Below are 57,671 nucleotides of genomic sequence, written 5' to 3'. Positions count from 1 at the left end.
GTATTTCAGCGAGTAGACGCCTTGCGGCGAAGCGATGGTATTGGCGACCTTCACGATCTTCCAGCCGGTCTTGGAGATCTGGTTCTTCAGATAAGGCTTGTGCTGAAATGAATTCGCTTCCAGATCCTTCAGTGCCAGCGCCTGATTGGGAATGACGTAATCGGTGAATTCCACGACCTTGATGTCGAGGCCGCGCTCGGCAGCCACTTTCTTCACCACCTCTAGGATCTCGGCGTGCGGCCCGGCGGTGACGCCGACGCGGATGGTTTCAGCCTTTGCGGCGCCGGCAAACAATGCCGCTGCCGCGACGATCGCGGTAAGGATTCTCATAAATCTCTCCAAAGATACGACAAAGGTCGGCACCACCGAGGTGCCGAAGGGTTCGTAGCCAAAGCCAGCGGCTTCAACGATGGCGCAGCCGGCGGTTGACCCGGCGCGCCAGATAGTCGCCGGCGGTCTGCACCGTCTGCACCAGCGCGATCAGGGCCACCACGACGGCCAGCATCATCTCCGGCATGAAGCGCTGATAGCCGTAGCGGATGCCGAGATCGCCCAGTCCGCCGCCGCCGACCGCGCCGACCATCGCCGAATAGCCGAGCAGGCTGACCACCGCGAGCGTGAGCGACAGCACGAGTCCCGGCAGCGCCTCGGGAATCAGGACCTTGAGCACGACCTGCAGCGGAGTGGCGCCAAACGATGACGCGGTTTCGATCAAGCCGGCATCGACCTCGCGGATCGCGCCCTCGACGAGGCGCGCGATGAAAGGCGTCGCGGCGATGGTGAGCGGAACGATCGCCGCTCCCGATCCGATCGAGGTACCCGCGACCAGGCGCGTGAACGGGATGATCGCAACCACAAGGATGATGAAGGGCGTGGAGCGCGTCGCATTGACGATCACGCCAAGGATTGCGTTCGCCGCCGGCGCGGCAAACAGCTCGCCCTTGCGGCTGGTAGCGAGGAAGACGCCGATCGGCAGGCCGAACAACGTGCCAAGCGAGGCTGACACTGCGACCATGAACAGGCTTTCGCCGGTCGCCTGGATGATGAGATTAATGAGTTCAGGCGACATAGCCAAGACGCTCCGCGGAAAACCGATGTTGGACGAGGAAGGACAGCACGCGCGCAACCACAGCTTCCTCGCCGGGCACGCCAAGCGTCAGTGACCCGACCTGCTGGCCGCCGATCTCGTCGATCCGGGCCGACAATAGCGCGGCGTCGATCGCGAGCTCGCGCGACAGGCGCGCCAGCAGCCGGTCGCCGCCATCACCGCGGACGACCACACGGATCACAGCCTGGCTGCCTGCCGTTGGCTGGTGCTGCAATCGGCTCGACAAGGAGACCGGAACGGCATCGCCGAGGATCTCGGAGAGGAAGCTCTGGGTAATCGCATGTTGCGGATGGGTGAAGATATCGGCCACATGACCGCGCTCGACGATGTGCCCGGCATCGAGCACGATCACCTCCTTGGCGAGCTGTCGTACGACCGACATCTCGTGGGTGATCAGGATGATGGTCACGCCAAGTTCGCGGTTGATATTGGCGAGCAGGTCGAGGATCGAACGCGTCGTCTGCGGATCGAGGGCCGAGGTCGCCTCGTCCGACAACAGCACGCTCGGCCGTGTCGCCAGCGCACGCGCAATTCCAATGCGCTGCTTCTGGCCGCCGGAGAGTTCGGACGGATAGCGGTTGCGTTTGTCGGCGATGTCGACAAGGTCAAGCAGCTCCGAGACGCGCGCGGCGATTTCAGCTTTCGGCCAGCCGGCAATCTCGAGCGGCAAGGCGATATTGTCCGCCGCCGTCCGCGACGACAGCTGGTTGAAGTGCTGGAAGATCATACCGATCGAGCGTTGCGCCAGCCGCAATTCGCGACCGGAAAGCGCCGAGATGTCGCTGACATCGACGATCACACGGCCAGTCGTTGGTTTCTCCAGCCCGTTGATCAGCCGAACCAGGCTTGATTTGCCTGCGCCGGAGCGACCGATCACGCCGGTGATCGCACCGCGGGGAATAGCGAAATCGATATCCTCGAGCGCCTTGACGCTCGGCTTGCCGCGATAGGCAGGATAGGCCTTCGAGACGGCCTCGAACCGCACCATCGCGTCCTCGGCGATGACATCGGGGGCGATGGGCGGAAATGGCTCCGGCGGTCGTGAGGCCGCGAGAGATTGATGCACATTCATTGCTGAATTCCGGTCTTTCGGCTGCGCGCTGCACTGCAAAATTGCGCAAGCGCATGCCGCTGGCAATTCCAGATATTGCCGGAGATGTGGGCCAGGCTTTCCCTGTCGGCGTCAGCGAGAGAAAATTCATGCAAGCCGAACGAACGCGCGGGCTTTTTGGCTTCGACTTTCGACCAAGAGGTGTGATCTCGATCACAACGAGATCGGGCCAGCCGCGCTAAGGTCTCCCGCGCTTGCTGAATGTCTGCGGGGACAAATCGATGGACGACGAGTTTTGCAGAGAAAGAGCGCGCGCGGTTCGGGCTATTGCGGAGCAAGCAGACCCCTTCATCAAGCGGCGCCTGCTGCAGTTGGCTCACCACTATGAGCGGCGCATCCACCTGTCCGAAGGCACCAAGGATGATGGAGACCCGGATCGGAAGCCGCCGACCGGATCCCGCATGAACTCCGGGCGCGAGGACCTAGCCTAGTACCGGCAGAGTGATGATCTCGTATCCGTGGCTGATGCTGCGCTTCAGGACGGGATCTTCGATCACGTAGTCGAAGCGGCTGGCGGGGCGGATGCCGCCCTTGGCGGCGAAGGTGCCGCAGAACATGGCGCAACCATCGGGCAGTCGGGCGCGGCCAAATCCGCGCTCGATCAGATCGGACACCGGCAGCATTCCACTCAGCGCGCCTTCCTGATAAAGCACGCGTTCGCCGCCGATCGTCGCCCAGGATCGCAGTATGATCTGGTCCCAGTGGCCCTCAACTTCAGCGCGATCCCACAGCATCGGCGCCACCGGCTTGTCGCACATCTGTTTGGACACCGTGATGTTGTACGTTTCGACCTTGCGGTCGGTATGATCAGAGCCGACGCCGACAAGCGTGCGCCCTTCGAAGCCAAACAGCACGAACTCGACCTCCCCGCTCGACTCGGTCCCGGTGCATTCGATGCTGCCGGCGGTCGTCAGCCTGCGCGCGGCACATCGATAATAGATCGGCGTCGAGGCCGGCGGCGCTATGCCGAGCGCCGCAAGCTCGGCGATGTGCTTGTCGCGCGCGACCGGATCGCGCCCGGTCCAGCCGGCGATCACCGCCTGCGTGATCGACAGTTTGAGTGGCGTCGTGCCGTTCTTGGCAACCAAAGTGAATTCGATATCGTTCTTCATGTCCGTTCCATGTGGGCACGTGCCCGATTTTCCAAGCCAAGCTTTACAAGCTGCGATCCGGGGTGAGCTGATTGCGATTGATGCGCAATTCGATGACGGTCAGCCGATCCGCTCTCGCCGCCCGGGCAAAGACATCGGAGAATTGATCGTGGTGATCGATGACCTCGCCATGTGCCCCGTACGACCTCGCCAAGGCCGCGAAATCCGGGTTCAACAGATCCGTGCCGCTTGGCCGATTGGGAAAATGGTTTTCCTGATGCATCCGGATCGAGCCGTACATGCCGTTATTGACGATGACGACAATGATCGGAAGCCTGTGCTGAACCGCGGTCGCGAACTCCTGCGAGGCCATCATGAAGCAGCCATCGCCGGCGAGACAGACCACTGTGCGGCTCGGGTGACGCAGCTTCGCTGCGATCGCGGCGGGCAACCCGTAGCCCATCGAGCCCGACTTCGGCGCAAGCTGGGTGCCGAGCTGCCGGTAGCAGTAATAGCGATGCAGCCAGATCGTGTAGTTCCCGGCGCCATTGGTGACAACTGCATCATCGGGCAGCACGTGATTGAGATGGGCGATCACTTTGGAGAGGTCAAAGCTCGCCGTATCGGGCCGCGGCGACTGATAATTGGCCAGAGCCTGGCGTGCCTCCTCGCGCCACGCAGCCCACGGCTTTGCATCCAGCGGCGGCAGCTTCGCGAGCGCGGCTGCGAAACTGGACGACTTCGACTGGATCGCGAGCGTCGGATTGTAGGTCCTGCCGAGCTCTTCGGCTCCCGGAAATACGTGGATCAGGACTTGCTTGGGCGTCGGCATGTCGAGCAGCGAGAAATGATTGGTTGTGACGTCACCAAGCCTGTCACCGATCACCAGGAGCAGGTCGGCCGCCTTGACGCGCTCCATCAAGGCCTTGCTGCAGCCGAGGCTGAGATCGCCGACATAGTGCGGGCTTCTGTTGTCCAGCACGTCCTGCGATCGGAAGCCTGCGACGACCGGCAGGTCGTTGCGCGCGACGAACGCCTTGAATTGCTCGGTCGCCTCAACCGTCCAGCCGAGATTGCCGGCGATAACGAGCGGCCTCTCGGCACGGCCGAGCAGTTCGCGGACCTCAGCCATTTGTTGATCCGACGGCGCGGTCTCGACAATCTGCGCAGGAAACGCATCGGCAACATCACTCATGGCACTGAGGACGTCTTCCGGAAGCGACAGCACCACCGGGCCAGGCCGCCCCTGCATCGCAATGTGGAACGCGCGATTGACGAACTCCGGAATCTGATCCGGCGACTGGACCTCGCCGACCCACTTCGTCATATCGGCGAATGTCCTGACGTAGTTGATCTCCTGGAACGCCTCGCGGCCACGGTGGCTGCGCGGCACCTGTCCGATGATCAGGATCATCGGCGTGGAATCCTGCCAGGCGGTATGCAACCCGATCGCGGCGTGCATCGCGCCGGGGCCGCGGCTGACGACGCAAACGCCGGGGCGCCCGGACATCTTGCCGTCTGCCTCAGCCATATGCGAGGCCGTGGCCTCGTGACGACACGTAACGAACTGGATGCCCGCGTCCAAGAGCGAATCAAAAATGGGCAGCGCGCTTTCGCCGGGCACGCCGAACATTCGGTCGATCCCATTGACGCGCAATGCGGAGACCAGTAGCTGGCCGCCGCTGCGCAGGACCGTTATCGGACCAGCCGGCTCCACGGGATCATGCTTGTTCACGGGCGCGTTCCTGATTGCGTTACGGCGTCCTGCCGGCCGCTCATTCCTGGAATACTTCGACGCGGCGCTGCCGGACCGCCGGCATCATGATCGAGATCAGCAACGCCGCCGAGACCAGGAGCAGCGCGAGACTGATCGGCCGCTGCAGGAAGATCATGGGATCGCCATGCGAGGTGATCAGGCTGCGCCGAAAATTCTCCTCGACCATGGGTCCGAGCACAAATCCCATCAACAGTGGCGCCGGCTCGGCGTCGAGCTTGCGCAGGACGTAGCCCAGCAGGGAGAAGCCGACCGTCATGTAGACGTCGAAGCTCGAATTGTTCACCGAGTAGACGCCGATCGCGCAGATCACGACGATCACCAGATAGAGCAGCCGATAGGGAACCGCGAGCAGACGAACCCAAATGCCGATCATCGGCAGATTGATGATCACCAGCATGGCATTGCCGAGGAACATGCTGGCAATCAGGCCCCAGAACAGGTCGGGCTGCCGGGAGATGATCATCGGTCCGGGCGCGATGCCATGCAGCGTCAACGCGCCGACCATCAGCGCCATGGTGGCGCTGGTCGGGATGCCCATTGTCAGGAGCGGCACGAACGAGGTCTGCGCCGCGGCATTGTTGGCGCTTTCGGGCCCCGCCACCCCTTCAATGGCGCCATTGCCGAAGCGTGACCGATCCCTGGCGACGCGCTTCTCGAGGGCGTAGGCCGAGAATGACGCGATAGTGGCGCCACCGCCCGGCAGGATGCCGAACAGCGTACCGAGCGCGGTGCCGCGCAGAACCGCGCCCCAGGCACCTCGCAACGCCTTGAATGACGGCCAGATGGTGCCGATCCGCATCTTGTTGACGATACGCACCGACGCGCCTTCGAGGTTGGAGATCACCTCGGCGACGCCGAACAGCCCCATGACGAGCGCGACGAAATTGATGCCATCGGACAATTCGACAAGGCCGAACGTCATGCGGGCTTCGCCGGTGTTGAGGTCCATGCCGACCATGCCGAGCAGCAGGCCGAGAAAGATCATCGCGATGGCGCGGAACGCGGAACCATTGGCGAGCACCACGGCCGACACGAGCCCGAGCACCATCAGCGAAAAATAGTCCGGCGAGGCAAACTGCTGCGTCATCAGGGCGAGCGGCGGTCCAAGAAGCGCGATGACGACCGTACCGATGCAGCCGGCGATGAACGACCCGATCGCAGCGATCGCGAGCGCCTCGCTCGCCCTGCCCTGCTGGGCCATCTTGTAGCCATCGATGGCGGTGACCACGGAGGTGGATTCGCCGGGAATGTTGACCAGGATCGCCGTCGTCGAGCCGCCATACTGGGCGCCGTAGTAGATGCCGGCCAGCATGATGATCGCGGAGACCGGACTGAGCGCATAGGTCGCAGGCAGCAATAGCGAGATCGTGGCGACCGGTCCAAGGCCAGGCAGCACGCCGATCAGCGTGCCGCAGATGGCCCCGGCCAGGCAGAAGAACAGGTTGATCGGCGTCGCGGCGACGGCAAAGCCGTGGCCAAGTGCGGCAAAGACATCGGTCATGGCAGCAGGTCCACCGGGATCTTGAGAAGCCAGACAAAGATCACGGCTGACGCCGCCGCCAGCAGCACGCCGCTCACAAGGCTTTGCCGCCAACGGGTCTCGACGGACGCGAAATGCGCGATCGCCACCTGCGCCAGGATCGCAATAATCAACCCGGCGCGCTCGACCAGCACGCCGAAGGCTGTGAAGGACAGCAGGATGCAGATCAACGGCCGCAGATGGAACGATCCAATCGGACTGCCTTCGGCGAGCAGCCCCTTGACGGCGAGGCAAAGTCCCATGCCCAACAAGACGAGCGCAAGCCCGAGCGGAAAGTAGCCAGGCCCCATCTCCAGAACGGTGCCGACTTCAAGCGTTCGGATATAAAGCAGCGCCACGGTCGCGACCGCTACCAGCAGCAAGCCGGAATAGAAGTCGGTGTTATGGCCGCGCCCGGCAGGTGACCTCATGCTGATATTGCCTCCCCGCTGACCTGTTCTGAGGCCAGTCAGTTCTTCTTCTCGGCGATTTCCTTGAGCAGCGCGCGCCACTGCTCGACTTCAGCCGCGATCTGCGCCTTATATTCCTCTGGTGTCGTGAACACCGTCGAGGCGCCGACTACCGCCATGCTCTTCTTCATCTCGGGGTCGGCCGCCATCTTCTTCAGCACATCGGACAGTTTGGCGATGATGGGATCCGGCGTGCTGGCTGGCGCCATCACGCCATTCCATGACTCGACGCTGTAGCCCGGTGTCACCGTTTCAGAGACGGTCGGCAATTGCGGCGCGAACTCGTTGCGCTTTGCAGACGTCACCGCCAGCGCACGCACCTTGTTGGCTTCCATCTGCGGCAATGCATCGGTCATGTTGGTGAAGGACAGATTGACTTCGCCCGAGACCACGGCGGCCGTGGCCGGCGAGCCGCCCTTGAAGGGAACGTGGGTCATCTTGGTCCCGTTCCGCGCATCGAAGAGCTGCACCGAGTAGTGCATCAGGCCGCCGGCACCGCTCGACCCATAGCTCAGCTTGCCCGGGTTCGCCTTGGCATACGTAACGAGATCCTGCATCGTATTGATCGGGAGCGACGGATTGACGATCACGGTCTGCGGAATCGTGCTGACGATGCTGACCGGCTTGAAGCTCTTCACCGGATCATACGACGTCGTTTGCGCGACCGGAGCGACCGAGATGGCGCCGACGCTGCAGATGCAGAGTGTGTAACCGTCGCCCGGCGACTTCGCCACGATGTCGGAGCCGACGATGCCGCCGCCGCCGGCGCGGTTGTCGACGATCACCGTCTGCCCCAATTCCTTCTCGAGATATCGCGCCGCGATGCGCGCGACTGAATCGGTGTAGCCACCCGGTGCATAGGGCACGACCAGCTTGATCGTCTTGCTCGGCCACTCCTGCGCCGATGCCGTCGTGGCGCCCAATGCCATGCCTGCCGACAGAATGGCCGCTGCAATTCGCATCATCTTTCGTTTCCCCGCGTGTGATCTATTTGTTGAAAAGGATTCAGGTGATGTTCGATCCGGCAAGACCGAGCGCGCTTCTGGCGACTGCCTCACCCGCCGTGAATTCGCTGAGCTCGACCGGCGTCGGCGCAAACTCGACGCGCCGGAACTTGACCTGATCCTCGAACGGCACCGTGGCGTCGATGCCGAGCTTGGTGCGCACGCCTTCCTTGCTGACGCGCACATATTCGTGCCCGCGCGCGCCCGGGATGAGAAACAGATCGGAAGATGCTTCCATGCGCGTCGCCACTGCATATTCCACGTCGATGGGATCGCGGATGTCGATGTCGTGGTCGACAACGGTGATGAGATCGAGATCCTTCAAAGCGCCGAACGCCGCCAAGATCGCATTGCGCTGAAGCCCATTGTGCTGCCGACTCTGCTTGTGGACCTGGATTACTGCATGGAAGCGATGCAGGCCACCTGACGTCATCTCGACGTCGGTCACGATCGGAATCGCCGACTGCAGCACTTTGAGGAGGCTGGCCTCCAGCACGTATTTCCGCAGGATGATGGTCTCCCGCCCGAAGCCATTGATGACGTGGTAGATCGGACGCAGCCGATGCGTGACCGCAGTGATCTTCAACACCGGCGCATCGGCCGCCGGCGCGGCGAAGCCGACGAATTCGCCGAATGGCCCCTCGGGAGCCAGCTCGTCGGCCAAGATCTCGCCTTCAAGAACAAACTCGCTCTCCGCCGGCACCAAGATGTCCTGCGATACCGCTCTACCAACCGTGAGCGGCCGACCCGCCAGCCCGCCGGCGACGGCAAGCTCGTCGGCGCTTTCCGGCATCTGCGAACCCATGGTCGCCGCCGTGAAGTGCAGCGCGAGGTCGGTGCCGATACAGACCGCGACCGGCAGCGACCTGCCCTGCTCCTTGGCGCGCTCGAACGCAAGCCGCAAATGACGGCCGAAGTCGAGCTTGATTGCGACCCGGTCCGGTCCCAACAGCTGCAGGCGATGGTAGGAGGCGTTGTAGACGCCGGTGACCGGATCCTTCACCACCACAATGCCGGCGGTGATGTAACGCCCAGCATCGCCCGGCGCATGAAACAACGCGGGAATGATCTTCGTGATGTCAAAGCCGGTGCGCAGCACCACTTCCTGAACAGGAACTTCGCTCACGAGCTCCGGCTTCAGCGGACCACCGAGCGCGCGCTGCACGAGACCGCGGATGCCTCTGAAATCCAGTCCGAAGCCGGCTTCGCAATTTTCCCTCGAACTCAGGAGGTTGCCGACGACCGGAGCGTCCGCGCCCTTGACCGACGGAAACAGCAACACCTGTTTGCCGTCGTGCTTCTTCAGTATCGCAGCGAGCTCGAGATGCGGATCGACTGGCTTTTCATAGCTGAGGATGCGGCCACGCTGTGCCAGACGGGCCAGCGCCGAACGGAAACGCGTATCGAGAACTTCAGGCTGCAAGATCGATCCTATTAGATCATGATCCGATTGGAACGGATCGGATCATGATCTCATCTCTTTGTTGGAGCATGATCTTTTCGGAAAACCGGTTTCCACTTTTCCGGATCATGCTCGAAAAATTGTTAAACAAGAATAGCTAAGCAATAAAGCTAGTCAAGCCTGCTTGCTAGGCACACAGTGGTGAAGATGTACGCGTGGGCTGACCGGCTTAGTTGGAAATCCCAACCGCTTTACCGACGATCACGTCGATCAGCGAGAGCTGCGCTGCGCTCGGCTGTCCGCGGCGCCCTTGCAACGCAAGATCGACCACGGCTCGCAATGCGCTGATGATGTCCTTACGCTGCAGTGCACGCGACTGCGATGGCAGCTTCGCAAGCCATTGCGCGAGCACGTCATTCTGCAGCCGTTCGGCGGACAGCTCGGCCGCCTTGATGCTCGACCGCAGTTTCTCGGTCTGCTCGTTCGGCGCCGGCGGCGGCCCCGATCTCAACGTCGTGCGGAGCGCGCGCAGGGGGAGCACGATCTGCTCACGCCAGCCGCGACATGCCGCATCCATCTCTGCAACATCTGTTGGCGTCAACATGATCCCGCGGCGGACCGCAGCGAACGTCGCCATCAACAACATCATGACGTCGACGCCGCATTCGTTCTGCAATTGAAGGCAGGCATCACTGACGCCGGGCTCCGCATAAAGCTCTAGCGCGAACGCCCAGCTTTCCGCATCGATCGCCTGGCTCGCGCCAGCCGTGGCGCCGCGCGCCGGCCGTGGCGCGTCGCCGCTCAACGCGATTCCTTGGTATCGGCAGGCGCGAGTCCCTGCCAGCGACTGACCACGTCGGTCGAGATATCAAAGAGGTCGAGGACGCGGCCGAGCGTATGGTCGACCATTTGCTCGAGGCTTTCCGGGCGGGCGTAGAACGCCGGCACGGGCGGGTAGATGATGGCGCCGATTTCGGTCGCGGCCGCCATCGACTTGAGATGCCCGAGATGCAGCGGCGCCTCGCGCACCATCAGCACGAGCCGGCGGCGCTCTTTCAAGACCACGTCGGCTGCGCGGGTCACCAGCGACGACGTCACACCGCTGGCGATCTCGGCAAGGCTTCGCATCGAACACGGCGCGATTACCATGCCGACCGTCTTGAACGAGCCGCTCGAGATCGGGGCGCCGATATTGTCGACCTGGTGGACGACATCAGCCAAGGCCGTCACGTCCGAGACCTTGACGTCGAGTTCCTGGGTCAGCGTGATTTTTGCCGAACGGCTCATCACCAGATGAGTCTCGATCGACGCCGATTTCAACAGCCGCAACAGCCGGACGCCATAGATGGCGCCGGACGCTCCAGTGATGCCGACGATCAGACGTCTCGGCTCGCCCTCAGGCCGGATCGAAATAGTGAATCTCCATCAGAAGGCAGCCGGTCACCGACTTGAACGGTCCATGATAGACACCCGGCGGGCGGCAGGCATAGGTATTCGGCTTGAACGACTCACCACCATTACCCTGCTCGTCATTGCCGACGATCAGGTCGCCCGAAAACAGGAAGACCTCTTCCCAATATTCGTGCACGAACGGCTTGGTCGTGTAAACGCCCGGCTCGAACCGAAGCAGCCGGGTGCGGCTGCCGCGCTTGTTCACCTCATCCAGGGCGCCCGAGAGGATCTTCTGCTGGATGCCGGCCGGATAGCCCGCCGGCGTCTCCCACCCGCTCGACATATCGATGGCGCGAAACTCGTCGTGAAGCTTGTTGATTGCCATTTTCGACTTTCCTGAAGTTTAGGCGACCGCCCGGGACGATGAAGCCGGTTTTTTCTCGTTGGTCAATTCGTCCGCCAGATCGTAGCTCGACAGCATCTTGTCCAGCAACACCGCCGATTTCTGCCAGTCATAGGTGCGGAAGGCATGCCCCTTGGTGACGAAGGTCGCGCCGGCATAGAACATTTCATATTGCGTGTGCCGGGAGGCAAATTCCGATCCGACCGCATCCCAGGCGAGCTTGTAGAACTTCACTTTGTCCACAGCGTTCGCCGCCGGCGACTGCTGGGTCTTGCCGATCAGCTTGGCCAGATCCGGATTGTCGAAATCCTTCACGGAGGACGGCAGCATGATCATGCCGCCGCCGGCAAGTTCGCGCAGCGCGTTGATGATCTTGGCATAGAGCTGCTGCGTCATGGTCTGCGCCCCGTAGAGCATCTGCCGATCCGGCACGAAATAGGCGCCGCGCTGCTGGCCCTTGGTCTCCATCGCGACCATGAACGCTTCCACCATGCTGACTTCGGCGGCGAGCTGGCCGAGCGTCTCCTTCACCTGCGGGAAGCCGATGATGCCATTGGTTTCCGCGATGCGATGCGCAATTCCCGCAAGGAAGCGCAACTTGATCGAGAGGCGGATCATGGCCTGGTAATTCTGATAGACGTGCGCCGGCGTGACATGGAATTGCTTCTGGCACATCGCGATGTCGTCGACGATGAACACCCTGTTCCAGGGCACCTTGACGTCGTCGAAATACAGAACAGCATCGTTCTCGTCGAAGCGGCTCGCCAGCGGGCTATCAAACACAGCCCCCGCCCCAGCCTCATAGGATTTGCGCGAGAGGATTTTCAGACCCTTGGTGTTCATCGGGATCGCAAACGAGATCGCGTATTTCTCGTCGCCGGGCTGCAGCGGCTGGATGCAGGTGACGAACACCTCATTGGCCATGATCCCGCCGGTCGCCAGCATCTTGGCGCCACGCACGGTGATGCCGTCGGCATCGCGCGACACGATGCCCGCGGACAAGTATGGATCGGCCTGCCCGGCAGCGCTCTTCGAGCGGTCCGCCTGCGGATTGATGATGACGTAAGTCAGGTAGAGATCGTTGTCGCGCGCGTAGCGATAATAGTCCGCAAGCGCCTTGGCGCGCTCCTTGTCATAGGCCTCGAAGACCTCGAGCCCCATATACATGCCCGCGATGCAGGAGGCGACATGGTCCGGCGCCCGGCCCATGAAGCCGGCATGCAGTTCGGTCCACGCTTCCAGCCCGCGCCGGCGCCTGACCAACGCCTCGTAGCTGCCAGGCAACTCCCAGATGCGATTGGCGCGCGTGCCGGTATCGGTCTCGAATGTCATCAGATCGCGATTTTCCGGCGCGCTCTGGAAATCGAACATCCGACCGACAGAGGCTACTGCGCCACGGAACGCCGGATGGGTGGTGACATCGGTTACCAGCTTGCCGTCGAGATAAACTTCGCGTCCATCGCGTAGGCTCGCAATGTGCTGTGCGCCAGTCTTGATCATGAAGGCCTCGAGATCCCTTGGATGGATTTAGTAGTGCATTGGAAGCGGCCATTCCGGGCTGCTTTCGGTTCCGGCAAGGCTGCGATAGGCCCCGCGAAAGAATATAAGCGGTTCTTTGGAAGGATGGGCGGAAAACTGCACAACCCTCCCGACGAAGATCAGATGATCACCGCCGTCATACTGTGCATAGGGCACGCATTCGAAATGCGCCAACGCGCCGGCAAGCAGCGGCGCCGACATATGGCCGATCGTGTGCTCCACGACGGCCCACTTGTCGCCGAGCGCCCGGGCGAACTGGTTCGACAGATGTTCCTGATCATGCCCCAGGATGTTCACCGCATAGCCCTTGGCCTCCGTCATCGCGGCCAGGCTGAACGCCTTGCGGTCGATCGAGAACAGGATCAGCGGTGGATCGACCGAGACGGAATTGAACGAGCTCATGGTCAGCCCGATCGCGCTTCCGTCCGCCGCCTGCGCGGTGATCACGGCAACCCCGGTGGCAAACTGCCCCAACGCCCGGCGGAAGGCACGTGCATCGGGATCTGAGGTTGCAGTCATCGAGAGTCACAAGCTCATAATTAGCTTTCTAACAAAGCTATATTATCGAGGCAAAAAGAGTGCTGTCAAGCAAACTGATGCCGAACTTTGCGGCAGCGCAACTCAAGCTGTCCGTGCTTGTGCCAGACGTCATATCGCGCCGCAACAGCGAGGAACTCATGCTGACGAAGACACGATCACGGACGGCCAAGACCAATCGGAAGGCACAAAAGCCTGGAATTGAGCCAACGGTCTCGATCCCGCATTTGATGGCGGATGGATCCGATCCAGCCTTCCGACATTTCATTCACGATACGCTCGCCTTTTCAGCAAGATTGCAGGCGGTACGGAGTCAACTCGGCACGGTGATCGGACTGTCCGGAACGCAGTATACGGTGCTGCTTGCGGTCGCACATCTGAGCGGCAAGGATAGGAAGATTGGAGTGAATCAGGTCGCCGAGCACCTGCACCTCAGCGGCGCCTTCGTTACAATGGAGATCAACAAGCTCGTCGCCAGAGGCCTTGTCCGGAAACACATCGATTCGGAGGATCGGCGGAGGGTCATCCTGGCGGTGAGCCCAAAGGGCCGAGCCTTGCTGAGCGAATTGGCGGCAGCGCAACGTCCGGTCAACGACATGCTGTTTCGCGGATTGTCGGCAAGCGATTTCAAGAAATTGCGCAAGCTGATGTCCGGCATGGTCGATGCCGCGGACGAGGCCGCACACCTGATCAAGAATACATTACGCAGCCGCCAGCGCGCGCTGTGGGATCGCTAGACTTCCCGATTGGCTACCCTCGCGCTTCACACGCCCGCCATGCTCTCGCTTTGCAACTAAGCTATTGCTCAAACATATTTGATGCGGCAGGATTTGCGGCGGCTATTTTGAGAGAGACGACTTAGAATGAAACTCGATGTCAGGCGCATGCTCTGTTTCACCGACCACAAGGAGGTCGAGGCCGGCCGACGGCACGCCAGGCCGCTGCGCCGCGTCGCTGCGGTCGCGATCATCCAGAACCCCTATGCCGGCCGCTACGTCGAGGACCTGTCCGAGGGGACGGCCGCCAGCGCGGAGATCGGAGCAATATTGGCCAAACTGGCAGTCGAGGCGCTCGGGCCGCACAAGGCTGAAAGCTACGGCAAGGGCGGCGTCGTCGGCCTCGGCGGTGAACTCGAGCATGCCAACGCCCTGCTGACCACGACCTTTGCGACGCCGCTCCGGGAGGCCGTGGGCGGTGGCAAGGCCTGGATCCCTTCCTTCACGAAACTCGCGGCGCCGGGATGCCTGATCGACGTTCCATTGGCCCATAAGGACGCCCTGTACGTCCGCTCACACTACGACGGCGTCTCGGTCACGCTGCCGCCGGATGCGCCGGCCGCCGATGAAATCGCGCTGATCGTCTGCCTTGCCAATCGCGGCCGCCTCAACGCGCGCGTTGGCGGCCTGTCCGCCGACGCCATCGTCGGCGAGGACGGGCTGCACTAACCTAGCGATACGGACCACACCATGCGCACCGCGATCGTCAACATCGGCACCATCGTGACGGGCGACCTTGCCATGCCCTTCGCCAAGGGTGACGGCATCCTCATCAACGACAGCATGATCGTCGAGGTCGGGACCCTTTCCGCTGACGCGGTCGCGGCTTGCGACGTGGTGATCGATGCCGCGGGAACGACGGCAGTGCCCGGACTGATCGACAGCCACGTGCACATCACGTTCGGCGACTACACCCCGCGCCAGCGCGTCGTCGGCTATCTCGAAAGCTATCTGCACGGCGGCACGACGACGGCGATCACCGCATCGGAAGTGCATGTGCCGGGCCGGCCGAAGGATGCGACCGGCGTTAAGGCGTTGGCGCTGGCGGCGCGGGCCTGCTTCCTGGACTACCGCCCCGGCGGCGTGCGGGTTCACGCCGGCTCGGTCATTCTCGAGCCCGGTCTCACAGAAGCTGACCTCGAAGAACTCGCAAATGCCGGAATCTGGCTCGCCAAGGCAGGATTCGGTGCCTTCGCCACGCCATTCGACTATGCACCATTGATGCTGGCGGCGCGGCGATTGGGCATGGTGACCACCATGCACACCGGCGGCTCATCGATCCCCGGCTCGTCAGGCATCTGGGCGGAGCACGTGCTGGCGTCCAATCCGACCGTATCGTTTCACGTCAATGGCGGTCCGGTGGCGATGCCGGAGGCAGGCTTTGCCCGGCTGGTCAATGAGAGCACCATCGCCTTGCAGCTTTGCACCGCGGGCAATCTGCGCACCGCGCTGCTCACGGCCAAACTGCTCGACCAAGCGGGACAGCCGGAGCGGCTGCTGATCGCCACGGATACGCCCACCGGAAGCGGCATCATGCCGCTCGGCATGTTCTACACGATCAGCCACCTCGCCAGCCTCGGTGGCATGCCGCCGGAACAGGCGATCGCAGCCGCCACTGGCAATAATGCGCGCGTCTATCGGCTCAACACCGGTCTGCTGCAGCCCGGCAAGGAAGCCGACGTGCTGCTCATCGATGCCTGCGCCGGCGGCTCGCAGGACGGCGCCTTGTCGGCATTGCGCAACGGAGACGTTCCCGCAGTATCCGCCGTGTTGACGGCAGGCGTTCCGCGCTTTGTGGGTCGCAGCCGCAACACACCGGCCGGCATCCGCAACATACGCGTCGCGGAAAACCGCCTGCCGCGCGACTTCTCAGGCGGCGCGCATTAGCTCTCGAAATCCGGCAATCGGTACTTGCTCGCCAATCGGTCGGCGAGGCTGGAGGCGCGATCCCAGTCGTAAGTGCGGTAGCTGTGGCCCCGGGTGACGAACTGCGCGCCGGCGTAGAACATCTCGTATTGCAGATGGCGCGAGGCGAATTCCGAGCCGACCGCGTCCCAGGTCATTTTCAGCATTTTGACCCGCTGCTCGCCGCTCATCGCCGGCGAGATCTGGGTGAGCGAGATGATGTCGGCCAATTCCGGATTGGCGAAATCCCGCACCGATGACGGCAGCATCAGCAGCGCCCCACCGGCCAATTCGCGGATGGTGCTGATGATCTGCGGGTACATTTCCTGCGACTGCACCTGCGCCGCATAAAGCAAATGCTTGTTGGGCAGGAAATATTCACCGCGCATGGCGCCGCCGGCTTCCATGCCGAACACCATGCCCTCGATCAGCGCTGCCTGCGACGCAAGCTTGCCGAGCGTCTCGACCACCGGCGGAAAATTGATGGTGCCGATGGTCTGCGCGATGCCGCGCGCCAGGCCGACCAGGAACCGCAACTTGACTGAAAGCCGGATCTGCGCCTGGTAGTTCTGATAGATGTGCGCCGGCGTATCATGCAGTTGCGCCCGGCACATATCGGTGTTGCGCAGCAGGAAAACCCGCTCCCACGGCACCTTGACGTCGTCGAAGAACACCAACGCGTCGTTCTCGTCGTAGCGATAGGCGAGAGGATTATCGTACTCGCTGACCGCGTGCGCCTCGAACGACTTCCGCGACAGCATCTTCAATCCCTTGGTGCCCATCGGCAGCGCACAGGAAAATGCCAGATGCTCTTCGCCCGGCCGGAGCGGCTGGCCGGAGCTCACAAACAGCTCATTGGCCATGATCGCGCTGGTGGCGAATAGCTTGGCGCCACGAATGGTGATGCCGGAGGCGTCCTCGTCGACGATGCGGGCCACCATGTCTTCGGCGCCCTTGCCCTGGCTGCCAAATGCCTTGGAGCGGTCGCCCTGCACGTTGTTGATGACGTAGGTCAGAAACAGGTCGTTCCTGCGGGCGTAGTCGAACCAGTCCCGAAACGCCTGGGCGCGCTTCACATCATAGTTCTCGAAAACCTCGATGCCCATCATCATGCCGGACATCGAAGAGGCGACGTGGTCGGGCGACCGGCCGAGATAGCCGCACGACAGTTCGGCCCACTCTACCAGCGCCTCTCGACGCTCGACCAGATCCTCGTAGCTCCTGGGGAGCTGCCAGGCGCGGTTGACGCGCCGGCCGCCGCCGACGTCAAAGGTCATCCGCTCCAGATTGTCGGAATGCGCCTGGTAGTCGTACAGCACTCCGGCCGATTCGACGGCGTGACGATACGCGGGATGCGTCGATACATCGGCGATGCGCTCGCCGTCGAGAAAGACCGCCCTGCCGTCACGCACGCTTGCGATGTGCTCGGCGCCGTTCTTGACCAAACCGCCCGCAGTCGCCCCGGATGATGCCTCGCCCATCGCGATCCCCAAAAAGAACACCGACCAATGGCATCTCCTGCCAGCCGGTTGTAGAATTAGATAGCTAATATCCGAAGCTATTATGGACTGAATGTCAAGGCGGCAATAAACGCTGTGCTCATCCGGGCGCAAGCATTGCAATTGCTGTTCGGAGCGTTCAATCTTCGGACGAACCCAATTCAATGAGATGAATCCCTTGCCTAAATCAGCAGCGCGCGCCATCACCACCAAGCCCGGCGCCGGACGCATCGCCCATCGCGCTGCGCTCACGACCTCCCGACCCGAACTGCTCGTAGACGGTTCCGACCAGCAGTTTCGCAAACTGGTGCACAGCCTGTTCGGATTCCTGGTCCGGCATCAAACCCTGCGCGACGGCCATGCCGCCGTCATCGGTCTTCCCGGAATCGAATACACCACGTTGATCGCGATCCGGCATCTGGCCTTGCAGGGTGATGTCCACGTCAAGACCGTCGCCGATCACCTCCATCTCAGCGGCGCCTTCGTCACCACCGTGACCAACAAGCTGGAAAGCAAGGGCTTGATCGAAAAGGCGGCCCATCAGGGCGACCGCAGACGGCTCTCGCTCAGCGTCACACGGCGGGGCGCCGAATTGCTCGAGCGGCTGGCGCCGACGCAAATGCAGATCAACGACGTAGAATTCGGCTGCCTGAGCGCACGGGAGTTCGAGCTGCTGCTCGACCTGGTGCAGCGCCTGGTCGAGTCGAGCGATCGCGCTATTGCGCTGCAGCGTTACCTGGCCGAAACCAACATCGAGCCCATCACCCCGCCGTCGCGCAAATCCTCATCGAAGCCGCGGAAGACCGGAAAGGCGCGACAGGTTGCCGCAAACTTCACCTCAATGCCGAAAAAAATAGCTTCCAAAGAGAACTAATCTGCAAAGCTCTCAAATTTTCGTTTGTCAAAAAGCCAGATCTATTGGAACATTGACGTCCCCGCGGGGCCGCTGGCACGCCGTGTGCATTGCATGCTTCCGAGATCGGCTGCGGTCAGGGCAGCCATGGTTAACAGCAACGGAACGAATTCGATGTTGAAGCTCAAACCGAAACCGTCGCGTCTGCTAGGCACCCTCGCCGCTCTCGCCGTCGCACTGGGCGCGGGCAGCGCGTCGGCGCAAGCTCAGGAGATCGCGCTCGGCGCGATCGTGCCGAGCAGCGGGCCCTTCGCCGAATGGGGCCGCAGTAACAGCGTGACATTGCGGATGCTGGAAAAGCAGACCAACGATGCAGGCGGCATCAACGGCGCAAAGCTGAAGATCACCATTCTCGACGACGGCGCCAAGCCGGCGCAGGCGGCGAGCTCGCTGCGCAAGCTGGCGGGCGACGAAAAGGTTCTCGCCATCGCAGGCCCGCTGACCAGCAGCGCCGCCGAAGTGACGTTTCCGGTCGCCAATGAAATGAAGCTGGTTGCGACCTCGCAAGCTTCCTCGAAACCTGGGGTGGCCAAGCTCAACCGCCCCTGGGCCTTCCGCAACACGATCGACGAAGGCGTGCTCGCCAAGACGACGGTGCCTTATTTCAAGAAGGCGTTCAACATCAAGACCGTCGGCATCATCTTCGATGCCAAGGACGCAACCGCAGCGACCGTCGGCAAGGCGATCATGCCCGCCGTGCTGAAGGCAAACGAGATCGCCATCGTCAACGAATCCGATCCGCTGTCGTTCAACACTGGCGATCTCGACGTCAGCGCCCAGGTCACCAAGCTGAAGTCGCTGAACCCGGACGGTGTGGTCGTCAGCGCGGACTACAGCCAGGCCATCACGGTGCTGCGCGAGATGAAGCGCCAGGGCTTGATCAAGCCGGTGGTCGGCGCCACCCAGCTGATCTCGTCGGCGATCCTCAAGGCCGCGCCCGAAATTCCGATCGTTGCGCCGGCGACCTTCTTCGCCACCATGAAAGGCGAAGCGGCCGAGAAGTTCGTCGCGAACCTGCAGCCGCTATTGCGCAAGGAGAGCGGTTTGCCGGCCGAGATCGAACCCAGCATGTATGACGCCAACATCTACGAGATCGTCAGCATGTATATCGATGCCATCAAGAAATCCGGCGTGACCGGCAAGCCCGCCGACGTCGAGGCCGACCGCGCCAAGATCCGCGACCATCTCGCCAAGCTGGAAGGCTTCCAGGGGCTCGGCGGGCCGATCGGCTTCAACGACGAGGGCGACGCGATCAAGGCGTTCTACGTGTTGCAGGGGCAGAACGGCACTTGGGACACCAAGGTGCGAGGATGCAGCTCCGCACCCAACCATGCCGGCTGCTGATCGACGCAGCAGCCATTCAGTGGCCGGGTCTGCCCGGCCGCTCTCTCCAACGCGCATCAAATCTACCGACTGAAAACTTCATGCTGTGGCAGCAACTCGTGAACGGTCTCACGCTAGGAGCGATCTACACGCTGCTGGCGCTGTCGTTCTCCATCGTGATGGGTATCCTCGGCATCCTCAACCTGGCGATCGCCGAACTCTTCATGATCGGCGGCTATTTCGGATTCACGCTGATCGCAGCGAACTTCCCCCTTCCCGTCGCTGTGCTCGGCGGCATGGCGGGCGCTGCCATCGCCGCCATGCTGATCGAGAGGATCGGCTATCAGCCGTTGCGTGGTGCCCCGGTCGTCACGCCGATGCTCAGCACGCTCGGCTTCTCGATCATCCTGCAGAACGTCGCGACCAACCTCTGGGGCTCCGACCCGTTGCAACTGCCTGACGAGTATCTGGGGCGGCAGTACACGCTCGGCCCGATCAACGTGGGGCAGATGCAGCTGATCGTGGTGGGCGCCACCATCGTGCTGGTGATGCTGGTCGCCTACACCGTACAGCGAACGACCATCGGCCGCGCGTTGCGCGCGGTCGCTGAGAATCGCGAAGTCTCGCGCCTGCTCGGCGTCTCGGCGGACCGGCTGACCTTGTTTGCCTTCGCGCTGTCAGGCGCGCTGGCCGGCGTTGCCGGCGTCCTGATCGCGCTGCATTACGGCGCCATCACGCCATATCTTGGCGTCGAGATCGGGCTGAAGGCGGTCGCCGTCATGGTGATCGGCGGCACCACCAACATCTGGGGCGCGCTGCTTGCAGGTCCCCTGATCGGCGTGGTCGAGGTGCTCACCGTGGCCTACGGCGGCTCGCAGGTCCGCGACTTCGTTGTGTACGGCTTCATGATTCTGATCCTCCTGCTGCGCCCACAAGGTTTGCTCGGCGGCGCGCGTTCCGACCAAGGCCAGCGCGTGTGATGTCGACCTATTACGCCAGCCTGTTCGCTGAAGCCGGCATCCTCTTGCTCGGCGCGCTCAGCGTTTACATCATCCTCGCGACCGGCCAATTGTCGCTCGGCAACGCGGCCTTCATGGCAATCGGCGCCTATCTGAGTTCCTACCTCACGGTCGCGATCGGCATGCCGGTCACGCCGGCGTTGATTGTCTCAGCGATCGCGGCCGGCATCATCGGCGTGATCGTGGGCTTCCCGGCGCTTCGGCTGAAGGGCATCTATCTTGCGATGGCCACGCTCGGCTTCGGCGAGATGATGCGCAGCTTCTTCATCAACTTCCCAGCGATGGGCGGGTCCGGCGGCTTTCACGGCATGGCGCACATTTCGGTCGGCTATATCTGGGCATGGGCCGGAGGCATCCTTGCCGTCCTGATCCTGGTCGAACGCTCGCGCGTCTGGCTCGAGATGCAGGCCGTACACGACGACGAGACCGCGGCAGGGCTGGTCGGACTGAACACCGTGGCGATCAAGGTGAGCGCATTCGGGATCGGCGCCGCTGTTGCTGCGATCTCCGGTGGGCTGTTTGCGCATCATCACGTCTATATCGAACCCGCCAATTTCGGCTTCGAGCGCTCGATCGACTTCGTGCTCGCGACCATCCTCGGCGGCTCCACGCTCGGGCTGGGCTCGCTGATCGGCGCGATACTGCTGGTCTTCCTGCCTGAGTTCCTCCGACCGATCGCCGACTGGCGCCTCGCCGCTTTCGGCACGCTGCTGATCCTGGTGCTCCTGCTGCGTCGCCAGGGCATCGTCGACCGCATGCTGCTGCGCGGGCTTACGTTCAGGAAGGCGGCATCATGAGCGCGCCGCTGCTTCAACTTACCGAGGTCACCAAGAGCTTCGGCGGCATTCATGCGCTTTCTGCCGTGACCAGCGGGGTGCCCGAGGGCAAGATCGTCGGCATCATCGGTCCCAACGGGGCCGGCAAGACGACGCTCTTCAACGTCATCACCGGTGCCTATCGCGCGGATTCCGGCGCCGTCCGCCTGAATGGCACGGCGCTGAACGGCCTGCCTCCCCACCGAATCGCGCGCGAAGGCATTGCGCGAACCTTCCAGAACATCCGTCTCTTCCCCAGCATGACGGTCTGGGAGCATCTGCTTGTGGCGCAGCCGCACGGCGAATCCTGGTGGCGCCGATTGCTACCGGTCGGCTGGGGCGACCCCGCTGCGCAGGTGCGCGCCGAGGAGGTGATGGAGTTCTTCGGCCTGACCGGCCTGCGTGACCGTCCCGCCAAATCGCTGCCTTACGGATTGCAGCGCCGGGTCGAGATGGCGCGTGCCCTCACCGCGCGGCCGAAACTATTGCTGCTCGACGAACCCGTGGCCGGCATGAACCATGACGAGGCGGAAGAAGTCCGGCAACTGATGCTTAAGCTTCGCGCCACCGGAGTGACGATCCTTCTCATCGAGCATGACATGAACTTCGTGATGCGGCTATGCGATTACCTCTATGTGCTGGATTTCGGCGTGCTGATCGCAGAAGGCACGCCAGGCGAAGTTCGAACGAACCCTCGTGTCCTCGACGCCTATCTCGGTAAGGACGAATGATACTCTCGGTGCGGGAGCTCAAGGTTCGCTATGGCGCCATCACCGCGGTGCGTGGCGTGGACATCGACGTCGCCGAAGGCGAGATCGTCGCGTTGCTTGGCGCGAATGGCGCAGGCAAGAGCACGATCGCCCGTGCGATCGCCGGCCTGTTACCTTTCCAGGGCCAGATCGTCTACAAAGGCCAGAAGCTCAGGCCGAACGACGCCGAACGCAACGTTCGCCGCGGCGTCGTGCTGGTGCCTGAAGGGCGCGGCATCCTCGGACGTATGACGGTCGAGGAAAACCTGGCGATGGGGATCTACACCCGCGCGGACAAAAGCCAGGCGATCGCAGACCTCAAGCGCATGCAGGAACGCTTTCCGATCCTGGGGCAGCGGCGTCACAACGCAGCGAGCCTGCTCAGCGGCGGCGAGCAGCAACTGCTGGCGACGGCGCGCGCACTGCTATCGAGACCGCAGCTCTTGCTCCTTGATGAACCATCGCTCGGCCTTGCTCCACAGGCCACGGCTTACCTCTTCGGCGTCATTGCCGAGACCCGCGCCGAAGGATTATCCGTGCTATTGGTCGAGCAAAAGGCGCGTCAAACGTTGAAAGTAGCGGATCGGGCATACGTGCTTGAGACCGGCCGCGTTGTGGCATCGGGCCCGGCGCAGAAGATGATCGAAGATCCCGCTGTCTCGGACGCCTTTCTGGGAGGACCGGGTTGACGAACGACTAGCCGCTACCGCGAGAGAAATTTCACAGGTATCGGCGGCTCGTATGCCCGGACGGCCGGAGCCGTTCCAACGAACTTCTCGCAATCGACGACAGTGATTTGCCCGCAGCAGCCCTGAGCCAGCCGTGACGTGCCGACGTCCCGCGTCAGCACATTGGGATTGCCGTGGAGGCAAAGGGGACTCTTGGCGTCACCCGGTGCAGGATCAGGATCGTACCAGGCGCCGGTCGGCAAATTAACGACGCCCCGCATCACGTCGTCGGTCAGCTGCACCGCCGCGAGGCAGGCGCCGCGCGCATTGAAAATCCTGATGACATCACCGTCAACGATCCCGCGCGGCGCGGCGTCATCCGGATGCATACGCGCGACTTCCCTGCCCTCGATCTTTTTGGACTGGCTGTACCCGCCGAAATCGAGCTGGCCATGAAGTCGCGTGGCCGGCTGATTGGCGACCAGCCACAATGGAGCGTCTGCGCTTGGTTGTTCGGTGGAACCAAGCCAAGTGGGATGACCCGGGCAATCGTCGTAGCCGTAGCCGGCAATCGTCTGCGAGAATATCTCGATCTTGCCGCTGGGCGTCGGCAGCGGATTTGCCTCTGGCGTCGTTCGAAAACGACGCAGGATGCCTCCGTCGTCCGGCTCCGATGGAAGCACCAGTTCGCCGCGATCCCAGAACTCCTCGAAATCAGGCGCCTCCCAGCCGCGCTCAGCCAAAGCGCGCCGCGTCGGCTCATACAGATGACGCATCCACTGCGCGGCATCGCGTCCTTCGGCAAAGACGTTTGCGGCGCCAAGCCGCTCCGAGAGATCGCAGAGAATTGCGAAGTCGTCACGCGCCTCACCGATCGGCGGAGCGACCTGGCGCATCGCAATCAATCGAGGATCGGTTGCCGCGGCGCCGATATCGTCGCGCTCCAGCGTCATCGTGGCAGGCAGCACAATGTCGGCGGACCGCGCCATCGCGGTCCAGGCGAGTTCATGGACCACGATCGTGTCAGGACGCGCAAATGCCTGACGCAGACGATGAATGTCCTGGTGGTGATGAAACGGATTGCCGCCAGCCCAATACACAAGCTTGATGTCGGGATAATGCAGCTCGCCGCCGTTGTACGCGAATGGCGCGCCCGGATTCAGCAGCATGTCGGAAATCCGCGCGACCGGAATAAACTCGCGAACCGGATTTGCGCCTTGCGGCATCGTCGGAATTGGCACAGCGTTGACCTGCCGGCCAGTGTGCCCCATGGCGCCTAGCGCGTAGTTGTAACCACCACCCGGCAACCCAATCTGACCGACCGTCGCAGCAAGTGCCGCGGCGGCCCACACCGGCTGCTCGCCATATTGCGCGCGCTGCAGCGCGTGGGCCACGGCAATGAGGCTGCGGCTATGCACAAGCGAGCGCGCGATATCCCTGATCCTGTCGGCCGCAATTCCGCTGATCGCAGCCGCCCACTCGGCGTGCTTGGGCTGTCCGTCGCTGTCGCCGCGCAAATAGCGCTCGAACACGTCAAAGCCTGTCGTATAGCGGCCGACAAAAGCTCGGTCGCAAAGGTTCTCGACGAGCAAGGTGTGCGCCATCGCGAGCATCACGGCGACGTCGGTGCCCGGCCGAATCGGAATCCACTCAGCCTTGGCCTCGGGCGGAAAATCATCGCGCAACGGGCTGATCGAGATAAACCGCGTGCCTCGCTTGACCGCCTCGCGCATGGCGTCAGGCTCGACGTGACGGCTCAACCCGCCGCTCGCGATCATCGAGTTCTTGATCGGCATGCCGCCGAATGCGAGCACGACGTCGGTGTGGGTGCGCACCTGATCCCAGGTGACATTACGCCGCGAAAGCGCCTCGAACGGTCCCATCACATACGGCAGAATGACTGACGACGCGCCGGCGCTGTAACTATTGACCGAACGCACATAGCCGCCGCAAACCAGGTTGAGAAAGCGGTGGATCTGGCTCTGCGCATGATGAAAACGTCCGGCGCTGGCCCAGCCGTACGAGCCGCCATAAATCGCCTGCGGACCGAAATTGTCGCGAACGCGCGCGAGTTCGCCGGCGAGTAGATCGAGCGCAGTGTCCCACCCGCATTCGACGAAATCGTCGCCGACTTCGCGCCGCTGCGGGCCTGGTCCATGCTCGAGCCAGTTGCGGCGGACCATCGGCTTCAGGATGCGCGCCTTGTGGCGCAAGGCACCTTTGAAATTGCCGAGGATCGGCGATGGCGCCGGATCGCCGCCGTAGGGCAGGATCGAGACATCCCGACCGTCCCAGCGCGCAGAAAACGCCCCCCAATGCGCGCTGTGCGTCGCGAAGGCCGCCTCACGATCGGTCGCGTCGGAATGCGTCATCTGGCGTTGTCCGTCTATGCCTCTCAGGAGTTATAGCAAGGATGCCTCGATCACGAACGGCCCGCGCTGCCGAAGCGCAGCGTCGAACACTTCTGCGAAACGCTGAACGGTGGAGACGCGTTCCGCTGCGACACCCATGCCGCCGGCAAGCTTGACCCAATCGATCTCGGGATCCTCGATGTCGAGCATCCGGCGGGCATTTTGGCCCGGGCTAGCGACGCCAACCTTGCGCATTTCGCCATGGAGGATGGCATAGCCGCGATTGGCAAAGATGATGGTCACAATATCCAGTTTCTCGCGCGCCTGCGTCCAGAGCCCCTGAAGCGTGTAGAGGCCGCTGCCATCAGCCTGAAGCGACACCACCTTGCGTCCCGGGCAGGCGATCGCAGCGCCCGCCGCCATCGGCATTCCGATGCCGATGGCGCCGCCGGTGATCTGCAGATAATCATGCGCTGGCGCATGGTAGGACAGCTCGTAGAATCCGGCAGAAGTGATCGCCTCGTCGCACACGATCGCGTTCTCCGGCAGTTTCGCGGCAACCACGCGATTGATCATGTCGGCGGTCAGAGTTCCGCTGGCCGGGAGAGACACCTCAGCTCCTGCTGGAGGGCCAGCATGCGAACGTGCCGCCGACTTGGCACCGACAGCTTCCGCGAGGTTGGCAAGAATTCCTTTCAGATCGTGACCGAGCCCGCCGAGTTCGACCACGCTTGAGCCCTCAGGCACGAGACGACCCGACTGCGTTGGGTAGCCAAAGAATGTGACCGGCTCCTTGGCACCGATCAGCACGATCATATCGAGGCCCGCCAATGCGGCGCGACCCGGCTCCCAGGCGAAGGATATCTTTTCGATCGGCGCCCGACCGCGCCCGCGCTCGATGCGCCCGTTGACGCCTTGCGCAAACAGCCGCGCGCCGGTCTTGGCGCAAATCCTCTCGGCATCCGCGAGCGCATCCGCACGCAAGCCCTGCCCCGACAAAATCAATGCCGCTTTGCAACCGCTGCGCAGCCGCTCGACGACCGTCTTGAACTTGTCCGGATCGACTTCGCGCCTGGGCGGCGGTGAGCGCCTCTTGAGCGGAGCCCCAGCCCGCCGTTCCGACCAGGCCATGTCCGCCGGCAGAATCAGCGTCGCGATGCCATTTGCCAGGCTTGCGTCCCAGGCATCAGTGACATCCTGCTCGATCGAGGCCGCGCTGCCGATCCGGCGCACAAACGCCGACATCGGCCGGGCGAGCGTCTCGATGTCGCTCGTTAGCGGCGCGTCGAGTGGAAGATGGGCGGTCGAATGTTCGCCGACGATGTTGATGATCGGCGTGCCGGCCCGCCCGGCGTTGTGGAGGTTGGCGAGCCCGTTCGCGAGGCCCGGACCGAGGTGCAACAGCGTGGCCGCAGGCCGGTCCGTCATCCGGCCATAGCCATCGGCAGCTCCGGTGACAACGCCCTCAAACAGGCCGAGCACGCACCGCATGTCCAGCCGACGATCGAGCGCGGCGACAAAGTGCATCTCCGACGTTCCCGGATTGGCGAAGCAGGTATCGACGCCAAGCGCGAGCAGCGCGTCACAGAGATGATCCGCACCAGTTTTCATGTCATTGCGCCCCGTGTTTCCCGTTCGCGTCCAGCCAGGCTGCACAAGCGTCTAGGCAAAACATATATTGACTGACGGCTCGTGAGGTCGGCCGAACAACGAACGCCCAGGAATGGCCTCGAGCAGCTCGCGGGTGTAAGCGTGCTGCGGCGCACCAAATACCGATTGCGTCTCACCCTGCTCAACAATTTCGCCGCACCGCATCACCACGATCCTGTCGGCAATCTCGGATGCGACACGCAGGTCGTGCGTGATGAACAGCATTGCCATGTTCATTTCCTCGCGCAACTCGGCCAGCAATTCCAGGATGTGCTGCTGCACTGAAACGTCGAGCGCAGAAACGGCCTCGTCCGCGACCAGCACCAGCGGCTTCAACGCGATGGCGCGCGCGATACAGATGCGCTGGCGTTGCCCGCCGGAGAATTCATGAGGATAACGCTCGTATGCGCTCTCCTTCAGACCGACCCGCGCCAACAGCCGTTTTGCTTCCGCAATCGCCTCGACTGGCGGCGTCCCATAGGTGATCGGTCCGCGCGCGATCGCTTCGCCAACCTTCTGTCGCGGATCGAGGGCCGCAAACGGATCTTGAAAGACGATCTGCACCTTGCGGCGGATCGCACGCAGCTGCACGCCTCTCAATTTGAGAAAGTCCACTCCATCGAAATCGATCGCACCGGCGTCTGGCTCGATCAGCCGCATGATCATGCGCGCGAGCGTCGACTTGCCCGATCCGGACTCACCGACGACGGCGACCGTCTCGCGTGGTCGCAGCGTGAGCGCAACGTCCTGCACGGCTGGCACGCGTCGCACCGGCCTGAATGCGCCCTGACGTGACGTGAACACCTTGTTGAGGCCGCGGGCCTCCAACAACGGATCGCTCCCCAGAGCATGGCTGCGCATCGCGGCTGGCCGACCGCCGGGCACTGCCGCAATGAGGGCCTTGGTGTATTCGTTCTTCGGAGCGCGGAGCACCTCAGCGACCGTGCCCTGCTCGACCACGCACCCGTTGCGCATGACGACGACGCGGTCGGCGATATCGGCAACAACGCCAAAGTCGTGCGTGATGAACAGGACGCCCATCCCTCGCTCAGCCTGCAACCGCCGAACCAAGCCAAGGATTTGCTTTTGCGTGGTTACGTCAAGTGCCGTCGTCGGTTCGTCGGCGAGCAGGAGTGCCGGCTCGTTAGCCATCGCGATCGCGATCATGATGCGTTGGCGCTGACCTCCGGAGAGCTGGAACGGATAGCTGCGGGCGAGTGCCGGCGGATCAGGCAGGCCGACCGCCGCGATGAGATCGATGACCCGGGCGTCCAGTTCAGCGCGGGACAGCTTCGCGCCGGCGTGAGTGCTGATGGCTTCCCCGATCTGCTGACCAACACGCGTGAGCGGATTGAGCGCGCTGAGCGGCTCCTGAAAGATCATGGATATCGGGCCACCTCGCAGCGCCCGCATTGTCCCCTCATCCGCCCGCGCAAGGTCCATGTCCTTGAACCGGATAGCGCCTGCGGCGACGTCGAGACCGGGCGGCAAGAGCCGGAGCACGGCGTGCGCGGTAATCGACTTGCCCGAACCGGATTCGCCGACCAGGCAAACGATCTCGTTGCGGCGCACGGCGAGCGAGACGTTCTCCACCGCGAACTGCCGGTCGCCGCCCTTCGGCAAAGCAACGGACAGATTCTCAATTGCAAGCAGCGGTTCGTCCGTCATGCAGCTCGCGCCTTCCGCGACAGTCTCGGGTTCAGGGTATCGTTCAGTCCTTCGCCAACGAGGTTGATCGCCAGCACGGTGAGGAAGATGGCTATCCCAGGGAATACGCTCATCCACCACGCCTGGCGCATCACCGAACGGGACGCGCCGATCATGAAGCCCCAGGACATCAGATTGGGATCACCGAGCCCCATGAAGCTCAGAGCGCTTTCGATCAGGATCGAGCTCGCGATCATCAGCGAGCCGGTGACGATGATCGGCGACACGGCGTTGGGCAGGATGTGACGCAACACCACTGATAGCGGTGGCTGTCCCTGACAGACCGCGGCCTGCACGAACTCCCTGCTCCGCAGCCGCAGAAACTCGGCGCGGGTGAGCCTGGCCAGCTGAGGCCAGCTCACCGCACCGATCGCGAGGATCACGTTGCTCAGCGAAGGCCCGAGTGTCGCCACCAGCAGGATGGCAAGAATGAAGCCCGGAATCGTCTGGAACAATTCGACGAGGCGCATCAGAACTTCATCGACGCGGCCACCGAAATAGCCGGCGATGGCTCCTACGGTGACGCCGATCACGAGCGCCGCAAGCGTCGACGACACGCCAATGAGGAGCGAGACCCGCGCGCCATAGGCAATGCAGGCCGCGACGTCGCGACCGAGCATATCGGAGCCGAGCCACGTCTCGCCGTCGAACGGCGGCTCGAACGGCGCGGCCACCATGTCCCAGGGATCGACCGGAAATAGAGTCGGCGCCACGATAGCCAGCACGACGACCCCGGTCAGGATGACCAGTCCGATGACGCCGGCCGGATGCCGAAGAAAGGATGCCAGAGTCTTCACGGCTCGCCTCACGTCACGCTCCGTACCGAGATGCGCGGATCCACCATGCGATAGACCGCTTCGGTGAGCAGGTTCAGCCCGATGACAACAACCGACATGACCAGGAAGATGCCCTGCATGACCGGATAGTCGCGCTGCAACACGGCGTCATAGATCAGCCGCCCCAAGCCGGGCCAGGCGAACACCGTCTCGACGACCACGGCGCCCCCGACTACGCCGCCGGCCTGCATTCCGGCAACCGTGATAACGGGCAGGATCGCGTTGCGAAGCAGATGGTGCATAACGATCCGGGACTCGGTCACGCCCTTGGCACGCGCCGTCTTGATGAAATCCTGCTGTTTCACCTCGATGATCGAGGAACGCATCAGCCTGGCGTAGATCGCGAGATAGACAGCGGCCAACGACAGGGTCGGCAGGACCATGTGCCAGGCAATGTCCGCTATGCGCTGCCACGTCGTCATCTCGACGCCGACGGTCACGTAGCCGAATGGAGGAAGCCAATTGAGCTGCACGGAAAACAGCAGCACAAGCATCAGACCGAGCCAGAACACCGGCAAGGCATAAAGCAGCAGCGAAACGATGGTAAAGAAGGTGTCGGACCATTTTCCCGCACGCGTACCGGCTATTGTTCCGAGCGCCGTGCCGAGGACGAGCGACAAAATGAACGCCGTACCGGTGAGCAGCAAGGTCGCGGGTAACCGCTCGAGCAGCAGCGACAACACGGTACGCTGCTGTCGATAGGAATAACCGAGATCGAGTGTCAGCGTTTTCTTCAGGGAGCTGGCCAGTTGCACCAGGTACGGCTGGTCCAGACCGTAGGCCGATCGTACCTGGCGGAGCAATGTTTCGTCGGCGGCACCGCTTTGTCCGGCGATCACCTGCGCCGGGTCGCCGGGCGCCGCGTGAACGAGGATGAAGTTGAAGGTCGCGATGACCAGGATCACGCCGATAATCTTCACCGCTCCGGAGGCGATGCCCAGCACGTAGGCCGACAGGCGGCCTCCGTACCGGGTGATGGCGACGACGCTCATTCGAACCGGACCGCGCCGAAGGTTTCGTGAACACCGATGGCGGTCGTGGTCACATTCTTGAGCTTCTTGTCGGTGAACGTCGGAAAGTCCTGCTCCAACAGCCATGCGATCGGCACATCCTCGACCACGATCTTCTGCACCGCGCTATAGAGTTCCTGGCGCTTTTCGTCCGACGTGGCGGTCGCCGCCTCCTCGAACAGGCGGTCGGCTTCCGGATTGGAATATCCGGCCGTGTTGGAAAACATGATGCCCTTGCGGATGTTCGACGAAATGTAGCTGCGCGATACGCCGACAGCGGGGTCCCCGAGCTGATAGACGAGATTCGTCGTCATCGAGTACTCCCAGTTGCTGACCTTCTGGATCCAGCCTGCGACATCGGTACCTTCAAACTGCAGGTCGATGCCGACTCGCAGCAGCGATTGTCGCAAGAACTCCGCGACACGACGATAGAGTTCGCCCGATGGCGTGACCAGGAATGGAACGGTGATCCGCTTGCCGTCCGCGCCCGGCTTCAACCCCATTTCGTCGAGAAGAGCCTTTGCCTTGTCCGGCGAATGTTCGTACTGCTTTACGTTCTTCTCGTAGAAACGGGTCTTCGACGAGATCGGACCCGTCGCAATCTTGCCGAGACCGAAGTAGACGCGCTTGAGCAGGGCGTTGCGGTCGATGGCGTACATCACCGCCTGACGGAAGCGCTTGTCGTTCATCGGCGCAATGCGGTTGTTCAACTCGAGCCAAAGATGTGGCGCGAAGTATTCATATCCCTTCGTGGTCATGTCGAGATGAGGCAGCTTGGCGAGGCGAGCGACGTCGTACTGCTCGATGTCGCTCCACTGCGTCAGCTTGACGGTTCCCTGCTCGAGCGCAACCGAACGCGCCGCGGCATCCGGAATCACCCGGTAGATGATCTCGTCGATATGAGGCTCACCGGCGCGGTAGTAGCCTTCATGCTTGACCAGGTGAATGTGCGATCCCCGCACCCATTCCTTCAGCTTGAACGGACCGCAACCGATTGCCTTGTCATTCGCCGGGTTGGTCTTGAAGTCGGTTCCTTCGTAGATGTGCTTCGGCACGATCGGAGCTGTGGTGCAGTCGAACGCTCCCAGGAACGGAGAAAACGGCGACTTGAGCTTGAAGACAACGGTCAACGGATCCGGAGCTTCAGCGCTTTCGATGCGGGTAAAGATCGGCCGGGCTCGCGCATGCGTTTCGGGCAGGACCTTCGTCATCGAGAAGATCACGTCGTCCGCCGTCAGCGGCTTGCCGTCGTGAAAGGTGATGTTCGGGAAGAGCTTGAACGTATAGGTCAACCCGTCGGGCGAGACACTCCAAGATTGCGCCAGTCCCGGAATCGGCTTCAGGTCAAAATCGTAGCGCAGCAGGCTCTCATAGATCTTGCCGCCGACCGTCAGCGTCGGCTGGAGCTGACTGATCGCGGTGACCAGCATGGCCGGCTCCGGATGGGTAATGGTGTTGAGCGTGCCACCGCGCGTCTGCCCCGCGGCACGCTGCAAGCCGAGCGGAATTCCTGCGACGCTGGCCATTGCCGCGGTCAGTCCCAGCTTGCCGAATTCACGCCTGTTCATTCCCATGATACCCCCCACTCCCGTTTACATGGCTCTTCAAATGAGACGCCGCCAAAGATGCGGCGACGACCATCACAGCTTCTTCAGCCCGCACCAATTGGCAACGAACAACGCGATGCTCAGTGTAATCTTGCGGACGCTTTCGAGATCGACGCGCTCATTGAACGCATGAGGCCCGATGCCGTAATGGCCGTAGCACAGCGCCGGAATTCCATAATCGACGTTGTAGTAGCGCGTGTCGGTGACGGCGGTGCCGATCTGCAACTGCATCGGCTCGTTGAAAACCACTTGATGCACCGAGGCGAGCACCTGCTCAGCTTCACTTCCGGGTTCGCAGACTGACGGATCCGCCTGGAAGCCGCTCCAGATCAATTCAGCCGGATTGCTTGAGAGGAAGCTGTCGGTGCTCTGTGCTTCGGCGAGACACTTCTCGATGCCACGCATCGCCTCCTGCGGAGTCGTTCCAGGAAGCAGGCCAAGCCGGCAATCGAACTCGCACCAAGCCGCCGTCGAGCTTGCCCAGTCACCACCCCTGATGATGCCGACATTGAATTTGATCGGCGATTTGACGGTCTTGAAGCATGGATGATCCACGGCCTGCTCGTTGAGCTGCTTGGTATAGTCCTGGAACGCACGGATCACGTGCATAGCAGACAAGATGGCGCTAGTGCCCGTCTCGGAATACGCAACATGCGCCGGCGTGCCCCGCACCCGCACGCGGAACCAGATCGCGCCGACCTGCGCGCGCAAGAGCTTGTGGCCGATCGGCTCGGGGATCAGGCACGCGTCGGCGCGATAGCCGCGCATCAAGGTCGACAGCGCGCCATTGCCGGTGCTTTCTTCCTCGGTGACTGTCTGCAGGTGGATCCGGCCCTGCGGTGCGTAGCCCGCGGCGCGGATCGCATCGAGCGCGTAGATCATTGCCGAGACGCCGGCCTTCATGTCCTGAGCGCCGCGGCCATGCATCCAGCCGTCGCGCACCACACCGTCAAACGGCGGAAAGTCCCAGAAGTCGACCGGGCCTTCCGGCACCACGTCGATATGGCCCTGCATGATCAGGCTGCGTCCCTTCCCGCCGCCGTCATAGGTCGCCACGACCTGCCTTGAGCCGGCAAGATCGATCCCATCCATCGGGGCCGCCTTCGGATGGCTCATCAGATCGACATCGGCGAGGCTAAAGGCATCGACCTTGTAGCCGCGCTCGGCCAGGCGTTCGGCCATCCAGGCTTGGAGCGGGGCCTCCTGACCGCGGAGACTGCGAAATTGCACCAGTCGGGTGAGGAAGGCTACTTGGTCGTCAAAGTTACGATCGACGGCAGCCCCCAATTCTTCCGTAAGGCTGTTGGTCTTGGTGAGCTCTGTTTCCAAGGTCCTCTCCTGTTCGCAGGGTTGAATTCACCCGCATGCTCGTTGGTGTTCTGGCCGATGTTCGTCGCTCGTGGACGCATGAAGATTGAGGGTCATCTGTTCCTTCACGCGACGAGGCAAGATTCGAGGATCGAAAGCCCTTCGTCCACGATCTCATCCGATGCGGTCAGTGGCACCAAAATCCGAATCGTGTTCGCAGTCGTACCGCAGGAAAGAAGGATCAGACCGTTTTGGTGCGCGAGCCTGGTGACCTGACCGGTCGCTTCAGCGTCCGGCTCGCTGCTTCCCCGCTGCTTGAGCACATCAAAGGCGATCATCGCACCCAGTCCGCGAGCCCGGGAAATCGGCAGCAGATGGTTGGCCTGCGCAAAGCGGTCGATCACATCGCGCAAGCGCGCGCCGATCGCATTGGCGCGTGCGAGAAGGTTCTCTTGTTCGAACACATCGAGGACCGCAATCGCGGCCGCGCATGCCAGCGGATGGCCGGCATATGTGCCACCGAGGCCACCCGGCTCCGCCGCGTCCATGATCGCGGCACGTCCGATCACGCCCGACAGCGGCAAACCACCGGCAAGGCTTTTCGCGACGCAGATAAGGTCTGGCTTGACGTCATAGTGCTCCATCGCGAACATCTTTCCGGTCCGACCGAATCCGGTCTGAACCTCGTCCGCGATCAGCACGATTCCATTCTCGTCGCAAATGCGACGCAGCCCACGCATCAGTTCGGGCGGAGCCTGGTGGAAGCCGCCCTCGCCCTGCACGGGCTCGATGATGATCGCCGCCACCTGAGATGCATCGATGTCGGCCTTGAAAATGAAGCCGATATAGCGCAATGCGTCGTCGACGGTGACCTCGCTGCCACTGATGGGGAATGGCACATGCCACACGCCGGGCAGAGGAGAAACGACACCCTTCTTGTAGGGGACGACTTTCCCCGTCATCACCGACGCAAAGGCTGTGCGCCCGTGGAAGCCCCCCGTGAACGCGATGACCCCGCTGCGGCCGGTTGCCGCACGAGCGATCTTGACCGCATTTTCGGTAGCCTCGGCACCGGTTGTGAGCAGGATCGACTTTAGCGGACCGCTGATCGGCGCCAGCGCGTTGAGACGCTCCGCGAGCTCGACATAGGAGTCATAGGCGGCGACCTGGAAACAAGTATGCGTAAAGCGATCCAACTGATCGCGAACCGCCTTGATCACCTGCGGATGGCGGTGACCGGTGTTGAGAACCGCAATACCGCCGGCAAAATCAACGTAACGTCGTCCTTCGACGTCCCAGAGCTCGCTGTTGATTGCCCGGTCAACGAAAACCGGCGTGGCATGACCAACGCCACGCACCACCGCAGACTGTCTTCGCGACATCAGTTCGGAGTTTAGCGCCATTACTTACTTCCTCAAGTTGAGGAAACCGTAGTTGGCGCCTTCGAACGAACAACCAGTTTTATTATCTCGCTATGGTGACTCACATGCACCGATCGGACCGTTCGGTGCGCCAGCCAGCACATTTTGTAGCCAATTCCGCAATGCAACAATTGCCGGGTCGCGCCAGCGCTCCTTCAAGGCGACCAATTGATACGTTCCCATATAGACGGAGGTGGAGAGGACCTCGACCAATGCGCCGGTGCGAAGGTCGTCCTCGACAAGGACGTCGTTGGCGATCGCCACGCCCTGCCCCAGTCGCGCCGCCTCGATGGCGAGGTGGGCGTGCCAAAGGCGCTGGCCGCCGAGCTGCGGCAAATCGACCAAGCCGGCCAGCCGAAACCAGCGCTCCCATTGCTCGGTCGACTCTTCGTGGATCAATGCGATCGAGGCCAGGTCCTTCAGGCTCGTGATAGCAGGATGGCGCGCCAGATAGCTCGGGCTGGCCACGGGGAAGACCCTTGGCCGGATCAAGGGCTCGGATGCGAGATCGAGATGCGTGGTGATCACGTCGGCATAGACGATCTCGGCATCCGCCTCACCTCGCGAGAGATCGGGATGCGACAATGTCGGCTGCAGGTTGACCTCCCATCGGTTTGGTGGGCCCGTCAGTTCGGGAAGTCTCTGCAGCAAACGACGGTTGGCAATGCCGGGAATACACCAGATGTTCAGGGTGGTTCGCGACGGAGGGCGCACCGCGACCGTGGCGCGCGCGATGATATCGAACGCCTGCGACAACTGCTCATGGAGGAACGAACCTCGTTCGGTGAGCATGACGCCGCGACCCTGGGCCCGGACAAGCGTGACGCCGAGGCTTTCCTGCAGGTTTTGGATGTGACGCGAAACGACCGTATGGCTCACCGCCAACTCATCGCCAGCCGCACGCATGCTGCCGGTGCGGCCAACAGCTTCAAAAGCTCTTAATGCGACGAGGGATGGAACCCGGGGCCTGGTCATAATGGTGGGGCAATCAGCGCTTCAATCGCCGCGAGTTATGCCCCACCTAAATGTTTTCTTCAATTAGAACAAACACATCGTCGGCGCGCGATCCGACAATGCACATCGACGGTCGACGCGTCCCCATCTTGTATCGTTCGCGTCAGGCCTATTCGGGGTGCCTGGACAGGAAATCGATCACGAGACGCGCTATATCGTCGACCTTCTCGTCGAGCGCGAAGTGACCGGCGTCCAGCAGATGAATCTCGGCGTCCGGCAGGTCGCGCCTGAACGCGTCTGCGCCCGGCGCAATGAAGGATGGATCATAGCGTCCCCACACGATCAGCGTCGGCGGCTTGTGCTCGCGCAGAAACGCCTGCCATGCGAGGTAAGAAGCCACGTTCGTACGATAGTCGTAAAGCAGCTCCGCCTGGATTTCGCGCTGCCCGGGTCGCGACAAGAACGCATATTCGTCGGTCCAAGTATCGGGATTGTAGCGCTCAGGATTGGGGCTGTTGCCAATATGACGGAGCTTGGCGCCTTCGAGCGAGGTGAAAGCCTCGACCTGCTCCGGGTGGGCATCACGATCGGCCCAATATTGCGCAATGCCGCTCCATTTGGAGCCGAACCCCTCCCTGTAGGCGTTCGCATTCTGAATCACAAGCGCGCGCACCCGCTCGGGATGAGCCACCATGATGCGATAGCCAACCGGACCGCCATAGTCCTGCAGGTACAGGATATAGCGGCTGATCTTGAGCTGCTCGAGCAAGGCGTTCGTGGTCTGGGCGAGATGGTCGAAGGTGTAAGCGTAGCGCGAGGGCGGCGGAGCCTCGCTCTGGCCGAACCCCGGATAGTCCGGTGCGATCAGGTGATAGCGGGTGGCAAGAAGCGGAATCAAAGTATCGAACATCCGCGAAGAAGACGGAAAGCCGTGCAACAGCACGATCGTCGGCGCGTCGCTCGGCCCCGCTTCACGGTAGAAAATGCCGACGCCATCTACCTGTACGCGACGATAGGTGATCGTGGCCGAAGTCGATGGCAGGGCCGCGGCCCGGGCGCCATGACCCGTGACGAGCGCCGCGACGGTCGATAGAACGGTTCGGAGCTCCATATTCGTACCCCTAAGCAACGCGCAGGCCGACTGGCGCCGCGAAGCTCTAAACCAATGTGTATCGGCAATCTGGCTCGACGATGATGGCCGCGCGCGTCTCCACTACAGATCCCGCCAAAGAGCGCGTGTACTGATCCGGCAGGTCGCGCCAACGTGCCCAACAGATGCCGTTAGATACCGTTCAGAACACGACTGTCGTTCACCTCGGGCGTCTTCAACGTTTCCGCCGCGTCCTCGTGCGCGCGGCCTTCTTTGCTGCGGCCGAACGGATCTTCGTACCTTTGGTACGGACCGCCTTGCGGGCGGCAGCCGAACGTGATGCCGCACTGCGTCGGCTCGCGGCGCGCTTGGCCTGTTGCGACAACGCAGGCTTCGAAGCCGAACTTCGCGGTTCGCGTTTCAGCACCTGCTTGACTGCGCGCGAAACGCGCGGCTGGCGCCGCGTCTTGCGCCGGCCTTGGCCTGCCTCATAGGCATACTTGGCGCTGCGGCGCGTGCGCGCCTTGGCTTTCCGTTTCGTGGGCGGAGGAAGATCGACGCCGGCACGGCGCGCTTCGGAAAGACCGATCGCAACGGCCTGTTGCGGTGACCTTGCTCCATGCTCGCCGCGGCGAATCTTGTCCATCTCTTCGCGCACGAACTCGCCGGCCTGCGTGGTCGGCGACTTGCCCGCACGTTTGTCCTGCTTGGCCTTTCGGACGGTCTCCTTTCGTGGCATCGCATGCTCCAATCAAGATTCAGCACGTACGAGGCAACGTATGGAGCGACGAAACGATCCAATAATGGGAACCGGGCACTGCGGAAGTCATCTGCCCCAAGCGCGAGGCGTCTTACGGCTAAAACCCGGGAGGCGCGGCCAAGGAGCCAATTCCCTCCGGACACGTTAATGCTGATGCGCGGGGACGACTGAAGGCCGGGCATGGAAACACTCGAGGCATATCTCCACAGGAAGCACAAAGAGCTTAGTTTGCTGAACAGCTTCCTCGGCACTCCTTTGTTGCTGCGGCAGCCCGGCTCGATAGCTGAGGTCATTGAGCACAAATTTCAACTGGCGGCGGCTCTGAAGGCGGAACATGCGCTGCATGATTGGGCGCTCACGGAGACCGCCTGGGCGTATCCGGGCCGACTGCGCGTGGGACCATTCGAGTTCAGCTACGACTACCAACGCGCCGACTTGGAAGTACGCGGCCCATCCTATTATCAATTCGACGACTCGGCAGCCAATGAGACGATCTATACTTCTTCAGGGATGGCCGCGATATCGGCGCTGCTGTTGGCATCGGCGCCATTGATGCCTGACGCGGACATATTGGTATTACCTGGCTCTTATAGTGAAACCCTGGAGCTGATCGAAAGCCATGTCAGGCATTTGCGGCTAGTCGTATTGAAAGGTTCCCCCGACGAGATCGCGTCTCAAGTCGGCGGATTGCGGGTGCTTCTCCTGGATTCATGTGCCCCCGCGGCCACGTTCGAGGCGACCCTCCGCTGTGCGAGCCCGCGCCTGGATCTCGTCGTTTTCGATACGACCTGTTTCTCGGGCAGCTCCGGACGCATCCGCCGCGTTCTGAGCTGGGCCCATCGTTGGGAAATTCCAATTGTGCTCGTACGCAGCCATACCAAGCTCGACTCCCTCGGGTTGGAATACGGCCGGCTCGGCTCCGCGGTCTTCGTCGACTGCGAAAAGCGCTGCATGAATCACGCGCAACTGAAGGACCTTGCCGGGGAAATGCGAAAGGCCGTTCGCCTGTTCGGCGGCGCAGCGTTGCCAGCGCATTTCCCGCCCTATGTCGGAACGGAAGCCTATTGGGATCTCACCAACAAGCGGGTCTCGGCAATCTTGCGGAACGGCAGGAGGACTGCGCGCTATTTTGCATCCGCGCTCGCCGGCTCGTTGGCGGAACTTCGTTTCGCTCACGGACTCTATGTGACGCTCGCGCCGAAGCGAATGTTGGATGAGAGGCAGGCGAAGCAGATGGCGGCCGATTTGTGCTACGACTTGAGCAAGGCCGGATTGCCGTTGCGTCATGCAGGAAGTTTCGGCTTCGATTTCGGTGCGGCAGAATGGTTCCACGACAAGACACACGATCGCCACCTAGTTCGGATCGCGATCCCAGACCTGCCTACATCACTTTGGGACCAGGTCGCTCAAGCCGTAGCCCAATGGTGGTCAGTGCACGAGAAGCAACAGTTTCGCGCCGCGTCACAGTCGCAGTCGCGTCTTGTATTCCGATAGAGCGGCGGTTGGCCGCTCTCCAAACGCTCCTTCGGCGGCAATATTCTCGATCCGATCGTCCGACCAACCGAGCCATTCCGCAAGCACTTCGCGCGTGTGTTCGCCGAGCATCGGCGGCGGCGTCGAGGGCGCCGGCGGTTGGTCTGCGAAGCGCGTTGGCCTGGCGATGAACCGCACGTCGCCCGCGACCGGATGTCGGACGGTCTGGACCATCCCCCGCTCGTTGAGTTGAGGCGTTTCGCATACCTCGCCGACGGACTTGATCGCTCCGCACGGGATGCCGGCCGTGCCGAGCGCCTGGAGCCACTCGACGCGGGTTTTAGTCGCGAAGATTGGAGAGATGATCGCGACGAGCTCGTTCCTGTTCGCGGCGCGCTGCGGTGCAGTTTCGAAACGTGCGTCCTGTAGCAGATCCGGCCGATCGATCACCTCGCAGAACGCCGTCCAGAACTTGTCGTTCGCGACCCCAACATTGATCCAGCCGTCCCTGACTTCAAACGGTTCATACGGGGAAATCGTAGGGTGGACGTTTCCGCGACGCCTGGGGCTCTGCCCCGTGGCGAAGTACATGCCGGCGTTGAAGGTCAGGAGCGAGGCCATGGCGTCGAGCATCGAGACGTCGAGCCGCCCGCCTTCGCCGGTTCGGCTCTTGCGCATCAACGCGGCCAGCACCGACTGGGACGTATACAGGCCGGTAACGAGATCGGCAATCGATGTTCCGACCTTGGTGGGCGGCCCGTGCGGGTCTCCGGTGATGTCCATCACGCCGGACTCGCCCTGGAGGATCAGATCATAGCCCGGGCGCCCGGCGTCACCGCCAGTACGGCCAAACCCCGAAATGCTGCACAGGATAACGTCCGGCTTTCTGGACCGCAGCGCCCCAAAACCGAGTCCCCACTTCTCCAAGGTGCCGGGGCGGAAGTTTTCGATCACGACGTCGGCGACGGACGCCAGATCCAGCACGGTGTCGCGACCTGACGCCGACTTCAGATCGATCGCGCAACTTCGCTTGTTGCGGTTCACGGAAAGAAAGTAGGCGCTCTCGCCAGCGATGAAGGGTGGCCCATAGCGGCGACTTTCGTCGCCGTGGCGGGGATCCTCGATCTTGACGATGTCGGCTCCGAGGTCGCCAAGTTGCATCGTGGCGAACGGACCGGAGACGACCCGGCAGAGGTCGAGGACCTTGATGCCGGATAGCGGTTCGCGATCAGACGATCGCATCGGCGAGATCCTTCATCGTCGGCACCAGGATGTCGGGCTGATGCGGTGTGATGCCGAACGACCGGCTGCGCCGATCGATAAAGGCCGTTCGCATGCCGGCGGATTTGGCTCCGATGCAGTCGAAGGCGTGATTGGCGACGAACAGGACCTGCTCGGGCTTAACGCCCATGATCTCGGCCGCCCTTGTGTAGGTCGCGGCGTGCGGCTTGAAGGAATTGGCTTCGGCCACGGAGATCACCCGATCGAATGGGATCTTGTGGTACTTCTTCGCGGTCTCGAGCATATCCGGATCGCCGTTCGACAGGACGACGAGCTTGTATTTGGTCTGCAGCCGCGCGAGCGCTTCCGGGACCTCGGGAAACGGCATCAGCTTCTCGATCTCGCCAACCAGGTAGCGGACGTCGTCCATCGTGTAGGCGATCTTCGCGCGGTCCATGACGTGGGCGACGGCGCGGTGGCCGATCTCACGGTACGGCGTGTGCTCGCGATGGAGCAGCGCGTCGATCATGGAGTTCTCGAAGTGCGTACGCCGCCACCAGGTGACAAATGAGTTTGGATCACCGTTCCATCCCTTCTTCTCGAGGAGCGGCGCGGCGATCTTGGTCAGGCCGCCCTGCATGTCCACGACCGTGCCGTACTGGTCGAACATGCAGAGCTTCACTTCGCTCTTGATCGTCTCAAAGCTCACTTGCGCTTCCTTGTTTGGACTCGCGTTGTACGAACCCTGCCGCCATCGATGAAATGGATTTGTGCTCTCTCGTTATTCACACTATGAATGAGCGATGAACCTTCGCTCCATCGACCTCAATCTGCTCGTTGCGCTGGACGCCCTCCTGACCGAGCGCCATGTGACGAAGGCAGCCGACCGCGTTGGCCTCAGCCAGCCGGCGATGAGCAATGCGCTCAACCGGTTGCGTGCGATGTTCGACGATGAGCTTCTGGTGCGAACAACGACCGGAATGAAGCCGACGCCCCGGGCAACCGAATTGGCGGAGCCGCTGCGCCAAGTCCTGCGCCAGGTCGAGCGCGTGATGGTGAGCGATGCCGCTTTCGATCCGAACCGAACGGAACGCACCTTCACCATCAGGATGTCGGACATTCTCGCCTGCCTCCTGCTTCCGAAACTAGCCGCCGCAAGGCCGGTGGGCTCCCGGATCTCCTACAACACGATCCACCTGCCGCCGTCGCTGACCGTAGACGCGCTCGAGCGGGACGAGATCGACGTCGCGGTCAGCATGGGTCTGGAGCACTCCGCGTCGATCCGATCGGAGACGCTTCTCCGCGACCGCATGGTCTGCCTGATGCGCGATCGCCATCCGATCAAGCGCGGACGGCTGACCTTTGAGCGCTTCATTGCCCAGGAGCAGATGAAGGTTTCCATGAGCCCGACAGACCTTCGCTTCGTCGACGACGTGCTCGCCGAGCGCGGTCACCGAAGAAAGATCGCTTTGAATGTGCCGCATTGGCTCGTCGTGCCTCACGTGCTGAAGGGGACCGATCTGCTCGTGGTGATGCCCAAGCATCTCGCCGCCGTCCTGATGGAGAACGACCTCAGGATGGAGGAGTTGCCCTTCGAGTCCGTGCTTTTCGATTGGATGTTGTACTGGCATCGGCGGTACGATCAGAGCAGTGCGAACGGGTGGCTTCGCGATCGGATCAGAGCGGTCTGCTCCGACCTGAGCTAGACGCCGATGTCCGCCGGCCTTTGCGAAACCGAGGCCGGGCTTTCGCTATGCGTGTCCGTCACCGCCGAGGCGCTCTCCAAGGACCGCCCCTTCGTCTCGAAACCGAAGACCAGGAAGATCACAGCTTGGAAGACGAGAATGCCAGCCAAGGTCGTCAGTACGCCGGTCAGGCCCTGCCAGGCGAAGATCGCGACCACGACGTACTGGACCAGCGCGGTCGCGATGCGTCCTGAAGTCGCGCAGATGGCCGTGCCGCGAAGCCGATAGCGCGTCGGGAAGAGTTCGGGAACGTGCATGGCAAAGCCTGTCGCTAGCATGACGTAGATTGACGTGACGAGCAGGAAGCCCGTGCACGCGAGTGCGACGCCGTCCGACATGTGCGGGTACGCGATACCGAGCGCCGCCGCCACGATCGACGATCCGACGATCGACAGCCTGCGCCCGAGCCGGTCTGCGAGCGCGAGTCCGATCAGCGACCCGACCGGCCCACCCAACGCCATCACCGTCGTGTAGCCAAGCGAGGAGACGATGCTGTGGCCGCCTTTCACCATGAAAGTCGGAAGCCAGCCGATGAAACCGTAGAGACTGAACCCGACGACGATGTGCAACAAACTGCCAAGCAGCGTGCGTCCAAGGTATGGCGGCTGGAACAGTCGCCAGACCGGGCCGGCGCTGTCTTCCGTAGATGTCTTTGCGGCGACGGGCGCGAGCGTCCCCTTGCGCGCCGCCTCCGCCTCGATGGCCTCAAGAATCTTCTCGGCTTCGTCCGCGCGCCCGTTCGCCGCGAGCCAGCGGGGTGATTCCGGCATCGACTTGCGCAGGAACCAGACGATCATGGCGAGAACGCCGACGAGGCCGAACATGTAGCGCCATCCGAACGTCGGAATCACCCACAGGCCAACCATGGAGGACGCGAACAACGAGAAATTGGTGATCACGGCCAACAGTCCGATCCAGCGCCCGCGCGAGGACGCCGGCACGAACTCCGTCAGGGTGGCGTAGCCGACGACGATCTCCGCGCCGAGGCCGATGCCTATGATGAAGCGCAGGCCGATCAGGATGACCATGCTGGGCGCGAAGGCCGCAGCGATCGACGCCAGGCCGAAGATCGCGAGGTTTACCTGGTAGGAGAAGCGGCGGCCGAAGCGGTCGCCGAGGATGCCGGAGAACCATGCACCGATCGTCATTCCGACGAAAGTCGCGGAGACGAACGCGGCGTTGAGCTCGAGCGTGGACCAGCCCTCCTTGAGCACCGTCCCGAGCACACCGCCGGCGAGATAGATGTCAAACGCGTCGAGGAACATGCCGGCGCCGATCAGGGCCAGGATGCGCCAATGGAAACCGCAAATCGGCAGCCGGTCGAGGCGCTCGCCCGCGTTGATATCGATGAGTTCGGCGGATCGCGCCATTCTTCAACCTCCCCCGTCCGGCCTTCTGGGCGCCGGAGCTCTCGTCGCGGATTGATCGACGAGCCGAGGATTGCCGTCCAATTCAAATCGAAAATTCGACTATTTCGCTCCGTGATGATGCGGTGCGCGATCCAACCAGGCCTTGAGCCTTTAACTGAGTAGGTTCACTCCGAGGCTCGCAACACCGGATACTTACGGTTGGTCGAATTGCAGATGCCTATGCTCTGCACGAGGACGCCAAGTGCAGCCAAACGAGACCCGCGTCCCACGCAGTGAGCACTCTCTAAGTTGTTGATTTTTTCCGCGGCGCGCGTTTTCCAAGGACTAGGGAATGGGGCGGCTGGCCGAAGTCGCCCTGACGTCACTTGCCCGGCAAGGTATCGAAGTTCTCCTCAACATAGCCATCACCGCGCGTCGCAAATGCGCGGTAACTGAAATGTTGCCTGAGGCCTCCGGAAGGTGGCCCCCTCCGAACGAGATGTGGCGGACTGATTTTACCTAGTTAAAGATCATCGGGCGCGGCGCCGGAGCACGATCCGTTCGGCTTCCTCGGTCAGCAGGCGGCGATCGGGTTTGTTGGTCGCCGACAGCGGAATCGCAGACCGGAATTCGACGAAACGCGGATGCGCGAAGGCGGGTCCATTATCGATCGTGAATTTCTTAATCGCGGCCTCGTCGACCTTGGCGCCGTCCTGCGGCACGACGAAGGCGAATGGCAGCATGCCCTTGATTTCGTCGGGCACAGGCACGACCGCGGCCTGGTGTATACCCGGCATCCGCTCGATCAGCTTTTCGACTTCACCCGGCCAGACATTCTCGCCGCCGACCACGAACATGTCGTCGGCGCGGCCGAGGAAGTGGAAGAAGCCGTTCTCGTCGCGACGCATGATATCGCCGGAGCGATACCATCCGTCGCGCATCACTTGAGCGGTCTTTTCGGGTTGGTTGTTGTAGCCCTCCGTCAACATCGGGCTCTTCATGTAAAGCACGCCCTCGTACGGAGATGGCCCTTCCCGAAGCTCGGCCAGCGCGCCCGGCACCGGATAGCCCAGTGCCGTATCCGGCCGCGGCACCCCGTCGGGATGCGGACCGAACACGCCCGGTCCCGCCTCGGTGGTGCCGTAAGCGTTGCTGATCGCTGCACCTGGGAAAAGATTTTGGACCTTCTCGACCAGCGACTTGGTCAGCGGCGCCGATCCCATCATCACGTTGGTCACCGACGAGAAATCGAGCATTCCGATGAGGTCGCGCTCACGCGCTAGCATCGCCATCATGGTCGGCACCGATGTCAGCCAGGTGACCCGATATTTGGCGATCGCCTGGGCGTAAGGCCGCGCATCAAAGGCGGGCAGCAACACCATCGATGCTCGGGCGTGCAGCGCCGTCTTGACGCTGATCGTCGCATTCATGTGGAACATCGGCGCGGCGACGATGTAACGGTGCTGCGAGCGATCACCGGCCCGTGCCGCGGTATCCAGCGCCCACATCTGCGACGCATGCGAGAGCACCACGCCTTTCGGCATGCCGGTCGAGCCGGAGGTATAGAGGATCGTGGCGATCTCCCGGCCATTCGGTTCGAACGCGGTGAACGGACCGTGGTCGAGCAGCGCTGCGTAGCCCTCGGCGGTATCGAAGTCGATGCCGAGCAAATGATCTGGCACCAGCGACGCCCGCTCGTGATCGTGGAACACCGCCCGAAGATCGGCGTCCCTGACGATGTAATTGACGGTTTCCCGCGCTAGTTTGAATGAGATCGGCACCGCGACCATGCCGGCCCGCATGATCCCGAGATAGACTGCGATCATCCGCGCCGAATTCAGCGACATGATGCCGATGCGGTCGCCCTGCTTCAGCCCCTTGGCGAGCAGGCCGCGGGCCACCGCATTGCAAGCGGCATCAAGCCCGGCGTAGGTGACTTCTTCCGGCCGGTCCGGTTGACGAAGATCGATGATCGCAACCTTGGCAGGATCTTTTGACGGATCGAAGCAGCAACCGAGGTTACGAGAAGGCCAGGACATCACTTCCACTCCAGAGAAAGCTCAACGCGATGATCCGCTCGCCGAATGCGTGCGGACCATCGAGATGATATAATCGCCGTGCAGGGCGGCAAGATAGCCCGGCCAGGTTTGCCGCTGGGTTGACGGCCACACTCGGAAGCCCGATCGGTCACTTCTTGACCAGCGGGCAGGCACTTTCCGATAACGGGCGGAACGCCTGATCCGCCGGGATCGTCTCAAGGATCTTGTAGAAATCCCACGGGCCCTTCGACTCCGATGGCTTCTTCACTTCCGCGAGATACATGTCATGCACCATGCGACCATCGATCCGAATGTGACCGTCGTGCGCGAAGAAGTCGTTGATCGGCATCTCGCGCATCTTGGCCATCACGGTCTGCGCGTCCAGCGTACCGGCCGCAGCGACCGCTTTGAGATAGTGCATCGTGGACGAGTAGTCGCCGGCCTGAGTCGAAGTCGGCGTCTTGCCGAATTTCTCCATGAAGCGTTTCGACCAGGCGCGGGTCTCGTCATTCAGATCCCAATAGAACGCCTCGGTGAGCAACAGCCCTTGCGCGGAGCTGAGGCCGAGCGCCTTGGTGTCGTTGAGATTGATCGCGAGACCAACGACCTGCTGCTTGCCGTCGCGGCCGATGCCGAATTCGGCCGCCGACTTGATTGAATTGATGGTATCGGCGCCGCCGTTGGCGAGCGCGATGACGTCGGCGCCCGAGTTCTGCGCCTGCAGCAGGAATGAGGAGAAGTCGCTCGTATTGATTGGATGTCTGATCTCCGAAACCACGGTGCCGCCCACCTGCTCGACGAAGCGCCGGCTATCGTTAGCAAGCTGGTGGCCGTAGGCGTAATCGGCTTCGAGGATCGCCCACTTTTTCTTGCCACGGTGGACGACGGCATTGGCCGTGCCGCGGGCCAGCGCATAGGTGTCCCACGTATAGTGGATGCTGTTCGGCGTGCACTTCTCGTTGGTGATCACCGAGGTGCTCGCCCCGTTTACGATCGCGACGCGGTCCTTCGACTTCGCGAGTTCCATCACGCCGAGCGCCACCGCCGAGTTCATCAGATCGGCGAGCATCACCACGTTCTTCTCGTCGATCCACTCGCGCGCGAGTGCCACGCCCACATCCGCCTTGTTCTGATGGTCGGCGGAAATGACCTCGATCGGACGCCCAAGCACCTTGCCGCCGAAATCGTCGACTGCCATCTTGACCGCGGTCACCGCGCCCGGACCGGAAATGTCGGCAAAAACGCCGGACATGTCGGTAAGCACCCCGATCCGCACCGGCGAGGCATCCGCCGCCTTGTGCTGAGCTGACGCGCTACCGATGCCCAGGCTCGCGGTGCCGAGCCCTGCACAAAAAGCGGCCGTCGCCAGCCGCTTCATCACAATCCTACGGTAAATGTTCTTCATAGTTCCTCCAACCAGGCGATCGTATAGCTATCTGGCTTCATGCTTTCGGGTATGAAACCGCTTGAAAGGCTTCTTACGAGGGGGCGGCGGCACGCGCGTCGGCTTACAGCACGCGCGCTTGACCTGCAAAGGCGAGTTGAACAGCGCCTCGGCGGGGGGCGAGCTGACCCCTGCCTCATCAATCAACGGACGGGTCGCAGCGCGGTTCATATCTTGACGTAGTTAAGCGGCAGCGCAGTGGAGTATTTGATCGTCTCCATCGCGAAGCTCGAACTCACATCGAAGAGTTCTGCCGCGCTGATAAGTCGCTTATAGACGCCGTCGTATGCCGCTACATCCGGCACGACGATGCGAAGCAGATAGTCGACCTCGCCGCTCATGCGATAGAATTCGGTCACCTCCGGAATCTTCGCAACCTCGCGGGCGAACGACGTCATCCACTTGGTATGATGCCTGTTGGTCTTTAGCGTGACGAATACCGTCACCGGCACGTTGACCATATTTGGATCGAGCAGCGCGACGCGCCGGCGGATGATCTTCTTCTCGATCAGCGCTTGGATCCGCCGCCAACAGGGCGAACTCGACAGCCCTGCCTTCTCGGCGACGGCCGCGAGCGGCATCATCGCATCCTCCTGCAGGGAACCGAGAATTTTAAGATCGATGCGATCCATCAGCGTCCTGCCTCCAACACAGACCACGCACTGACTTTACAGAATGCACTGCACATGAGGGAACGCGGAAGATGCCGCAGCATCTTCGTAACGGCCATCCTCGCGATGGCGCATGCAAGAGCAGATCTTTGCGCCGGCGCCGGCGTTAGGGAATAAAAAATCTCGGTCGGGATGCGTCCTCATAAGCGTTGGCCGCCGCTCGCTTCGATGGTCTCGCCGGTGATCCAACCGCCCTCCCGCGATGCAAGAAACGCGACGACCGGTGCGATATCGCCGGGGTCGGCAATCCGGCCGAGCGCCACGGTGTCGCGGATCGCGCTGCTGCGCTGCGGATCCGACGCGGCGGGGTTGAGGTCGGTCGAGGTTGCACCCGGTAGCACCGCGTTAACGGTGATGCCGCGCGGCCCGAGATGCGCGGCGAGCACGCGGCTGAGCGTCGACAGCGCTGCCTTGGTCGACGCGTAGACCGGCATGGTCGGGAAGGACAGCCGCGCCGCCATCGACGAGATGTTGATGATGCGGCCACCGTCCGCCATGACCGGGAGCAGCTTCTGAATCAGGAAGAACGGTGACTTGAAGTTGATCTGCAGCATGCGGTCGAAGTCGGCTTCCGTCACCTGCTCAATGGTCTTGCGGTCGTCGATGCCGGCATTGTTGACGAGAATGTCGAGCAACGGCGGATCGCGTCGCGCGCGGAGCTCGCCGATCAGCGCCTCCGCAAGCCGACTGGCGCCGGCAGCATCGGCGAGATCCGCCGCGACCAGGAAGCCGTCACCACCTTGCGCGCGGATCAGGTCGAGCGTCTGCTTCGCCTTGTCGCCTTGGACCCGATAATGAACGCCAATGACTGCGCCATCTTGCGCCAGCCGGATAGCGATCGCTCGGCCGATGCCGCGGCTTGCGCCGGTGACGAGAGCGATCTTGCCAGCAAGTAGCTTCATCGCGACCCTGCGCTCGCGGACGTTCTAGATCGCATAGGTCGCCCGCCCGATCGCGATCAGAGCGCCGTTCATGTCATGGACGTCGACGTCGGCGACGCCCACGGTGCGGCCGAGCCGGCGCACCCGACCGGTGCAGATCAGCCCGGTATCGATTGCCGGCCGGAAGAAATCGACACGGAAGTTGATGGTCGGCAGGCCGCGACCGACGAACATCACCAGCGCGTAGTCGCCCACGGTGTCGATGATCGACGCGATCGGACCACCGTGCCACTGCTTGGTGCCGGGCTCCCGCTCGAACTCCGGCCGCATCGGCGCTCGCATGACGACTTCCTGCTTGTCGGCATCGAGCGTGGTCACCGTTAGGCCGAGAAACGAGATGAACGGCGACTGCTTCAGCATCGCCTCGATCTGCCCCTGATCCAGCGGCGTGGTCATGGCGTCACCACGACTTTGCCGACCACGGTGCGGTCATCCAGCATCTGTAGCGCGTCTGCCGCCTGCTCCAGCGGGAACGACTTGTCGATCAGGGCACTCAGTTTGCCGGCGGAAACCAACGCGAACAGCTTCTCGATGTCCTCGCGCTCCCAGCCGTTGGAGCCGCGGATCTGCAGTTCGAATGTCCAGATCACCCGGAGGTCTTCGGCCGGATCGTAGCCGGCGGTCGCGCCGCAGGTAAGGATGCGGCCGCCGAGCTTCAGTGTGCGCAGCGACTTCACCCAGGTGTCGCCGCCCGTGAAGTTGACGACGACATCGACGCCGCCGTTGACGGACGAGCCGCCCCCGGCGCGCTGCGGCCGACCGTGACGCTGCCGCACGACCTGCATGAAATCTTCCTGGGTGTAGAGGATGACTTCGTCGGCGCCGAGTTCCTTGAGCCGCCGCCCCTTCTCTTCCGAGCCCGCGCAGGCGATGACATAGGCGCCGGCAATCTTGGCGAGTTGCACGCAACACACACCGACACCGCCGCTGGCACCGAGGATCAGTACCTTCTCACCCGCCGAGACCTGACCGTTGGTGGTCATCATGCGGTGCGCGGTGCCGTAGGCGACCGGCAGGGCCGCCGCGTGCTCGAAGCTCACATTGTCGGGAATCCGGACGAGCTGGTGCGCGCGTGCCTTGCACAGCTCCGCAAGACCGCCATTCATGGTCTCCCCCATCAAACCGCCCTCGACGCGATTGAGCGGATCGACGAGCACGCGGTCGCCGACCTTCCAGCCCTCGACATCGGAACCGACCTTGACGACCTCGCCGGCGACATCGAGGCCCATGATCACAGGCAGCGGGATCTTGATCCCCGGCATGCCGCGGCGGGTGAAGATGTCATGATAGTTCAGGGACGTGGCCCGCACGCGCAACAGAACGTCGGCTGGCCCGATGTCGGGATCAGGAAAGTTCGGATCGAAAGTGAGCTTGTCCAGCCCCCCGTGTTCCCGCAGGACCATCGCACGCATTAGAACCTTCTCCCTTAGGCTGCGTCGGCGCGACCGAGCGGCCCGTCGCCGAGTGCGAAATCGACCGCCGCATCGGCGTGTAGCAGCGTCGAGTCGAACGCCGGTAAATCAAGGTTCTCCGGCCGGATCAAGAGCCCGATTTCGGTGCAGCCCAGAATCACGCTATCCGCGCCGGCCGACCGCCCGCGCCTGATGACCTCCATGTAGCGTTGCCGCGAGGACTCACGAATGATGCCGCAGCACAATTCGGAGAAGATGATGTCGTGCACCGCAGCGCGGTCGTCGGCCTCTGGTACAATGGTATCGAGCCCGTGCCGACCGCTCATGCGCTCGCGATAGAAATCGTGCTCCATGGTGTAGCGGGTCGCCAGCAGCAGCGGCCGGCGGGCGCCGGCAGCCTTCAACTCATGAGCGCAGATGTCGATGATATTTAGCAGCGGGATGCGGACCGCCGCCTGCACCGTATCGGCGAGCTTGTGCATGGTGTTGGTGCAGATCAGCACACAATCGGCGCCGGCGGCCTCGAGCTCGCGCGCGATCTTCTGCAGCACGCCGGCGGCGCCGTCCCAATCGCCTGAAGTTTGCATCGCGACGATTGACTCGAAGTCGACCGAGCGCATGACGATCTCGGCAGAATGCAGGCCGCCGCAGAGATTGCGAACCTGCTCGTTGAGCCGGCGATAATACACCGCGGTGCTTTCCCAGCTCATTCCGCCAATCAAACCGATCGTCTTCATCATCAGTCCTCGCAATCCGGTTGCTGGCGCAACCTCCGTCGCCATGATCGCGAAGGGACGCAGCGTCATGCCAGCTGCCCACGCGACCACCCATTGATGGGACTCTAGCACCGGCAACCGATCGACGGCTTGCGTTGTTGCACCATCCGAGCCTCCGTTTTGGAAACTGTTTCCATTAAGCGCCACTGTACAAAATATGATTCCAAGATAAGCGTCCTTCCCGCAGGTTACACCCAGAAACGCCCATCAAATTGGCTCTGATTGCCTTACAACTGCTCCTTGAGGCTCCGCGACACCGATACTGCCTGAGATGAAGAGAGCGGCACCGGTACGACGCGTCAAACCGCGTCATGATGAAATCCCCGCATCTAATCCACGTGCCGTAAAGGTCCGCGACCTCGACAGCCGCGGCGCTCCGCTTCTTTCTAGCGATGATATTCCCAACGATCGTTCTTGCTTACCGACGGTCTCCCGCGTCCCGGCCCCATCAAGAACAATCAGCGAACATCGTCAACTCCTCGCACGGCGCGCGACGCATGACCACAAAGGCGTCGCACGAGACCCGTTTTTGTTCTCGGCGGTCATCTTGCGAAACTATTGAAAAGAAGGGTTCTTTATTTGGTGGGCGCAACAAGGCTCGAACCCCGGTCCCGCTGATTGAGAGTCAACCACGGGCTAAGGACAAACAATGATTTGCCGGTCGCACCTCAGGGCTTATCCGACCGAAAATGGCCGTTCGTCGGCAGCATCGGCGGTCGTCGTTGGACTGCCACCGGGTAGGCATCGGGAACATTATCCCCCGGCCACGAATACGTAGCAATTGGATCGCGAGTTGCTACTCAGGATTTGTCTAAATGTGACGCGATCTCGGGGCGGTGCATGCCGAGCATACACTGCCGCTGTTTTGCAAATGCATCCAGCCAATTCAATGCGCATGAGAGCATCATGACCATTCCAGTATCTCCTGAGACGAAGGTTGCCCTCAAGGGACGAAAAGGCCTGATCGTAGGGATCGCCAACGATCAATCTATTGCTTGGGGTTGCGCCAAAGCATTTCGGGCCCTGGGCGCCGACTTGGCTGTGACCTACCTGAATGACCGCGCGAAAAGGTTTGTCGAACCGCTCGCTAGGGAGCTGGAAGCGCCGATTTTCATGCCGTTGGATGTCAACGTCGAAGGGCAGACGGAGCAGGTATTCGAGCGGATCGGAAAGGAATGGGGGCAGCTCGACATCCTGCTGCACTCGATCGCCTTTTCTCCAAGAGAAACATTGCATGGACGGGTTATTGATGTTGCGCGCGACGGATTTCTCAAGACCATGGAGGTATCGTGCTGGTCATTCATGCGAATGGCGCATCTGGCGGAGCCGTTGATGAAGAACGGCGGCACAATGTTCACCATGACCTATTACGGCAGCCAGGTGGTCGTGGAGAACTATAACGTCATGGGCGTAGCCAAAGCAGCGCTAGAGGCGGCAGTACGTTATATCGCAGCCGAAGTAGGCCCAAAGGGTATACGGGTGCATGCCATCTCCCCAGGGCCGCTGGCGACGCGCGCAGCGTCCGGCATTCCGGAATTCGATGAGCTGCTGGACAGAGCTCAGAGCAAGGCGCCAGCGCGAAGTCTCGTTAGCATCGATGACGTCGGAGCGGCGACGGCGTTTCTGGCGCTTGACGGCGCCAAGCTTATCACTGGCAATGTCTTGTATGTCGATGGTGGTTACCACATCATCGATTGAGTCTGCGTCGAACTTGGCTGGGGCTTGGTCGGAGCTCGGCCGGGAAGATTATTGCGAATTTTGAGCGTAGACTGGCCCTCTGAAAAAGGGAGGCTGCGCCATGGCCAGACAGGAGATCCTCGATCGCATCCAGAAATATGTTCGGCCGTACTGCATCACCAATGGGAAGGGCTTCCAGCTGAACAATTTCGATCCAGGCGACACAAGTGGCCTGGTGCTCGACAAGGGAGAGGCCTCCGAACTCCTCCAGCGCGGCACTGAGTGGCTCGCGGAGGAACAAGACATGCTGTACGCCCAGGATCGCTGGTCGTTGCTGCTGGTGTTCCAGGCGATGGACGCAGCCGGCAAGGACGGCACGATCAAGCACGTCATGTCGGGAGTGAATCCTCAGGGCTGCCAGGTTTTCTCCTTCAAGCAACCCTCGTCGGAAGACCTCGATCACGACTTTCTTTGGCGTTACTCAAAATGCTTGCCTGAGCGTGGACGGATCGGAATCTTCAATCGGTCCTACTACGAAGAAGTCCTTGTCGTGCGCGTGCACCGTGAAATCTTGTCGCGTCAGAAGCTGCCCGCGCCGCTCGTGGGCGCGCACATCTGGGATCAACGCCTCTCGGACATTGCGCATTTCGAGGACTACCTCACGCGGCAAGGCACGGTCATCCTCAAGTTTTTCCTGCATGTATCGCGCAACGAGCAGAAGAAGCGCTTCATGGAGCGGCTGGACAAGCCGGATAAGCACTGGAAATTCTCACCCTCCGACGTGCACGAGCGCAAGTTCTGGGATGACTATATGTACGCATTCGAGGAAGCCATCCGCGCGACCGCATCGGAACATGCTCCGTGGTACGTCGTGCCGGCCGACAACAAATGGTTCACTCGGCTTTTGGTTGCGGCTGCGATCGTGGAGGCGGTCGAGAAACTCGACCTTACTTACCCGACGATCGATCCGGAGAAGAGAAAGGAGTTGCAAACGATACGCGCGGCCCTGCGCCGCGAGAAATAGGAATGGTCCATATCGCGCAACCTTGTCGGGCGCCTTCGCTCTGCGATCCGTCCTTAGTCTCGGCTCAGATCAGTTTTCCCATCGCCACGGCGGTATCCGCCATGCGGCATGAGAATCCCCACTCGTTATCATACCACGACATCACGCGCACCAGCGTGCCGTCCATGACCTTCGTCTGATCCATGTGGAACACGGAGCTGTGCGGATCATGGTTGAAGTCGACGGAAACATTGGGATCGTTGGTATAGCCAAGGATGCCCTTGAGCTGCTGGTCGGCAGCGCGCTTGATCGCGGCGTTCACCTCGTCCTTCGAGGTCGCCCTCTTGGCGACGAACTTGAAATCGACCACTGAAACATTCGGCACTGGGACACGAATGGCGACACCGTCAAGCTTCCCGTTCAGTTCCGGTAGCACGAGGCCGACCGCCTTTGCCGCGCCTGTTGAGGTCGGGATCATCGACATCGCCGCAGCTCGCCCGCGGTACAAGTCTCTGTGCAATGTATCCAGCGTCGGCTGATCCCCGGTATAGGCGTGGATCGTTGTCATGAAGCCCTTTTCGATCCCGATCGCATCGTTGAGCACCTTGGCGACCGGCGCCAGGCAGTTGGTCGTGCACGAGGCGGCGGAGACGACCTTGTGCTCCTTCGACAGCCCGTCGTGATTGACGCCATAGACCACCGTAATGTCGGCGCCGTCGGCCGGCGCCGAGACAAGGACGGCCTTTGCCCCCGCTGTGAGATGAGCGGAAGCTTTGCCTTTCGAGTTGAAGACGCCCGTGCATTCGAGCGCAATGTCAACGCCTAGGTCCTTCCAGGGCAAACCTGAGGGATCCTTGATCGCGGTCACCTTGACTTTGCCGTTGCCAACGCTGATGGCGTCCCCTTCAACATTTACTTGGCCCGGGAAGCGGCCGTGCACGGAATCGTATCGCAGAAGGTGCGCGTTGGTCTCCACGGCCCCGAGGTCATTGACCGCGACGACCTCGATATCCTTGCGGCCATCCTCGATGATGGCGCGGAGAATGTTGCGGCCGATGCGGCCGAATCCGTTGATGGCGACGCGAACGGTCATTTTCGGCTCCTTTCTTGGCACTACGCCCGACACTGTTTCGTTTCGTGACAAGCACGATGATAGTTTTGACGATTTAGACAGCAGGCATCGGTCGTGCGGCCGGCCCTATGCGATTGCCTGCCTCCTTTGGATCCGGACAGTTGGCCCTGTGGCATGATGGAACTCGCCTTAAGCGTGTGTGCCCGCCGCATGATTTCTGGCGCTTCAAGGTCGATCATTGGGTCGTCAAAGCGATACCTTCGGGTCAGCGAAGATTGGCGCCTGTCTGCGGCCCTACTGCAGGCTATCCGAGACAATGACTTGGATAAAAACCATACTAGGGCGACCTTGGAGTATAATTGGCATTTAATCGGGCTCGCGATTGATGGTTCCTTGCGGCAAACCAAATCAAATGCACGGAAAGCGGAATGGCAGCCTTAGTCTCGACCGCCCCACTCGCCCTGATCGTTCTCCTCATGGCCGTATTGCGGTGGTCGGCCGCCAGCGCGGGACTGGTCGGACTCGTGGCGACCGCGGCTGTTGCGATTGGATTCTTTGGCTTCGGAACGAGTATCTACGCTGAGCACGGCATTACTGGAGCGCTCATCGGAACCGGTGCGGAGGCAGTTTTCTCGGCCGTCGACATCCTGTGGATCATCCTGCCGGCCTTGTCGCTCTATGAGCTTCAGCAGCGCTCGGGCGCGATCGATATAATCCGGACGGGACTAACGAGTTTGTCGTCGGACAAGACCCTGCTTGCCCTCATCATCGCTTGGTTCTTTGCGCCATTCATGGAAGGAGCGGCGGGGTTCGGTACACCTATCGCCCTGGCTGCGCCTCTCCTGGTCAGCCTCGGGTTCACACCCGTCGTGGCGGTCGCTTTACCGCTCATTGGTCATGTCACGGGCACTTCTTTCGGCGCGCTCGGCACTCCAATCTTCGCGCAGACCGACGTGTCCGGCATTAGCGGCAACAGCATCGCGCCGCCAACGGCTTTGCTGCAAGCGGGCCTCGCGCCACTACTGGTGCTTTCGATAGTGTTCATCGCGAGCCAAGGGCGATTGCAGGCAAAATATGCTGCATGGGCCCTCCTCGCCGCCATCTGTTTCCTGCTGCCTTACCTGGTGTTGGCCGCGTGGGTCGGACCAGAGCTGCCGACGATCGGCGGAGCGCTCGCCGGCGGATTGGCATTTGCGTTCGTCCTCAGACGGATGCATGCGCAGCAGTCTCAAACTCTGGACGCGAGATCGCTCGTGATCGCTGGTTTGCCGTACGCTGTGCTGGTCGGCTTGATTCTTGTGACGCGCCTCGTTCCGCAGATCCGCGATGCACTCCGGCAGGTTGTGCTCGAATGGGGGTTGCCTGGACCATTCGGCGGCCGTGTCGAGCCCCTCTATCATCCCGGGACCATGCTGCTCGCAGGGTTTCTGTTCGGCGGGCTCTTGCAGGGGTGCAAGGTTGCCGATCTGGCCGGTGCTGTCACCGCTGCCGTTCGTCGGCTGGTTTCCGTCGCCATTGCCTTGTTCGCGATGCTCGCCATCGCCCGGCTGATGGTCCATGCCGGCATGATAGAGGCGCTGGCGGCGACGGCCACAGGGATTGGTCAGGCGTGGCCGCTGCTTGCTCCTTCAGTTGGGGCAATCGGCTCCTTCATCACAGGCTCCACAACCGTCTCCAACATCCTCCTGACGGATCTTCAGCAGGCGGCGGCCACCAAGCTCGGCTTGCCGATGCTTGCGTTGATCGCCGCTCAAGGACTAGGGGCCGCCATCGGCAATTGTGCGGCGCTGCACAACATCATCACGGGCGCTGCAACAGTCGGCCTGCAAGGACGTGAAGGCGACATTCTGAGGAAGACGGGGCCAGTTTGTCTTGGATATCTTGCGCTCGGCGGCGTTCTGGCGCTGATGCTCGCTCGATGGTTCCCTTTTGGAAGTTGAGCGAGGACCGGAGTGTACACCGTACGCCTTGATCGGGAGCGTAAAGTGTCTCAGCAGCATTGTTCTCTCAGGGAGCCAGCGGCTGGACTGGTTCTCTCTATCAATGTAAGGTTGCAGATGGATTGGACCGTGTAAGCTCATCCGAGTTGTGAACCCGTGCTCAGACCCGGGGAGGCCACCATGAACATTGCTGTGTTCGAGACCGAGGAATGGGAGCGACAAGCCTTCCTGCGCCTTGAGCCAAACCATCGCGTGCGCTGCGTTGCGGAGCCGCTGGACCAACGGAACGCGGCTGACTTCTCCGAGGCTGAGGTCGCCAGCCCATTCATCAACTCGCGGTTTGACGCATCGGCCCTCTCACAATTCCCAAGGCTAAAACTGATAGCAACGCGATCGACCGGATACGATCACATCGATCTCAACTACTGCGCCACGCACGCCATCACTGTGTCGAACGTGCCTGACTATGGCGATTCCACCGTTGCCGAGCACGTTTTCGCTTTGCTGCTAGCCGTTGCGCGCAACCTCGTGGAGTCGGTGGAGCGGACGCGACGCGGGCGGTTCACGCAGACCGGGCTGCGCGGCTTTGAGCTCCGCGACGCGGTAATCGGCGTAGTCGGCACCGGCCGGATTGGGCTGCGCGTGATCGAAATCGCACGCGGCTTCGGCATGAATGTTCTTGCTTACGATCTTCAGCCGGACGAGGCGGCCGCTACGCGGCTCAAGTTTGCCTACGCGAGCCTCGACAAGCTGTTGTCCGATTCCGACATCGTTACGCTGCACGTTCCCGCAACGTCTGGCACCCACCACATGCTCTCGGATCGAGAGTTCTCCCGCATGAAGCCGGGTTCAATCCTGATCAATACGGCACGCGGCCACATCGTTGATGTTGAAGCGTTGGTGCGGGCGCTGGCTGATAGTAGGCTGCGCGGCGCCGGCCTCGACGTCCTGCCGCAGGAGCCGTTGATCCGCGAAGAAGCAGCGATCTTCCACCAGGGGGCGACCAGGGATGCCGCGGATTTCAAGGCGCTCGTCGCAAACCATGTGTTGTTGCGCTTTCCCAACGTGGTCGTTACACCGCATAATGCCTACAACACCGAGGCGGCACTGCAGCGGATCATCGCGACGACGCTTGACAATATCGAGGCGTTTGTGCGCGGGACGCCGCAGAACGTGGTATCCGCGCATTGAACT

General features: G+C 62.0%; 53 protein-coding genes (1 of these 53 only partly in view). 15 read left to right on the top strand and 38 right to left on the bottom strand.

Features of this window, described 5'->3' with window-relative positions; genetic code table 11:
- The 15 genes from J6497_RS15030 to J6497_RS14960 all read right to left on the bottom strand — a co-directional run.
- Positions 1 to 330, bottom strand: partial view of a MetQ/NlpA family ABC transporter substrate-binding protein gene (locus tag J6497_RS15030; RefSeq protein ID WP_225705043.1) — the 5' end (the start) only. The gene continues 447 nt to the left of window position 1, outside the view; only the first 330 of its 777 coding nucleotides appear in the window; the start codon lies at positions 328 to 330; its stop codon lies off the left edge, out of view.
- Positions 331 to 403: 73 nt separating this feature from the next.
- The gene (locus tag J6497_RS15025) at positions 404 to 1,069 is read right to left on the bottom strand and encodes a methionine ABC transporter permease (protein WP_225705042.1); all 666 of its coding nucleotides are present in this window, start codon (positions 1,067 to 1,069) and stop codon (positions 404 to 406) included.
- Positions 1,059 to 2,180, bottom strand: coding sequence for a methionine ABC transporter ATP-binding protein (locus J6497_RS15020; protein WP_225705041.1), 1,122 nt, complete (start codon positions 2,178 to 2,180; stop codon positions 1,059 to 1,061). Before J6497_RS15020 ends, J6497_RS15025 begins: the two co-directional genes overlap by 11 nt.
- Positions 2,177 to 2,560, bottom strand: a complete 384-nt coding sequence (locus tag J6497_RS15015; RefSeq protein WP_225705040.1) for a hypothetical protein — start codon at positions 2,558 to 2,560, stop codon at positions 2,177 to 2,179. Before J6497_RS15015 ends, J6497_RS15020 begins: the two co-directional genes overlap by 4 nt.
- 81 nt (positions 2,561 to 2,641) lie before the next feature.
- Positions 2,642 to 3,331: a DUF2848 domain-containing protein gene (locus J6497_RS15010; RefSeq protein ID WP_225705039.1), complete on the bottom strand. Its 690-nt coding sequence runs from the start codon at positions 3,329 to 3,331 to the stop codon at positions 2,642 to 2,644.
- Between the two features lie 43 nt (positions 3,332 to 3,374).
- A complete protein-coding gene (locus J6497_RS15005) occupies positions 3,375 to 5,045 on the bottom strand; it encodes a thiamine pyrophosphate-binding protein (protein WP_225705038.1) in 1,671 nt (556 codons plus the stop codon).
- A gap of 40 nt (positions 5,046 to 5,085) precedes the next feature.
- On the bottom strand, positions 5,086 to 6,588 hold the full coding sequence (locus J6497_RS15000; RefSeq protein ID WP_225705037.1) for a tripartite tricarboxylate transporter permease: 1,503 nt from the start codon (positions 6,586 to 6,588) through the stop codon (positions 5,086 to 5,088).
- Positions 6,585 to 7,037 (bottom strand): tripartite tricarboxylate transporter TctB family protein, encoded by a 453-nt coding sequence (locus J6497_RS14995; RefSeq protein WP_225705036.1) that lies wholly within the window; start codon positions 7,035 to 7,037, stop codon positions 6,585 to 6,587. Before J6497_RS14995 ends, J6497_RS15000 begins: the two co-directional genes overlap by 4 nt.
- Before the next feature lie 38 nt (positions 7,038 to 7,075).
- Positions 7,076 to 8,041 carry a Bug family tripartite tricarboxylate transporter substrate binding protein gene (locus tag J6497_RS14990; protein ID WP_225705035.1) on the bottom strand — a complete coding sequence of 322 codons (966 nt, stop codon included), beginning with the start codon at positions 8,039 to 8,041 and terminating at the stop codon, positions 7,076 to 7,078.
- Between the two features lie 40 nt (positions 8,042 to 8,081).
- Complete coding sequence (locus J6497_RS14985) at positions 8,082 to 9,503, bottom strand: UbiD family decarboxylase (RefSeq protein WP_225705034.1); 1,422 nt, start codon at positions 9,501 to 9,503, stop codon at positions 8,082 to 8,084.
- Between the two features lie 208 nt (positions 9,504 to 9,711).
- Positions 9,712 to 10,287, bottom strand: a complete 576-nt coding sequence (locus J6497_RS14980; RefSeq protein WP_225705033.1) for a TIGR02444 family protein — start codon at positions 10,285 to 10,287, stop codon at positions 9,712 to 9,714.
- Entirely contained in the window at positions 10,284 to 10,889 is a 606-nt protein-coding gene (locus J6497_RS14975; protein WP_225705101.1) for a UbiX family flavin prenyltransferase, read from the bottom strand. Before J6497_RS14975 ends, J6497_RS14980 begins: the two co-directional genes overlap by 4 nt.
- Positions 10,879 to 11,259, bottom strand: a complete 381-nt coding sequence (locus J6497_RS14970) for a cupin domain-containing protein (protein ID WP_225705032.1) — start codon at positions 11,257 to 11,259, stop codon at positions 10,879 to 10,881. The genes J6497_RS14975 and J6497_RS14970 overlap by 11 nt, the downstream gene beginning before the upstream one ends.
- Before the next feature lie 18 nt (positions 11,260 to 11,277).
- Positions 11,278 to 12,777, bottom strand: a complete 1,500-nt coding sequence (locus J6497_RS14965; RefSeq protein ID WP_225705031.1) for a 4-hydroxyphenylacetate 3-hydroxylase family protein — start codon at positions 12,775 to 12,777, stop codon at positions 11,278 to 11,280.
- 27 nt (positions 12,778 to 12,804) lie between these two features.
- Complete coding sequence (locus J6497_RS14960) at positions 12,805 to 13,335, bottom strand: flavin reductase family protein (protein WP_225705030.1); 531 nt, start codon at positions 13,333 to 13,335, stop codon at positions 12,805 to 12,807.
- Positions 13,336 to 13,394: 59 nt separating this feature from the next.
- Between J6497_RS14960 and J6497_RS14955 the strand changes: the two genes are divergently transcribed.
- The 3 genes from J6497_RS14955 (at position 13,395) to J6497_RS14945 (ending at position 16,016) form a co-directional block, all read left to right on the top strand.
- Positions 13,395 to 14,090, top strand: coding sequence for a MarR family winged helix-turn-helix transcriptional regulator (locus J6497_RS14955; protein ID WP_225705029.1), 696 nt, complete (start codon positions 13,395 to 13,397; stop codon positions 14,088 to 14,090).
- 126 nt (positions 14,091 to 14,216) lie between these two features.
- The gene (locus tag J6497_RS14950) at positions 14,217 to 14,798 is read left to right on the top strand and encodes an amino acid synthesis family protein (protein ID WP_225705028.1); all 582 of its coding nucleotides are present in this window, start codon (positions 14,217 to 14,219) and stop codon (positions 14,796 to 14,798) included.
- A 21-nt stretch (positions 14,799 to 14,819) separates the two neighbouring features.
- On the top strand, positions 14,820 to 16,016 hold the full coding sequence (locus J6497_RS14945) for an amidohydrolase family protein (RefSeq protein ID WP_225705027.1): 1,197 nt from the start codon (positions 14,820 to 14,822) through the stop codon (positions 16,014 to 16,016).
- Here the strand turns inward: J6497_RS14945 and J6497_RS14940 are convergent.
- On the bottom strand, positions 16,013 to 17,515 hold the full coding sequence (locus J6497_RS14940; RefSeq protein WP_225705026.1) for a 4-hydroxyphenylacetate 3-hydroxylase family protein: 1,503 nt from the start codon (positions 17,513 to 17,515) through the stop codon (positions 16,013 to 16,015). The genes J6497_RS14945 and J6497_RS14940 overlap by 4 nt on opposite strands.
- Positions 17,516 to 17,711: 196 nt before the next feature.
- Between J6497_RS14940 and J6497_RS14935 the strand changes: the two genes are divergently transcribed.
- The 6 genes from J6497_RS14935 to J6497_RS14910 all read left to right on the top strand — a co-directional run bounded on the left by J6497_RS14935 (position 17,712) and on the right by J6497_RS14910 (position 23,041).
- Entirely contained in the window at positions 17,712 to 18,407 is a 696-nt protein-coding gene (locus tag J6497_RS14935; protein ID WP_225705025.1) for a MarR family winged helix-turn-helix transcriptional regulator, read from the top strand.
- 153 nt (positions 18,408 to 18,560) lie between these two features.
- Complete coding sequence (locus tag J6497_RS14930; protein WP_225705024.1) at positions 18,561 to 19,790, top strand: ABC transporter substrate-binding protein; 1,230 nt, start codon at positions 18,561 to 18,563, stop codon at positions 19,788 to 19,790.
- An 80-nt stretch (positions 19,791 to 19,870) separates the two neighbouring features.
- Positions 19,871 to 20,749 carry a branched-chain amino acid ABC transporter permease gene (locus J6497_RS14925; protein WP_225705023.1) on the top strand — a complete coding sequence of 293 codons (879 nt, stop codon included), beginning with the start codon at positions 19,871 to 19,873 and terminating at the stop codon, positions 20,747 to 20,749.
- On the top strand, positions 20,749 to 21,585 hold the full coding sequence (locus J6497_RS14920; RefSeq protein ID WP_225705022.1) for a branched-chain amino acid ABC transporter permease: 837 nt from the start codon (positions 20,749 to 20,751) through the stop codon (positions 21,583 to 21,585). Before J6497_RS14925 ends, J6497_RS14920 begins: the two co-directional genes overlap by 1 nt.
- Positions 21,582 to 22,334 (top strand): ABC transporter ATP-binding protein, encoded by a 753-nt coding sequence (locus J6497_RS14915; protein WP_225705021.1) that lies wholly within the window; start codon positions 21,582 to 21,584, stop codon positions 22,332 to 22,334. Before J6497_RS14920 ends, J6497_RS14915 begins: the two co-directional genes overlap by 4 nt.
- The gene (locus tag J6497_RS14910; protein WP_225705020.1) at positions 22,331 to 23,041 is read left to right on the top strand and encodes an ABC transporter ATP-binding protein; all 711 of its coding nucleotides are present in this window, start codon (positions 22,331 to 22,333) and stop codon (positions 23,039 to 23,041) included. Before J6497_RS14915 ends, J6497_RS14910 begins: the two co-directional genes overlap by 4 nt.
- 14 nt (positions 23,042 to 23,055) lie before the next feature.
- Here J6497_RS14910 and J6497_RS14905 read toward each other — a convergent pair whose 3' ends face one another.
- The 11 genes from J6497_RS14905 to J6497_RS14855 all read right to left on the bottom strand — a co-directional run bounded on the left by J6497_RS14905 (position 23,056) and on the right by J6497_RS14855 (position 37,693).
- A complete protein-coding gene (locus J6497_RS14905) occupies positions 23,056 to 25,392 on the bottom strand; it encodes a molybdopterin guanine dinucleotide-containing S/N-oxide reductase (RefSeq protein ID WP_225705019.1) in 2,337 nt (778 codons plus the stop codon).
- Positions 25,393 to 25,422: 30 nt separating this feature from the next.
- Entirely contained in the window at positions 25,423 to 26,982 is a 1,560-nt protein-coding gene (locus tag J6497_RS14900; RefSeq protein ID WP_225705018.1) for an acetolactate synthase large subunit, read from the bottom strand.
- Between the two features lie 51 nt (positions 26,983 to 27,033).
- Positions 27,034 to 28,689 (bottom strand): ABC transporter ATP-binding protein, encoded by a 1,656-nt coding sequence (locus tag J6497_RS14895; RefSeq protein WP_225705017.1) that lies wholly within the window; start codon positions 28,687 to 28,689, stop codon positions 27,034 to 27,036.
- Positions 28,686 to 29,525, bottom strand: coding sequence for an ABC transporter permease (locus tag J6497_RS14890; protein WP_225705016.1), 840 nt, complete (start codon positions 29,523 to 29,525; stop codon positions 28,686 to 28,688). The genes J6497_RS14895 and J6497_RS14890 overlap by 4 nt, the downstream gene beginning before the upstream one ends.
- Before the next feature lie 8 nt (positions 29,526 to 29,533).
- Positions 29,534 to 30,556, bottom strand: coding sequence for an ABC transporter permease (locus J6497_RS14885; RefSeq protein ID WP_225705015.1), 1,023 nt, complete (start codon positions 30,554 to 30,556; stop codon positions 29,534 to 29,536).
- Positions 30,553 to 32,142 (bottom strand): ABC transporter substrate-binding protein, encoded by a 1,590-nt coding sequence (locus J6497_RS14880; protein ID WP_225705100.1) that lies wholly within the window; start codon positions 32,140 to 32,142, stop codon positions 30,553 to 30,555. The genes J6497_RS14885 and J6497_RS14880 overlap by 4 nt, the downstream gene beginning before the upstream one ends.
- Before the next feature lie 72 nt (positions 32,143 to 32,214).
- Complete coding sequence (locus J6497_RS14875) at positions 32,215 to 33,510, bottom strand: ArgE/DapE family deacylase (protein WP_225705014.1); 1,296 nt, start codon at positions 33,508 to 33,510, stop codon at positions 32,215 to 32,217.
- Positions 33,511 to 33,614: 104 nt separating this feature from the next.
- Positions 33,615 to 34,892, bottom strand: a complete 1,278-nt coding sequence (gabT, locus tag J6497_RS14870; protein WP_225705013.1) for a 4-aminobutyrate--2-oxoglutarate transaminase — start codon at positions 34,890 to 34,892, stop codon at positions 33,615 to 33,617.
- Positions 34,893 to 34,961: 69 nt separating this feature from the next.
- A complete protein-coding gene (locus J6497_RS14865) occupies positions 34,962 to 35,885 on the bottom strand; it encodes a LysR substrate-binding domain-containing protein (RefSeq protein WP_225705012.1) in 924 nt (307 codons plus the stop codon).
- A gap of 148 nt (positions 35,886 to 36,033) precedes the next feature.
- Complete coding sequence (locus tag J6497_RS14860; protein WP_225705011.1) at positions 36,034 to 36,975, bottom strand: alpha/beta fold hydrolase; 942 nt, start codon at positions 36,973 to 36,975, stop codon at positions 36,034 to 36,036.
- A gap of 214 nt (positions 36,976 to 37,189) precedes the next feature.
- Positions 37,190 to 37,693: a DUF6496 domain-containing protein gene (locus J6497_RS14855; RefSeq protein ID WP_225705010.1), complete on the bottom strand. Its 504-nt coding sequence runs from the start codon at positions 37,691 to 37,693 to the stop codon at positions 37,190 to 37,192.
- Between the two features lie 201 nt (positions 37,694 to 37,894).
- Between J6497_RS14855 and J6497_RS14850 the strand changes: the two genes are divergently transcribed.
- The gene (locus J6497_RS14850; RefSeq protein WP_225705009.1) at positions 37,895 to 39,208 is read left to right on the top strand and encodes a PLP-dependent aminotransferase family protein; all 1,314 of its coding nucleotides are present in this window, start codon (positions 37,895 to 37,897) and stop codon (positions 39,206 to 39,208) included.
- Here the strand turns inward: J6497_RS14850 and J6497_RS14845 are convergent.
- Positions 39,176 to 40,429, bottom strand: coding sequence for a CaiB/BaiF CoA transferase family protein (locus J6497_RS14845; protein ID WP_225705008.1), 1,254 nt, complete (start codon positions 40,427 to 40,429; stop codon positions 39,176 to 39,178). The two genes, J6497_RS14850 and J6497_RS14845, sit on opposite strands and share 33 nt — an antisense overlap.
- Positions 40,416 to 41,117: a haloacid dehalogenase type II gene (locus tag J6497_RS14840; RefSeq protein ID WP_225705007.1), complete on the bottom strand. Its 702-nt coding sequence runs from the start codon at positions 41,115 to 41,117 to the stop codon at positions 40,416 to 40,418. The genes J6497_RS14845 and J6497_RS14840 overlap by 14 nt, the downstream gene beginning before the upstream one ends.
- 94 nt (positions 41,118 to 41,211) lie before the next feature.
- On the opposite strand from J6497_RS14840, the gene J6497_RS14835 reads away from it, so the two are divergent.
- Positions 41,212 to 42,114 carry a LysR family transcriptional regulator gene (locus J6497_RS14835; protein ID WP_225705006.1) on the top strand — a complete coding sequence of 301 codons (903 nt, stop codon included), beginning with the start codon at positions 41,212 to 41,214 and terminating at the stop codon, positions 42,112 to 42,114.
- Here J6497_RS14835 and J6497_RS14830 read toward each other — a convergent pair.
- From J6497_RS14830 to J6497_RS14795, 8 genes are all read right to left on the bottom strand, one after another.
- Positions 42,111 to 43,523, bottom strand: coding sequence for an MFS transporter (locus tag J6497_RS14830; RefSeq protein WP_225705005.1), 1,413 nt, complete (start codon positions 43,521 to 43,523; stop codon positions 42,111 to 42,113). The genes J6497_RS14835 and J6497_RS14830 overlap by 4 nt on opposite strands.
- A 509-nt stretch (positions 43,524 to 44,032) precedes the next feature.
- Positions 44,033 to 45,541, bottom strand: coding sequence for a class I adenylate-forming enzyme family protein (locus tag J6497_RS14825; RefSeq protein ID WP_225705004.1), 1,509 nt, complete (start codon positions 45,539 to 45,541; stop codon positions 44,033 to 44,035).
- Positions 45,542 to 45,689: 148 nt separating this feature from the next.
- On the bottom strand, positions 45,690 to 46,919 hold the full coding sequence (locus J6497_RS14820; protein ID WP_376708209.1) for an ABC transporter substrate-binding protein: 1,230 nt from the start codon (positions 46,917 to 46,919) through the stop codon (positions 45,690 to 45,692).
- A 233-nt stretch (positions 46,920 to 47,152) separates the two neighbouring features.
- On the bottom strand, positions 47,153 to 47,617 hold the full coding sequence (locus J6497_RS14815) for an Lrp/AsnC family transcriptional regulator (protein ID WP_225705002.1): 465 nt from the start codon (positions 47,615 to 47,617) through the stop codon (positions 47,153 to 47,155).
- Between the two features lie 179 nt (positions 47,618 to 47,796).
- The gene (locus tag J6497_RS14810) at positions 47,797 to 48,558 is read right to left on the bottom strand and encodes an SDR family NAD(P)-dependent oxidoreductase (protein ID WP_225705001.1); all 762 of its coding nucleotides are present in this window, start codon (positions 48,556 to 48,558) and stop codon (positions 47,797 to 47,799) included.
- Positions 48,559 to 48,582: 24 nt separating this feature from the next.
- The gene (locus tag J6497_RS14805) at positions 48,583 to 48,993 is read right to left on the bottom strand and encodes a PaaI family thioesterase (RefSeq protein ID WP_225705000.1); all 411 of its coding nucleotides are present in this window, start codon (positions 48,991 to 48,993) and stop codon (positions 48,583 to 48,585) included.
- Complete coding sequence (locus tag J6497_RS14800; protein ID WP_225704999.1) at positions 48,990 to 50,009, bottom strand: zinc-binding dehydrogenase; 1,020 nt, start codon at positions 50,007 to 50,009, stop codon at positions 48,990 to 48,992. Before J6497_RS14800 ends, J6497_RS14805 begins: the two co-directional genes overlap by 4 nt.
- A 14-nt stretch (positions 50,010 to 50,023) precedes the next feature.
- A complete protein-coding gene (locus J6497_RS14795) occupies positions 50,024 to 50,746 on the bottom strand; it encodes an aspartate/glutamate racemase family protein (protein ID WP_225705099.1) in 723 nt (240 codons plus the stop codon).
- A gap of 945 nt (positions 50,747 to 51,691) precedes the next feature.
- Between J6497_RS14795 and fabI the strand changes: the two genes are divergently transcribed.
- Both fabI and J6497_RS14785 read left to right on the top strand, forming a co-directional pair.
- Entirely contained in the window at positions 51,692 to 52,483 is a 792-nt protein-coding gene (gene fabI, locus J6497_RS14790; protein ID WP_225704998.1) for an enoyl-ACP reductase FabI, read from the top strand.
- 100 nt (positions 52,484 to 52,583) lie between these two features.
- Positions 52,584 to 53,486 (top strand): polyphosphate kinase 2 family protein, encoded by a 903-nt coding sequence (locus tag J6497_RS14785; RefSeq protein ID WP_225704997.1) that lies wholly within the window; start codon positions 52,584 to 52,586, stop codon positions 53,484 to 53,486.
- 64 nt (positions 53,487 to 53,550) lie between these two features.
- On the opposite strand, the gene gap is transcribed toward J6497_RS14785, so the two are convergent.
- Complete coding sequence (gene gap, locus J6497_RS14780) at positions 53,551 to 54,558, bottom strand: type I glyceraldehyde-3-phosphate dehydrogenase (RefSeq protein ID WP_225704996.1); 1,008 nt, start codon at positions 54,556 to 54,558, stop codon at positions 53,551 to 53,553.
- Between the two features lie 407 nt (positions 54,559 to 54,965).
- Between gap and J6497_RS14775 the strand changes: the two genes are divergently transcribed.
- Together J6497_RS14775 and J6497_RS14770 are read left to right on the top strand one after the other, a co-directional pair.
- The gene (locus tag J6497_RS14775) at positions 54,966 to 56,477 is read left to right on the top strand and encodes an L-lactate permease (protein ID WP_225704995.1); all 1,512 of its coding nucleotides are present in this window, start codon (positions 54,966 to 54,968) and stop codon (positions 56,475 to 56,477) included.
- A 180-nt stretch (positions 56,478 to 56,657) separates the two neighbouring features.
- A complete protein-coding gene (locus J6497_RS14770) occupies positions 56,658 to 57,668 on the top strand; it encodes a hydroxyacid dehydrogenase (RefSeq protein WP_225704994.1) in 1,011 nt (336 codons plus the stop codon).
- Positions 57,669 to 57,671 lie beyond the last annotated feature (3 nt).

The sequence above is a fragment of the Bradyrhizobium cenepequi genome, assembly GCF_020329485.1.
GTDB lineage: Bacteria > Pseudomonadota > Alphaproteobacteria > Rhizobiales > Xanthobacteraceae > Bradyrhizobium > Bradyrhizobium cenepequi.
This window is presented reverse-complemented; position numbering and strand designations above follow the sequence as displayed.

Bases quoted from the DNA above. Each gene is read 5' to 3' on its own strand.
- J6497_RS15025 (WP_225705042.1), bottom strand. From the start codon at position 1,069: ATGTCGCCTGAACTCATTAATCTCATCATCCAGGCGACCGGCGAAAGC.
- J6497_RS15020 (WP_225705041.1), bottom strand. From the start codon at position 2,180: ATGAATGTGCATCAATCTCTCGCGGCCTCACGACCGCCGGAGCCATTT.
- J6497_RS15010 (WP_225705039.1), bottom strand. From the start codon at position 3,331: ATGAAGAACGATATCGAATTCACTTTGGTTGCCAAGAACGGCACGACG.
- J6497_RS15000 (WP_225705037.1), bottom strand. From the start codon at position 6,588: ATGACCGATGTCTTTGCCGCACTTGGCCACGGCTTTGCCGTCGCCGCG.
- J6497_RS14995 (WP_225705036.1), bottom strand. From the start codon at position 7,037: ATGAGGTCACCTGCCGGGCGCGGCCATAACACCGACTTCTATTCCGGC.
- J6497_RS14990 (WP_225705035.1), bottom strand. From the start codon at position 8,041: ATGATGCGAATTGCAGCGGCCATTCTGTCGGCAGGCATGGCATTGGGC.
- J6497_RS14970 (WP_225705032.1), bottom strand. From the start codon at position 11,259: ATGGCAATCAACAAGCTTCACGACGAGTTTCGCGCCATCGATATGTCG.
- J6497_RS14965 (WP_225705031.1), bottom strand. From the start codon at position 12,777: ATGATCAAGACTGGCGCACAGCACATTGCGAGCCTACGCGATGGACGC.
- J6497_RS14960 (WP_225705030.1), bottom strand. From the start codon at position 13,335: ATGACTGCAACCTCAGATCCCGATGCACGTGCCTTCCGCCGGGCGTTG.
- J6497_RS14950 (WP_225705028.1), top strand. From the start codon at position 14,217: ATGAAACTCGATGTCAGGCGCATGCTCTGTTTCACCGACCACAAGGAG.
- J6497_RS14945 (WP_225705027.1), top strand. From the start codon at position 14,820: ATGCGCACCGCGATCGTCAACATCGGCACCATCGTGACGGGCGACCTT.
- J6497_RS14940 (WP_225705026.1), bottom strand. From the start codon at position 17,515: ATGGGCGAGGCATCATCCGGGGCGACTGCGGGCGGTTTGGTCAAGAAC.
- J6497_RS14930 (WP_225705024.1), top strand. From the start codon at position 18,561: ATGTTGAAGCTCAAACCGAAACCGTCGCGTCTGCTAGGCACCCTCGCC.
- J6497_RS14925 (WP_225705023.1), top strand. From the start codon at position 19,871: ATGCTGTGGCAGCAACTCGTGAACGGTCTCACGCTAGGAGCGATCTAC.
- J6497_RS14920 (WP_225705022.1), top strand. From the start codon at position 20,749: ATGTCGACCTATTACGCCAGCCTGTTCGCTGAAGCCGGCATCCTCTTG.
- J6497_RS14915 (WP_225705021.1), top strand. From the start codon at position 21,582: ATGAGCGCGCCGCTGCTTCAACTTACCGAGGTCACCAAGAGCTTCGGC.
- J6497_RS14910 (WP_225705020.1), top strand. From the start codon at position 22,331: ATGATACTCTCGGTGCGGGAGCTCAAGGTTCGCTATGGCGCCATCACC.
- J6497_RS14905 (WP_225705019.1), bottom strand. From the start codon at position 25,392: ATGACGCATTCCGACGCGACCGATCGTGAGGCGGCCTTCGCGACGCAC.
- J6497_RS14900 (WP_225705018.1), bottom strand. From the start codon at position 26,982: ATGAAAACTGGTGCGGATCATCTCTGTGACGCGCTGCTCGCGCTTGGC.
- J6497_RS14895 (WP_225705017.1), bottom strand. From the start codon at position 28,689: ATGACGGACGAACCGCTGCTTGCAATTGAGAATCTGTCCGTTGCTTTG.
- J6497_RS14885 (WP_225705015.1), bottom strand. From the start codon at position 30,556: ATGAGCGTCGTCGCCATCACCCGGTACGGAGGCCGCCTGTCGGCCTAC.
- J6497_RS14880 (WP_225705100.1), bottom strand. From the start codon at position 32,142: ATGAACAGGCGTGAATTCGGCAAGCTGGGACTGACCGCGGCAATGGCC.
- gabT (WP_225705013.1), bottom strand. From the start codon at position 34,892: ATGGCGCTAAACTCCGAACTGATGTCGCGAAGACAGTCTGCGGTGGTG.
- J6497_RS14865 (WP_225705012.1), bottom strand. From the start codon at position 35,885: ATGACCAGGCCCCGGGTTCCATCCCTCGTCGCATTAAGAGCTTTTGAA.
- J6497_RS14860 (WP_225705011.1), bottom strand. From the start codon at position 36,975: ATGGAGCTCCGAACCGTTCTATCGACCGTCGCGGCGCTCGTCACGGGT.
- J6497_RS14855 (WP_225705010.1), bottom strand. From the start codon at position 37,693: ATGCCACGAAAGGAGACCGTCCGAAAGGCCAAGCAGGACAAACGTGCG.
- J6497_RS14850 (WP_225705009.1), top strand. From the start codon at position 37,895: ATGGAAACACTCGAGGCATATCTCCACAGGAAGCACAAAGAGCTTAGT.
- J6497_RS14845 (WP_225705008.1), bottom strand. From the start codon at position 40,429: ATGCGATCGTCTGATCGCGAACCGCTATCCGGCATCAAGGTCCTCGAC.
- J6497_RS14835 (WP_225705006.1), top strand. From the start codon at position 41,212: ATGAACCTTCGCTCCATCGACCTCAATCTGCTCGTTGCGCTGGACGCC.
- J6497_RS14830 (WP_225705005.1), bottom strand. From the start codon at position 43,523: ATGGCGCGATCCGCCGAACTCATCGATATCAACGCGGGCGAGCGCCTC.
- J6497_RS14825 (WP_225705004.1), bottom strand. From the start codon at position 45,541: ATGTCCTGGCCTTCTCGTAACCTCGGTTGCTGCTTCGATCCGTCAAAA.
- J6497_RS14820 (WP_376708209.1), bottom strand. From the start codon at position 46,919: ATGAAGCGGCTGGCGACGGCCGCTTTTTGTGCAGGGCTCGGCACCGCG.
- J6497_RS14815 (WP_225705002.1), bottom strand. From the start codon at position 47,617: ATGGATCGCATCGATCTTAAAATTCTCGGTTCCCTGCAGGAGGATGCG.
- J6497_RS14810 (WP_225705001.1), bottom strand. From the start codon at position 48,558: ATGAAGCTACTTGCTGGCAAGATCGCTCTCGTCACCGGCGCAAGCCGC.
- J6497_RS14805 (WP_225705000.1), bottom strand. From the start codon at position 48,993: ATGACCACGCCGCTGGATCAGGGGCAGATCGAGGCGATGCTGAAGCAG.
- J6497_RS14800 (WP_225704999.1), bottom strand. From the start codon at position 50,009: ATGCGTGCGATGGTCCTGCGGGAACACGGGGGGCTGGACAAGCTCACT.
- J6497_RS14795 (WP_225705099.1), bottom strand. From the start codon at position 50,746: ATGAAGACGATCGGTTTGATTGGCGGAATGAGCTGGGAAAGCACCGCG.
- fabI (WP_225704998.1), top strand. From the start codon at position 51,692: ATGACCATTCCAGTATCTCCTGAGACGAAGGTTGCCCTCAAGGGACGA.
- J6497_RS14785 (WP_225704997.1), top strand. From the start codon at position 52,584: ATGGCCAGACAGGAGATCCTCGATCGCATCCAGAAATATGTTCGGCCG.
- gap (WP_225704996.1), bottom strand. From the start codon at position 54,558: ATGACCGTTCGCGTCGCCATCAACGGATTCGGCCGCATCGGCCGCAAC.
- J6497_RS14775 (WP_225704995.1), top strand. From the start codon at position 54,966: ATGGCAGCCTTAGTCTCGACCGCCCCACTCGCCCTGATCGTTCTCCTC.
- J6497_RS14770 (WP_225704994.1), top strand. From the start codon at position 56,658: ATGAACATTGCTGTGTTCGAGACCGAGGAATGGGAGCGACAAGCCTTC.